This window comes from Flavobacterium azizsancarii (assembly GCF_027980145.1).
Classification (GTDB): Bacteria; Bacteroidota; Bacteroidia; order Flavobacteriales; family Flavobacteriaceae; genus Flavobacterium; species Flavobacterium azizsancarii.
Window position 1 is genome coordinate 1 of sequence record NZ_JAMZNK010000003.1, and the last position, 57,671, is coordinate 57,671.

59 protein-coding genes (1 of these 59 running past the window's edge) are annotated in these 57,671 nt (G+C 33.4%); 37 read left to right on the top strand and 22 right to left on the bottom strand.

Going from position 1 to position 57,671, the window contains the following annotated elements; translation table 11 throughout:
• Positions 1–205: 205 nt before the first annotated feature.
• From NJT12_RS02150 to NJT12_RS02170, 5 genes are all read right to left on the bottom strand, one after another.
• On the bottom strand, positions 206–823 hold the full coding sequence (locus tag NJT12_RS02150) for a hypothetical protein (RefSeq protein ID WP_271334290.1): 618 nt from the start codon (positions 821–823) through the stop codon (positions 206–208).
• A gap of 179 nt (positions 824–1,002) precedes the next feature.
• A complete protein-coding gene (locus NJT12_RS02155; protein ID WP_271334291.1) occupies positions 1,003–1,395 on the bottom strand; it encodes an ACT domain-containing protein in 393 nt (130 codons plus the stop codon).
• 20 nt (positions 1,396–1,415) lie between these two features.
• On the bottom strand, positions 1,416–3,287 hold the full coding sequence (locus NJT12_RS02160) for a M1 family metallopeptidase (protein ID WP_271334292.1): 1,872 nt from the start codon (positions 3,285–3,287) through the stop codon (positions 1,416–1,418).
• A gap of 187 nt (positions 3,288–3,474) precedes the next feature.
• The gene (locus NJT12_RS02165; RefSeq protein ID WP_271334293.1) at positions 3,475–5,055 is read right to left on the bottom strand and encodes an NADP-dependent glyceraldehyde-3-phosphate dehydrogenase; all 1,581 of its coding nucleotides are present in this window, start codon (positions 5,053–5,055) and stop codon (positions 3,475–3,477) included.
• Between the two features lie 76 nt (positions 5,056–5,131).
• Positions 5,132–5,443, bottom strand: coding sequence for a rhodanese-like domain-containing protein (locus NJT12_RS02170; RefSeq protein ID WP_271334294.1), 312 nt, complete (start codon positions 5,441–5,443; stop codon positions 5,132–5,134).
• Positions 5,444–5,903: 460 nt separating this feature from the next.
• Here NJT12_RS02170 and NJT12_RS02175 point away from each other — a divergent pair, with 460 nt between their 5' ends.
• Both NJT12_RS02175 and NJT12_RS02180 read left to right on the top strand, forming a co-directional pair.
• Positions 5,904–6,530, top strand: a complete 627-nt coding sequence (locus NJT12_RS02175) for a Crp/Fnr family transcriptional regulator (RefSeq protein WP_271334295.1) — start codon at positions 5,904–5,906, stop codon at positions 6,528–6,530.
• A gap of 501 nt (positions 6,531–7,031) precedes the next feature.
• Positions 7,032–7,817 (top strand): sulfite exporter TauE/SafE family protein, encoded by a 786-nt coding sequence (locus NJT12_RS02180; protein WP_271334296.1) that lies wholly within the window; start codon positions 7,032–7,034, stop codon positions 7,815–7,817.
• Positions 7,818–8,003: 186 nt separating this feature from the next.
• On the opposite strand, the gene NJT12_RS02185 is transcribed toward NJT12_RS02180, so the two are convergent.
• The 6 genes from NJT12_RS02185 to NJT12_RS02210 all read right to left on the bottom strand — a co-directional run bounded on the left by NJT12_RS02185 (position 8,004) and on the right by NJT12_RS02210 (position 13,696).
• Positions 8,004–8,450 (bottom strand): GNAT family N-acetyltransferase, encoded by a 447-nt coding sequence (locus tag NJT12_RS02185; RefSeq protein WP_271334297.1) that lies wholly within the window; start codon positions 8,448–8,450, stop codon positions 8,004–8,006.
• 227 nt (positions 8,451–8,677) lie between these two features.
• Positions 8,678–9,436, bottom strand: a complete 759-nt coding sequence (locus NJT12_RS02190; protein WP_271334298.1) for an SDR family NAD(P)-dependent oxidoreductase — start codon at positions 9,434–9,436, stop codon at positions 8,678–8,680.
• A 100-nt stretch (positions 9,437–9,536) separates the two neighbouring features.
• On the bottom strand, positions 9,537–10,127 hold the full coding sequence (locus NJT12_RS02195) for a Crp/Fnr family transcriptional regulator (RefSeq protein WP_271334299.1): 591 nt from the start codon (positions 10,125–10,127) through the stop codon (positions 9,537–9,539).
• A 340-nt stretch (positions 10,128–10,467) separates the two neighbouring features.
• Positions 10,468–10,911 carry a hypothetical protein gene (locus NJT12_RS02200; RefSeq protein ID WP_271334300.1) on the bottom strand — a complete coding sequence of 148 codons (444 nt, stop codon included), beginning with the start codon at positions 10,909–10,911 and terminating at the stop codon, positions 10,468–10,470.
• Positions 10,912–11,270: 359 nt separating this feature from the next.
• Entirely contained in the window at positions 11,271–12,347 is a 1,077-nt protein-coding gene (gene cydB, locus NJT12_RS02205) for a cytochrome d ubiquinol oxidase subunit II (RefSeq protein WP_271334301.1), read from the bottom strand.
• A gap of 2 nt (positions 12,348–12,349) precedes the next feature.
• Entirely contained in the window at positions 12,350–13,696 is a 1,347-nt protein-coding gene (locus NJT12_RS02210) for a cytochrome ubiquinol oxidase subunit I (RefSeq protein WP_271334302.1), read from the bottom strand.
• Between the two features lie 483 nt (positions 13,697–14,179).
• On the opposite strand from NJT12_RS02210, the gene NJT12_RS02215 reads away from it, so the two are divergent.
• On the top strand, positions 14,180–15,220 hold the full coding sequence (locus NJT12_RS02215; protein WP_271334303.1) for an SMI1/KNR4 family protein: 1,041 nt from the start codon (positions 14,180–14,182) through the stop codon (positions 15,218–15,220).
• 97 nt (positions 15,221–15,317) lie between these two features.
• On the opposite strand, the gene NJT12_RS02220 is transcribed toward NJT12_RS02215, so the two are convergent.
• Positions 15,318–15,911 (bottom strand): HD domain-containing protein, encoded by a 594-nt coding sequence (locus tag NJT12_RS02220; protein WP_271334304.1) that lies wholly within the window; start codon positions 15,909–15,911, stop codon positions 15,318–15,320.
• Positions 15,912–16,223: 312 nt separating this feature from the next.
• Between NJT12_RS02220 and NJT12_RS02225 the strand changes: the two genes are divergently transcribed.
• From NJT12_RS02225 to NJT12_RS02335, 23 genes are all read left to right on the top strand, one after another.
• Positions 16,224–17,642: an MBL fold metallo-hydrolase gene (locus NJT12_RS02225; RefSeq protein WP_271334305.1), complete on the top strand. Its 1,419-nt coding sequence runs from the start codon at positions 16,224–16,226 to the stop codon at positions 17,640–17,642.
• Positions 17,643–17,862: 220 nt separating this feature from the next.
• Positions 17,863–18,432, top strand: a complete 570-nt coding sequence (locus tag NJT12_RS02230; protein WP_271334306.1) for a YeeE/YedE family protein — start codon at positions 17,863–17,865, stop codon at positions 18,430–18,432.
• A 10-nt stretch (positions 18,433–18,442) separates the two neighbouring features.
• Entirely contained in the window at positions 18,443–18,922 is a 480-nt protein-coding gene (locus NJT12_RS02235) for a DUF6691 family protein (protein WP_271334307.1), read from the top strand.
• A gap of 117 nt (positions 18,923–19,039) precedes the next feature.
• Positions 19,040–20,617 carry a glycerol-3-phosphate dehydrogenase/oxidase gene (locus tag NJT12_RS02240; protein ID WP_271334308.1) on the top strand — a complete coding sequence of 526 codons (1,578 nt, stop codon included), beginning with the start codon at positions 19,040–19,042 and terminating at the stop codon, positions 20,615–20,617.
• 366 nt (positions 20,618–20,983) lie between these two features.
• The gene (locus NJT12_RS02245) at positions 20,984–21,445 is read left to right on the top strand and encodes a MarR family winged helix-turn-helix transcriptional regulator (protein ID WP_271334309.1); all 462 of its coding nucleotides are present in this window, start codon (positions 20,984–20,986) and stop codon (positions 21,443–21,445) included.
• Positions 21,446–21,449: 4 nt separating this feature from the next.
• Complete coding sequence (locus NJT12_RS02250) at positions 21,450–22,082, top strand: NAD(P)H-dependent oxidoreductase (protein WP_271334310.1); 633 nt, start codon at positions 21,450–21,452, stop codon at positions 22,080–22,082.
• A gap of 31 nt (positions 22,083–22,113) precedes the next feature.
• Complete coding sequence (locus tag NJT12_RS02255; RefSeq protein WP_271334311.1) at positions 22,114–22,680, top strand: YceI family protein; 567 nt, start codon at positions 22,114–22,116, stop codon at positions 22,678–22,680.
• A 209-nt stretch (positions 22,681–22,889) separates the two neighbouring features.
• Positions 22,890–24,170, top strand: coding sequence for a hypothetical protein (locus NJT12_RS02260; RefSeq protein WP_271334312.1), 1,281 nt, complete (start codon positions 22,890–22,892; stop codon positions 24,168–24,170).
• Positions 24,171–24,460: 290 nt separating this feature from the next.
• Entirely contained in the window at positions 24,461–25,861 is a 1,401-nt protein-coding gene (locus NJT12_RS02265) for an anthranilate synthase component I family protein (protein WP_271334313.1), read from the top strand.
• Between the two features lie 78 nt (positions 25,862–25,939).
• Positions 25,940–26,386: a hypothetical protein gene (locus tag NJT12_RS02270; RefSeq protein WP_271334314.1), complete on the top strand. Its 447-nt coding sequence runs from the start codon at positions 25,940–25,942 to the stop codon at positions 26,384–26,386.
• An 81-nt stretch (positions 26,387–26,467) separates the two neighbouring features.
• Positions 26,468–27,034, top strand: coding sequence for an anthranilate synthase component II (locus NJT12_RS02275; RefSeq protein WP_271334315.1), 567 nt, complete (start codon positions 26,468–26,470; stop codon positions 27,032–27,034).
• A 74-nt stretch (positions 27,035–27,108) separates the two neighbouring features.
• A complete protein-coding gene (locus NJT12_RS02280) occupies positions 27,109–27,513 on the top strand; it encodes a GNAT family N-acetyltransferase (RefSeq protein ID WP_271334316.1) in 405 nt (134 codons plus the stop codon).
• Positions 27,514–27,604: 91 nt separating this feature from the next.
• Positions 27,605–28,600: an anthranilate phosphoribosyltransferase gene (trpD, locus tag NJT12_RS02285; RefSeq protein ID WP_271334317.1), complete on the top strand. Its 996-nt coding sequence runs from the start codon at positions 27,605–27,607 to the stop codon at positions 28,598–28,600.
• Positions 28,601–28,604: 4 nt separating this feature from the next.
• Entirely contained in the window at positions 28,605–29,294 is a 690-nt protein-coding gene (locus NJT12_RS02290) for a hypothetical protein (RefSeq protein WP_271334318.1), read from the top strand.
• Between the two features lie 5 nt (positions 29,295–29,299).
• Positions 29,300–30,079, top strand: coding sequence for an indole-3-glycerol phosphate synthase TrpC (trpC, locus tag NJT12_RS02295; RefSeq protein WP_271334319.1), 780 nt, complete (start codon positions 29,300–29,302; stop codon positions 30,077–30,079).
• 166 nt (positions 30,080–30,245) lie between these two features.
• On the top strand, positions 30,246–30,869 hold the full coding sequence (locus NJT12_RS02300; RefSeq protein ID WP_271334320.1) for a phosphoribosylanthranilate isomerase: 624 nt from the start codon (positions 30,246–30,248) through the stop codon (positions 30,867–30,869).
• Positions 30,870–30,881: 12 nt separating this feature from the next.
• Entirely contained in the window at positions 30,882–32,063 is a 1,182-nt protein-coding gene (gene trpB, locus NJT12_RS02305) for a tryptophan synthase subunit beta (protein ID WP_271334321.1), read from the top strand.
• Between the two features lie 158 nt (positions 32,064–32,221).
• Positions 32,222–32,542, top strand: a complete 321-nt coding sequence (locus NJT12_RS02310; protein WP_271334322.1) for a gamma-glutamylcyclotransferase family protein — start codon at positions 32,222–32,224, stop codon at positions 32,540–32,542.
• Positions 32,543–32,608: 66 nt separating this feature from the next.
• Complete coding sequence (gene trpA, locus NJT12_RS02315) at positions 32,609–33,370, top strand: tryptophan synthase subunit alpha (protein WP_271334323.1); 762 nt, start codon at positions 32,609–32,611, stop codon at positions 33,368–33,370.
• A 600-nt stretch (positions 33,371–33,970) separates the two neighbouring features.
• The gene (locus NJT12_RS02320; protein WP_271334324.1) at positions 33,971–34,600 is read left to right on the top strand and encodes a TetR/AcrR family transcriptional regulator; all 630 of its coding nucleotides are present in this window, start codon (positions 33,971–33,973) and stop codon (positions 34,598–34,600) included.
• On the top strand, positions 34,590–35,909 hold the full coding sequence (locus NJT12_RS02325; protein ID WP_271334325.1) for a TolC family protein: 1,320 nt from the start codon (positions 34,590–34,592) through the stop codon (positions 35,907–35,909). Before NJT12_RS02320 ends, NJT12_RS02325 begins: the two co-directional genes overlap by 11 nt.
• Before the next feature lie 12 nt (positions 35,910–35,921).
• Positions 35,922–37,001, top strand: a complete 1,080-nt coding sequence (locus NJT12_RS02330; RefSeq protein WP_271334326.1) for an HlyD family secretion protein — start codon at positions 35,922–35,924, stop codon at positions 36,999–37,001.
• 4 nt (positions 37,002–37,005) lie between these two features.
• Entirely contained in the window at positions 37,006–38,592 is a 1,587-nt protein-coding gene (locus NJT12_RS02335) for an MDR family MFS transporter (protein WP_271334327.1), read from the top strand.
• Positions 38,593–39,081: 489 nt separating this feature from the next.
• On the opposite strand, the gene yaaA is transcribed toward NJT12_RS02335, so the two are convergent.
• On the bottom strand, positions 39,082–39,840 hold the full coding sequence (yaaA, locus tag NJT12_RS02340; protein WP_271334328.1) for a peroxide stress protein YaaA: 759 nt from the start codon (positions 39,838–39,840) through the stop codon (positions 39,082–39,084).
• A 341-nt stretch (positions 39,841–40,181) separates the two neighbouring features.
• Here yaaA and NJT12_RS02345 point away from each other — a divergent pair, with 341 nt between their 5' ends.
• A complete protein-coding gene (locus NJT12_RS02345) occupies positions 40,182–41,612 on the top strand; it encodes a CCA tRNA nucleotidyltransferase (protein WP_271334329.1) in 1,431 nt (476 codons plus the stop codon).
• Positions 41,613–41,976: 364 nt separating this feature from the next.
• Complete coding sequence (locus NJT12_RS02350) at positions 41,977–43,002, top strand: COX15/CtaA family protein (protein WP_271334330.1); 1,026 nt, start codon at positions 41,977–41,979, stop codon at positions 43,000–43,002.
• A 196-nt stretch (positions 43,003–43,198) separates the two neighbouring features.
• Here the strand turns inward: NJT12_RS02350 and NJT12_RS02355 are convergent, their stop codons facing one another.
• From NJT12_RS02355 to NJT12_RS02395, 9 genes are all read right to left on the bottom strand, one after another.
• On the bottom strand, positions 43,199–43,966 hold the full coding sequence (locus NJT12_RS02355; RefSeq protein WP_271334331.1) for a LytR/AlgR family response regulator transcription factor: 768 nt from the start codon (positions 43,964–43,966) through the stop codon (positions 43,199–43,201).
• A 37-nt stretch (positions 43,967–44,003) separates the two neighbouring features.
• Positions 44,004–44,372, bottom strand: a complete 369-nt coding sequence (locus NJT12_RS02360) for a 2TM domain-containing protein (protein ID WP_271334332.1) — start codon at positions 44,370–44,372, stop codon at positions 44,004–44,006.
• Positions 44,373–44,389: 17 nt separating this feature from the next.
• Positions 44,390–44,707 carry a 2TM domain-containing protein gene (locus NJT12_RS02365; protein WP_271334333.1) on the bottom strand — a complete coding sequence of 106 codons (318 nt, stop codon included), beginning with the start codon at positions 44,705–44,707 and terminating at the stop codon, positions 44,390–44,392.
• Positions 44,698–45,027, bottom strand: a complete 330-nt coding sequence (locus NJT12_RS02370; RefSeq protein ID WP_271334334.1) for a 2TM domain-containing protein — start codon at positions 45,025–45,027, stop codon at positions 44,698–44,700. Before NJT12_RS02370 ends, NJT12_RS02365 begins: the two co-directional genes overlap by 10 nt.
• Before the next feature lie 2 nt (positions 45,028–45,029).
• The gene (locus tag NJT12_RS02375) at positions 45,030–45,332 is read right to left on the bottom strand and encodes a 2TM domain-containing protein (protein ID WP_271334335.1); all 303 of its coding nucleotides are present in this window, start codon (positions 45,330–45,332) and stop codon (positions 45,030–45,032) included.
• A 2-nt stretch (positions 45,333–45,334) separates the two neighbouring features.
• Positions 45,335–46,696 (bottom strand): histidine kinase, encoded by a 1,362-nt coding sequence (locus NJT12_RS02380; protein ID WP_271334336.1) that lies wholly within the window; start codon positions 46,694–46,696, stop codon positions 45,335–45,337.
• A gap of 21 nt (positions 46,697–46,717) precedes the next feature.
• Positions 46,718–47,341: a hypothetical protein gene (locus NJT12_RS02385; RefSeq protein ID WP_271334337.1), complete on the bottom strand. Its 624-nt coding sequence runs from the start codon at positions 47,339–47,341 to the stop codon at positions 46,718–46,720.
• Between the two features lie 45 nt (positions 47,342–47,386).
• On the bottom strand, positions 47,387–47,794 hold the full coding sequence (locus tag NJT12_RS02390; protein ID WP_271334338.1) for a DUF2141 domain-containing protein: 408 nt from the start codon (positions 47,792–47,794) through the stop codon (positions 47,387–47,389).
• A gap of 341 nt (positions 47,795–48,135) precedes the next feature.
• Entirely contained in the window at positions 48,136–50,295 is a 2,160-nt protein-coding gene (locus NJT12_RS02395; protein WP_271334339.1) for a TonB-dependent receptor, read from the bottom strand.
• 137 nt (positions 50,296–50,432) lie between these two features.
• Between NJT12_RS02395 and NJT12_RS02400 the strand changes: the two genes are divergently transcribed.
• The 9 genes from NJT12_RS02400 to NJT12_RS02440 form a co-directional block, all read left to right on the top strand.
• On the top strand, positions 50,433–50,891 hold the full coding sequence (locus NJT12_RS02400) for a DinB family protein (protein ID WP_271334340.1): 459 nt from the start codon (positions 50,433–50,435) through the stop codon (positions 50,889–50,891).
• A gap of 31 nt (positions 50,892–50,922) precedes the next feature.
• The gene (locus NJT12_RS02405) at positions 50,923–51,489 is read left to right on the top strand and encodes a sugar O-acetyltransferase (RefSeq protein WP_271334341.1); all 567 of its coding nucleotides are present in this window, start codon (positions 50,923–50,925) and stop codon (positions 51,487–51,489) included.
• Between the two features lie 7 nt (positions 51,490–51,496).
• Entirely contained in the window at positions 51,497–51,886 is a 390-nt protein-coding gene (gene gloA2, locus NJT12_RS02410) for an SMU1112c/YaeR family gloxylase I-like metalloprotein (RefSeq protein ID WP_271334342.1), read from the top strand.
• 331 nt (positions 51,887–52,217) lie between these two features.
• Positions 52,218–53,531 (top strand): chloride channel protein, encoded by a 1,314-nt coding sequence (locus NJT12_RS02415; RefSeq protein WP_271334343.1) that lies wholly within the window; start codon positions 52,218–52,220, stop codon positions 53,529–53,531.
• A 3-nt stretch (positions 53,532–53,534) separates the two neighbouring features.
• A complete protein-coding gene (locus NJT12_RS02420) occupies positions 53,535–54,134 on the top strand; it encodes an HPP family protein (protein WP_271334344.1) in 600 nt (199 codons plus the stop codon).
• Between the two features lie 257 nt (positions 54,135–54,391).
• Positions 54,392–54,931 (top strand): IS1096 element passenger TnpR family protein, encoded by a 540-nt coding sequence (locus tag NJT12_RS02425; RefSeq protein ID WP_271334345.1) that lies wholly within the window; start codon positions 54,392–54,394, stop codon positions 54,929–54,931.
• A gap of 99 nt (positions 54,932–55,030) precedes the next feature.
• Positions 55,031–55,390: a four helix bundle protein gene (locus tag NJT12_RS02430; RefSeq protein ID WP_271334346.1), complete on the top strand. Its 360-nt coding sequence runs from the start codon at positions 55,031–55,033 to the stop codon at positions 55,388–55,390.
• 153 nt (positions 55,391–55,543) lie between these two features.
• Positions 55,544–56,602: a nucleoid-associated protein gene (locus NJT12_RS02435; RefSeq protein WP_072963648.1), complete on the top strand. Its 1,059-nt coding sequence runs from the start codon at positions 55,544–55,546 to the stop codon at positions 56,600–56,602.
• A gap of 259 nt (positions 56,603–56,861) precedes the next feature.
• A protein-coding gene (locus tag NJT12_RS02440) for a GAF domain-containing protein (RefSeq protein ID WP_271334347.1) crosses the window boundary here: on the top strand, positions 56,862–57,671 show its 5' end (the start). It continues 1,560 nt past the right edge of the window; 810 of the gene's 2,370 nt are visible here — the first part of the coding sequence; the start codon lies at positions 56,862–56,864; its stop codon lies beyond the right edge, outside the window.

The window sequence follows — 57,671 nt, forward strand, 5'->3', positions numbered from 1 at the left end:
GCCTGATTGCTATTGCTCACAACTTTTCTAAATGGATCGCTAAAATCCGTTTGGGCAATTTTAACCTCATTTTTGATCTCGTAGAAGCTTTAGAAAAGTTTATAGAAGACCATTTTAGCCCAAATTTACATTTTTCAAGAAACACTCTGTAAATCTACTAGTATAATAAAAGAAAGAGGTCGTCTTTTCAGACAACCTCTTTTTATTATTTCACTTTTGAATAAAAACGTTCTATATTATCCTCTGTTATTTTCTCATAACCATTCGCGCCTTTTTTTCCAACGTTAATGACACGTAATTCATCTGATTTGTTACTAATTATACAATGCCAAACAGTACCATCAGATAAAATAATATCCGAAAATAAAGAGCTTGTTTCTTCTCCATCATAATAAACTAATGGTTCAGATTTAATTAGTTTCTTTTCTTGGGTTTTCTTGTTTCTCTCGTAAAACAAAATTTCATTTTTATTGATTTCAACTAACTCTTCGAAATCTTTTTCTGCAGAATCATAGGTTTGATTAACTGCCCATATTGGTTTGTCACCAATCATTTTCCAGGTACCTAAAGCCTGAGTCATTATATCTTCTCTCAAAATATGCTGCAAAGTATCTACTTTTTTAGCAGACTCAATACCTATTTCGTTTTCAGGTTTAATTTTAGACGCAAAATAAAATAAGTCAATAGCTTTCTTAAAGTCAGCTTTGTCATAATAAGACATGGCTAATTCGTATCTGCTCTTTTGAAATGCAGTTTTAGAATTATTTTGAGCAAAAGTTTTAGAAAGAATTAATAAAACAATTAAAAGGAGGGGCTTTTTCATTTATATGGTATTTTATTCTTTTTTTTGCAAACCTAGTTTTTTATTCCATAATTCTTACGGTTTTCCACATTTAATTTTAAAGAAAAAACTTGCTTATAAAAACACAAAAAAAAGGAATCTGATAATTATTAGATTCCTTTTTTATGATATTAGTTATTTCTGGCGAAATGAAGTTAATTTTAATTCGAAAATGAACTCAAAATTTGCATTGCCTTATCGGTATCTTTTTTATTGACAAAAATATGATCATGATAAAAAGCAGCCACAACATTGCAACTAATTTCATGCTCTGAAAGTGCTTTCGAAAAAGCTGCTGTCAAACCAACCGCTTCTAATGATGAATGAACCGTAAGTGTTATCCAGGACATTAAAATCGAATAATCGAGTTTTAATTTATCAGCGACTTCTTTTTTAAGAATTAAGGTAATCGCTTCTTTTTCTTTAAAAAACATTTCAACTTCCTTTAGATCAATATCTTTTAAACTATCTGTTTTACAAAAAACGTAATCACCTGAATTATGTTCCGGTTTCATGCTTTTTAGCAATTGCTGTAAATCTTTTTCTCCTGACATATTTATAAATTCATTCTAGATTATTTAGAAGACCATGTATTATTCTTTGGTGTTGCATCCATAAAAATACCGCCATCGACTGTTACTTGTTTAATTTCTTTTTTATTTTTTAGGGCAATTACAGCACGTTTTTGATTGGCTTGCCAAACTGCAGGTGTTTGATGAATAGTTTCTGTCGTTTTATCAGAATAGGTAACAATAATATCAAACGGAATCGCAAAACCTCCAACGTTTTCTACTGAAACAACATTTTTGGCCACATTTTTAATCGAAATATCAATATAATTATTGGTAAAAAACCAGTTATTAAAGAACCAATTCAAGTTTTTTCCTGAAGCAGTATTAAACGAATTAAAATAATCCCAAGGAATTGGATGTTTACCATTCCATTTATCCATATAGGCATGAAGGGATTTTTTGAACAAATCATCACCAAGCAGATCTTTTAGGGCGATATAAGATAATGATGCTTTACCATATGAATTATTGCCATAACCTGAATCTGATAACTGTGATGACATGGTAATAATGGGCTGATCTTCTTCGGTCGATGGATCGTTTATGTATTGCTGCACTCGAAATTCTTTATAAAATTTATCAGCAGCTTCTTTTCCATGTTCTGCAATTCCTATTAAATATTCAAAGGTCGTTGCCCAGCCTTCATCCATAAAAGCATAACGCGTTTCGTTGATTCCCATATAAAACGGAAAATAAGTATGAGCGACTTCATGATCCTGAACCAATTGTGCAAAAACGGGATCGCCCATTTGAGAATCGTTACACATCATTGGATACTCCATATCTGCGAAACCCTGAAAAGCTGTCATTTTAGAAAACGGATACGGAATTCCCGGCCAGTTATTAGAAAACCAATCTAATGCATATTGATTGTTCTTGATCGAATTTACAAAATCAGTTCCTGCCACATCATAAGCTGCCTGTATACTCGCACGTCTATTTGTTTTTTTATCTACGACAACACTACCGGCATCCCATAAATAATGATCACTTAGACCAAAACAAACATCTGTGATATTTTTGGCTTCAAATTTCCAGACATTCCATTCGTTTTGTGTTGTTACAATACCACTTTTCATTTCCTGTTCATTGGCAATATGCAAAACTTCATCTGTTGTATATGATTTCTTTAAGCGTGAAGCAAATTCAGGCTGCAAAACCTCATCCGGATTCAATAAATCTCCTGTTCCGTAAACAACATAATTTTTTGGTGCTTCTACAGAATAGGTATAGTCATTAAAATCATTATAAAACTCCTGACCTGAAGTATGAGGAAGGTCATCCCATTTATTATAATCATCAAAAACAGAAACACGAGGATAACTGTAGGCCACAAAAAATGTGCTGTTATCGATTTGTCCTTCTCTTCCGCTAAGTTTTGATAAGGGATAATTCCAATCAATATCAATTGTAATTTTACTGTGCGGAGGCAAAGGTTTTTTCATTTTTACTTTTTCTACTGTTCCCCAGTCTTTGGCATCTTCCTTGTAAACTATTCCTTCAATTTTTAAAGCAGTAATTGTTAAACCATCAGTAAAAAAATCTTCACTATTTTGTACCGCCCGTGGCGATGTTTTTTTATGAATATTATTTACAAATCTAATTCGTAAATTTTTCAGCGTATCGTTACTATTATTTTCATAAACGATAGTTTCAGTTCCGCTAACTATTTTAGTATCGGCATTTACTTGCAGGGCAATGGTATATTTACCATGATTTTGCCAATAATTTTTACCCGGCTTTCCGTCCATAGAACGAACATTATCAGCATAAGATTCTTTTATATTTCTTGGCATATAAAGCTCTTGTGAAAAGCTATTTTGAGCTAAAAACACAAAGGCTATTAACAGCAATTGAAGTGATCGTTTTTTCATAAGTTGATTTAAGATTTGATGATTAATTGATTATAACATTAGTTGAGTTTTCTAACTTAATGTTACACAAATTTAAAATTATAGTTTTTAAACTATACCATCTGATATTAAATAACTTAAAAATAAAAACCGTCTAATTCTAAAAAAGAAAAAGACGGCGTCTACAATTAATATATAACCTTGATCACTACAAAATATAATCAGTATTAATAAAATTCGATTCCTTGCTGTTTAGCAATTCCTGCAAAATTTCATTATTATACGCAATATCTTTTGAAGCTACAAACGTACGGATTGAGAAGGAGCGCAATGCATCAGGGATACTTAATGTTCCTACAGCAGAGTCTTTACGACCGGTGAACGGGAATGCATCCGGACCTCTCTGGCAAGAACTATTTAAGTTTACTCTGCACACTAAATTTACCAAAGCATCGATAAGCGGTGCTAAAGTCTTGATATCTTTTCCAAACAAACTAACTTGTTGTCCGTAGTTAGATTCCGCCATATCTTCAAGAGGCTCACTAATATCTTTAAAAGCAATAATTGGCACAACTGGTCCAAATTGTTCTTCATGATACACACGCATCTCTTTGTTTACAGGATATAAAACAGCTGGGAAAATATAATTATCTGTATGTTTTCCTCCTTTTTCGTTCAATATTTTTGCTCCTTTATGAGTTGCATCATCAATTAAACCCTGGATATAATTTGGTTTTTCAGTTTCAGGAAGCGGTGTTAAAGAAGCTCCTTTTTCCCATGGGTTTCCAAATACCAAAGCATCTACTTTTTCAGAGAAACGTTTATTAAATTCTTCTACAATAGATTCGTGTACATACAATACTTTTAGAGCTGTACAACGCTGTCCGTTGAAGGATAAAGTTCCTGCAATACATTCCTGAATTGCCAAATCTAAATCAGCATCCGGTAAAATAATTGCCGGGTTTTTAGCTTCTAATCCTAAAATTAAACGCAATCTGTTTTTATTTGGATGTTGATCCTGCAATGCAATCGCAGATTTACTGTTTCCGATTAATGCCAACACATCAATTTTTCCAGATTTCATGATCGGAGAAGCTACTTCACGACCTCTACCGTAAACAATATTGATAACACCTTTAGGAAAACTGCTTCTAAATGCTTCTAACAATGGCGAGATACATAAAACACCATGTTTAGCCGGTTTAAAGATAACTGTATTACCCATAATCAAAGCCGGAATCAACAAAGAGAAAGTTTCGTTTAATGGATAATTGTAAGGTCCAAGACACAATACAACACCAAGAGGTCCACGACGAATCATAGCGTTTACACCTTGTACTTTTTCAAAATGTGCACTGCGTCCGTTTAATTCTTTATAGCTGTCGATAGTATCGTAAATGTATTCAACGGTTCTGTCAAATTCTTTTTGAGAATCCCCAAGGTTTTTTCCAATTTCCCACATCAAAAGTTTAACCACTTCCTCACGGGTTTCCTTCATTTGTCTTACGAAATTTTCCATACATTTTATACGGTCAACCACTTTCATGGTTGGCCATAATCCCTGACCTTTATTATATGCAGCATTGGCAGCTTCAACCACTTCGGCAGCTTCTTTCTCTGCCATGAACGGAATCGATCCTAATAAAGTTGGAGTATATTTTTCTGTAGATGAAATCGTCGAAAACACTGGAGTAGTCTGTCCTGTCCAGGGTTTCAATTCGCCATTTACAAGATAAGTATCTTGGTTTATAAGTGTTTTGATCTGATATTCTTCGGGTATTAAACTCATAATTTGGTAATTTATGTTTGGTTATTTATTAGTTATTAAAAGAAAAAAGAGGCTTTTTGCGCCTCTTAATTTATTTTTATGAATTTATGGTCTCGCCTTCCCAATCCAAAATTCCACCAAGCAAGTTGTAGGCATTAGCAATACCTAATTCATTCATAACCTGACATGCCTTAGCGCTTCTGGCTCCAGAACGGCAATACACATAATAATTTTTATTTTTATCCAGTTCTTCGATTTCGTAAATAAAACCCTGACCTTTATTAATATCAATGTTTACGGCATTCTCGATATAACCGTCATTAAATTCGTCTTCAGTTCTTACGTCCAGTATAACTGCATTCTCGTCAGCAGCAAGCTGATTAACCCAATCTTCTTGTGATAAATTCATAGTATCTGTTTTTTGTAAAATTACGACGTTTATATTAATTAAAAACGTGCCAAATGCGATTTCGATTATTATTCTCAGAAAACGTTTTAGAGAAAGTATTATAATCAGTGAAATACAAATTTACTTACTATTTTTAAAAATACAGTCTATAAAATTGATAGAAAATAGGTTTTTATCATTTACATAAAATGTATCTTAAAAATAGTTTTCTCACATTTTATACCATTCCAATCTGCTATCTTTGTAATAAATTATATGTTTTAATTTCTATTTGATAAAATTATTTGCACGAATTTATTTTTTTTCACTGATTATAATGATCAAAATTATTAGCAACGAATTACACTAATTTCCACTAATTAATTCAGGTAGATTCGTGAAACCCGTAGCAAAAGAAAAACATGTGCAAACCAGTTCAATCCGTAAAATCCGTGGGCTATTAATTGACCACAACTAAGCAATGCAAAATTCATTTAAAAATATATTCCCTAATTTCTCCCCTGAACTTATTGCGACTATCGAAGAAAACGGAAGTGTGCAGAATTTTGAAGCCGGAACAATATTAATGCGAACCGGCCAATACATAAGAAACACGGTTTTGATCACCAAGGGAAAAATCAAAATCTATCGTGAAGGCGAAGATGGAGGCGAATTTTTAATGTATTATTTGCAACCGGGACAAGCCTGCGCTATTTCGATGATTTGTACCGCCAAAAGCGAAAAAAGCCAGATTATGGCAAAAGTAACAGAAGATGTTTCCGTCATGATGATTCCATTACAAATGATGGACAAATGGATGATGGAGCACAGAACCTGGTACGAATTTGTAATCGAAACTTATAGAAGCCGTTTTGAAGAAGTCCTTGAAGTTGTAGACAATATCGCTTTCCGTTCTATGGATGAAAGATTGGAGTTTTACCTCAAAAGACATTCTGACGCATGTGGCTGTTCTGAAGTCAATTTATCACATCAGGAAATTGCCTCAGAGCTAAATACCTCAAGAGAAGTTGTTTCAAGATTACTCAAAAAAATGGAACAAAGAGGTTTAGTCAAACTAAACAGAAATCAAATTGAGTTATTAAAGTAAAATTATTAGCCCGCGGGTTTTGCGGGTTAAACGGATTTTTACTCATTTATTTTTATTAACCATTAAGATATAAGAAAATTTAAGGCGCAATGCTTAATTTCCTTATAACATTAAGATAAAAAAGCTAAACTTAACTTTCTTAATCTTTTAATGGTAAAAATTAAAATTTTAATTGTCCACGGATTTGGAGGATGGAACGAGTTTTCGCTGGTTTATTTTTATTAACCATTAAAATATTAAGAAAAATTAAGGCGCAAGCTTAATTTCCTTATAAACATTAAGATAAAAAAGCTAAACTTAACCTTCTTAATCTCTTAATGGTAAAAAACTATTTCAGACAACGATTATCAGTTCAAGACAAACCAAAAAGAAAAAAAAACCTGTGTCAACCCGTTTACCCGCAAAATCCACGGGCAATAAATCAGCAATAAAAATCCCATATGTGATAAAAGTTACTGTAAGTTTCTTTTTATCAGAGCACCTTTGTATAAAATAAATACAATGGAATATTTAGGTTATTTTGCTTCGATTATTATCGGGATTTCGCTTGGCTTAATTGGCGGAGGCGGATCGATCTTGACCATTCCTATTTTAGTGTATTTGTTTAAAGTAAATCCGGAGCAAGCCACTTCTTATTCTTTATTTATTGTAGGATTAACTGCTATGTTTGGGAGTTACAGCCATTACAAAATAGGTAATCTCAAACTCAAATCGGCATTGTACTTTGCCATTCCCTCCGTGATTTCGATTCTGATTATTCGCGAAGTGATATTTCCTAAAATTGCATCGACCTTGTTTTCTATTGCATCGTATTCCGTTTCAAAAGATTTTCTGATTATGATTGTCTTTTCAATATTGATGATTACAGCGGCAATATCAATGATTAGAAAAAACAAACCCGAAATAAAAGCAACCGAAACCAATTATACACAATTAAGCATAATAGGTTTTATAGTAGGAATCTTAACCGGATTTCTGGGTGCCGGCGGAGGTTTTCTAATTATTCCTGCGCTGCTTTTTTTTGCAAATTTACCTATGAAACAAGCCGTAGGAACATCATTGTTGATTATCGCCATAAATTCATCTATTGGTTTTGGAGGAGATCTTTATATTGGTACTTCTATAAATTATCCTTTTTTATTTAGCGTTTCCGGAATGGCGCTTATTGGAATGTTTATTGGAAGCCAGCTTTCTAAAAAAATCGACGGAGCAAAACTTAAACCTATTTTTGGCTGGTTTGTATTGGTAATGGGATTTTATATTATTACTAAAGAGGTTTTGTTTTAATCTTTTTTTCTCTCACAGATCTTGCAGATTTTTGTTTTATTACAATTTTTGCTTCTTAATTGCAGCATAATCTTTGTCAAAGTTTTTGAACTTTGACAAAGACGAAAACCAAAAATGAGGAAACAATTACTGCTTCCCCATTTTCTATTATTTACTCTTTATTCTTTACTCTTTGCTCTCTATTCTCTATCTCCACCAATGATAATAATTATGCAATCCGTCATATTCAAATCCGCAACGTGGGTATAACGTGTTTCCTATATCATTAGTTTTTTCTGTTTCGAGCATCAAACCACATGCATTTGTTTCCTCGCACCATTGTTTACTTCGGTCAATTAAAGCTACCGAAAGTCCTTTGCCTCTATAATCAGGGTGTACAAAAAGATCACTTAACAACCACTGTTTTTTCAACTTTGTATAATGAAATAATTTGTATAGCTGCACAAAGCCAACAGCTTTTTCGTCTACAATTGCTAAAAAAATATCTGATTCATTGTTTAATAATCGTTCTTTAAGAAATGCTTTTCCTTTTTCGACATCAGATTCCTGACGGTAAAAAACACGATAAAGGTTAAAAAGTGCTACTGCTTCGTCAAGGTCTTCAATACTTGCTTTTTTGATTTTGTAATCCATTGTTTTTAAATATTTTGATTAAAAAGCGAAAGTATAGTAAAGGATAAAATCCTTTGTAATCCAGTTTATAGAAAACAAGATCATCCAGCGTTTAGCTCGTTTAAACAAAGCATTTCATTCAATAAAAAGATAAATTACCTTAATAATAATGTTTAAAAAGCAAAAAAATCAATGACAGAAATATTCCGTCATTGATTTATAGTTTCATTTTATAAATCTCTGTTTAATTAACGTTGTCCACCAGAAACTGCAATAGTTTCGCCAGTAATCCAATACGAATCTTCAGAAGCAAGAAATACAGCAACTTTTGCAATATCATCCGGTTTCCCTACTCGGCCTAGCGGTGTTTCTGACACGTGCCATTTTTCTGCATCTCCATTGATAATCCCTGAGCTATGAGAACCTTCGGTTTCGATCAGTCCGGGATTAATCGAATTGACACGTATTTTCTTTGTACCAAGTTCTTTGGCAAGAATACGAGTCATTGCATCAACAGCATATTTAGATTGTGAGTAAACCAATGAGGTTGGCATATCAAGCGTAGATACTATAGAACCTGTATTAATGATAACGCCACCTTTGTCTCCAAATAATTTTACAGCTTGCTGAATCGTAAGTATACTGCCCAATACATTAACGTTGAACATATGGTGAAAAGATTCTTCGGTAATATCATCAATACCCGCAAAACTGTAAACACCTGCATTATTGACCAGTACATCCAATTTACCAAATGTTTTCGCAATTTCTTCAAAAATGCGTTTTACATCTTCTGATTTTTCAACATTACCTTGTATTGCAATCGCTTTTCCGCCGTTGGCAGATATTTCCTCAACCACTTTATCTGCATCATTTTTATTACTTGCATAATTTACAACTACAGTTGCACCTTGATTTGCATATGCTTTAGCAATACCGGCACCAATACCTTTTGATGCGCCTGTTATTAATGCTACTTTACCGTTTAATTTTCCTGAATTTTCCATCTTTATTTTATTAATTATAAGTTGTTAATTGATAAAGCAAAGTTGGGTATTAAGTCAGGGTGAAAAGTTGAAGTATCTTAGGAAAAAAGGTTGAACTAGTTCAACCTTTTTTCTTCACTTTCTCATTACGTATTTTAGATAAGAACTCCGTAGTCATATTTAAGTAAGATGCAAGTGCGTATTGTGGCAGTCGCTGCGCGACTTTTGGAAACTTTTCGAGAAACTCATTATAACGCTGTTCTGCATTTTGTGTATGCGTTGCGATGATACGACGTGCAAAAAATGCTGCCGATTTTTCGGCCATTACACGAAAGAATGTTTCAAGGGTATGAGTCGAAGATTTTAGTTTCTCTTCGGCTTCATGATTTATCTGTAGTATCACACTATCTTCTAACGCTACAATAAACATAGTGGCAGGAGTTTGGTAGATGTAGCTATTATAATCCGCAATCCACCAATCTTCAATTGCAAACTGAATGGTATGTTCTGAACCTTTTTCATCAACAACATACGCCCGAAAAGCGCCTTCAAGTACATAAGTTCTCTGCTTGTTTACAAATTCCGGCTGTACAATAAATTGTCTTTTCTTTACTTTTCGTACTTTAAACTCAGACAACAAAGCATCCATTTCGTCTGGTAGCAAGATAACTTTCTTATTAATGTTTTCAATTAATGATGTCAGATCTTCCATGAAATTTTAAATTATTTTTAGAGTAGTTCAGTAGTTGTACAAATTTATTCCAAAAAAATGTAGCAAGACGAGAAATGGTTGGTTTGTTTTGGGCGTTCCCATCGGTCGGGCTATCCGCTAAATTCCCAATTAACAAAAACTACGGCTAAGAAGCCTTGTTTTTCTAAATCGCGAGATACCGCTTCTATCCCTAACGCAAACTTAAGGTAATTAGAAATTTTAGTTTTAAAAATCTTCTATAAGATATATAAAAGCTGATATACGATATGAGATTGCTTCGTTCCTAGCAAGGACAGAAGCAAAGTCATTGGGAACGAAGTAAAGACGCTAGGACTTTTTTCTAGATCTTTAATCGCATAATCTTATAAGATTCAATACTTATTAAAAGCAAATTAATGACAAACAAATAATAGCTAAATTTAATTTGATAAATATCTTCTAAGAATTCACAACAATAAAACATAACTAAATGTACAATTAAAATCAACAGATTTAAAACACTAAGAATTAATATATATTTTGCCTTTCTTTTAAATGCAAAATAAATTAGCAAGACAGTGATAATTAATGTTAGAAAAAATGGCAAATAACCATAATCAATTGAATTTAAAAAATCATTACGATCTAATACTTGAATGAACAGAAATCCCAATTGATATCCATTATTAGTCATGTCTTGTTTTACAATTAAAAACTTATTGACTATTTCTCGTTTCTTATCAGCAAGTTCTTTCGAAGCATAGTGATATTCTTTTACTCTTGAGTAATCAATTCTTTTCTCCATTTATTGAATCTCTTGTTGTTTGTGCAAGGGCCAGCAATGGACTATTTCTTAAGTAGCCATTAGTCATTATACGTTTATCAGAACATGTCTGAAAAAAAGGTAAAACCAATATAACTAAACTCAATATTGTTAGTTTTCTTAAAAGTTTAAAATTCATTTTTAACTAGTTACCTAAAAAATCATCCTTGCCGTGCTGTGGTTTTAACCCACGGAACATGAAATAAACCTCCTTAGCTTTAGCCAAATACACTTAACATTTTAGCTAAAGCCATCATACTATAATAAAAAAACCGTTGGTTAAAACCAACGGCTATTCATATAATTAATTCGTGAAAATTCATGAAATTCGTGGCTATAAATTAATGTTCCCCATACCCCACATCATCCATCTTCCCACTAAAAACTCTGTACTGAATAATAAAATAAATAATTACGAGAAACAAAGCGATAAAAAACCAGCTCATTCCGGCATTCAAACCATATTCTCCCGCAGCAGTATTATAAATGGTTAATGACGGATTTACATTATTGGTTGAAGGCAAAACATTTGGAAAAATCGAAACGGCTGTTGAAGCGAAACCTCCCACCAGGAACAAAGTCGAGAACAAAAATCCCATTCCGTCTTTTTGCCATGAACGTACTTTAAACAAACCTAAAATTCCAACAAAAGTCATTAGTGGAAAAAACCAAAGAACAGGGTTTTCGACGAAGTTATGAAATGGCTTTGGTTCTATAAAATGCCAAATTTGCAATGAAATACAAACCAGAACCAGCAACACAATATTCAGTTTGAAAACTACATTTTTCAGTCTTGGATTCAGCGCCGAATTTGTTTTATAAATAATCCAGTTTGCACCATGAATCGTTAGGGCAACCACACTCACAATTCCTAAGAAAAGTGTAAACCAATCTATAATTCCCAATTCATTCGCCTGGGGACTAAAAGTAGGGTTCCATAAAGGCAAAAAGAAAAAATGTGCTTCCTGTGTAGAAACTCCATTAGTTACCATTCCTAAATTTACACCACGAACAATATTTCCCAAAGCAATCCCGAAGAATAACGCCAAAAGCAAACTGGCGATCCCAAAAGCTTTATCCCAAATGGCTTCCCACATTGGGTGATGCACTTGTCCGCGCATTTCTAAACCGATCGCACGAAAAATCAACAACCATAAAATCATAATCAGCGGTAAATAAAATCCGCTAAAAGAGGAAGCGTATAAAGTAGGAAAAGCAAAAAACAAAACACCTCCCGCAGCAATTATCCAAACTTCGTTAGCGTCCCAAAACGGACCAATAGCGCTTGTGATTGCTTTTTTATCTTTCTCTTCTTTAGCAAAAAACAAATGAATTATTCCTGCTCCAAAATCATAACCGTCCAGTACAATATAAACGGCCAGAATTCCCATTAAAACAACGTACCAAAAAAATTCCATAATTATATTTTTTCTGAATTAAGGTTAACATTATGAGGTCCTTTATTGATGATTTTTCCAATCAAAAGCAAAAACAACATTCCTAGTAAAAGGTACAATCCTATAAAGCCTAATAAAGTAAACAAGGTATTTCCGGATGAAACAGTTGGCGAAGCTCCCGCAGAAGTTCGCAACAAATTATAAACTAACCAAGGCTGTCTTCCTAATTCTGCCGTATACCAGCCTGTAGTATTAGCAATATACGGAAATGGTATCATAAACATCAGCGACCATAATATCCATTTTGTTTCGAATAGTTTTCCTCGAATAAGCTGAAATAGAGCAAAAGCCATTAAGCCTATAAATATTGTACCAAGTCCTACCATAATATGATACGCATAATACAAACCTGAAATATTGGTGGGATGAAGATCTTCTTCAAATTGGTCTAGACCTTTTATTTCCTCATGCCAGCTTCCGTAAGTCAGGAAACTAAGGATATTAGGAACGGCAATTTTGTTGTCTAGTTTTTTGTCTTTTACATCAGGCTGTCCAATTAAAACAATTTCAGAACCTTTTTTCTCGGTATGAAAAATTCCTTCCATAGCGGCAAAAGTCACCGGTTGGTATTTTACTACGTTTTTAGCCAATAAATCTCCTGTAGGAACTGCAACAATAACACTCGAAATCAATCCGAAGATTACTCCGGTTTTCACGAACAATCTACCAAAAGCAACATTTTTTTTACTTAATACATAAAAAGCACCAATTCCGGCCACAAAAAATGAACTAGTTACCAGAGAAGCTGCCTGATTGTGCAAATACGATGGCCACAACCATGGATTTAGAAATAAGGCTTTGAAATTGGTTAATACAAATCTTCCGTTTTCAAGGATTTCATAACCCACAGGATTTTGCATCCAGGAATGTGTGGCTATAATAAGGTATCCACTCGCCCATGAACCTATGCAAATGAGTAATCCGGTTACAAAATGCCATTTATGTCCAATTATTTTTTCTCCAAACAAAAAGATTCCCAGAAAAGAAGATTCTAAGAAAAACGAGAACATTCCCTCCATGGCTAAAGTCTGACCGATAATTCCTCCGGTTAATTCAGAGAATTTTGCCCAGTTGGTTCCAAACTGAAACTCCATTGGAATTCCGGTTACAACGCCCATTGCAAAATTCAGAGCAAATATTTTCATCCAGAAATGCGTGGCATGATTATAATGTTCTTCTTTGGTTCGTAGGTATTTCCATTTAAAATAAACAATGATCAGCGAAAGCCCCATTGTAAGTTGCGGAAAAAGGTAATGAAAAGTAATTGTGAAAGCGAATTGCATTCGGTCATAAAAAAGCATTTCTTCCATAGTGGTATTGTATTTATGAAGTCTCCTCAAATTTACCCATTAAAACCTGAATTCACTGCCTTGAAAAAAAGTTTTTTCTTTTTTAAACCATATAAGTTATATAAGAAAAATAAGCTTAGCCTTAATTAAAAAAAGTTAAACATAATGCAATAAAAAATTTCATTTTATACATTTAATATAAATATAAAATTCGCAAAACCTAAAATGAACTTGTATCACTTATAGGGCAAATTCAGTCTTTCCTCAAAATTCCTATTTCGACACTTTTATTTATAAAACCTTCAGCGTAAGTCCACAACGTTTTTGAACCTTCTTAAAACATTTAATTTTTAGATCACATAAGATCAGCATGTTAAACCATGTCTGGCAGTTGATTAAGTTTTCCCAACAAAACTAAAAAAGAAATAACTTACAAATGTTTTATTTCTTTTTTACTTTAGCAAATGTTTGAAAAAACAACATAAAAATGAATTCACATAAATAATGGCACACACAATCAGGCAATCAAAAGAAAATTTATTTTCAGAAACTGACGGGAGTAAATTTGACAAAATAAAAGATAAACTTATAAAAAATTTTTCTGTTGATAATAGAGAAGAAGTAATTGACATTTTTATCGAGTATTCAAAAACTGGCAGAATGCAACATTGGAGAAATTTCCTTTTAACAGATATCATTGATCTGGTAAAAGAAAATGAAACATGTTATAGTGATTTCTTTCAATGGACTATTACTAAACCCGAACTAATCTATTGGGGAATCGATGGGCTTTTAAAAACACAAGGACAGAAAGCTTATCATGTTCTGATCCACCTTGTTCAAAATGAGACTTTAGAAGTAGAGGTTCGTGCAAAGGCAATTAAGAGTATTTCTATATATAGTAATAATCGTTTTGACCGGAATTTACCAAAAGATCCCGGTTACTGGAAAATTGAAGAGTTAAGGATTGAAGAGATAATACACTGGCAAAATCAAGGTTATAATAAAGGTGATGGGCATAAAGCCCCAAATACTAATCCGAATTTAAAAAACCCTAAAACAGAACTTGAAAAAGCAGTTGCTAAACTGAACGATTTACTGGAAAAAGAACGAAAAAACAATCAGGATTTATCTAACCCATCAAATTGGCTTTCTATTGCTGATGAAAACAAAATAATAGAAATAGAAAAAAAATGGAGCTTACCTGAAAACTATCTGATATTTCTAAAAAATTTCTCCCCCATTAATGTTTTTATTGATGACGATGAAAAATTTTTTCAGGGCTTATCATTGTATGGAGCAGACGATTTAATTAAGAATCAAAATGGATACTCTTTCAATCCTGTAACAGGAGAAACTCTGCAGCAATGGCCTTCAAATTATATTGTTATTGCAGATGCAGGAGCTGCCCCATATTGCATTAACATCAAGAACATTAAAAATAATGATGCTCCTATTTACACCAGTTTTCATGGCGCAGGCGAATGGGAATTTGAAGAATATGCAAAATCATTTGTTGATTTTTTAAAAGATATTGTTGAATAACTACTTTATGTTTTTCCCCATCATATAAGTTCATTTTAGGTTTAGGTAAAAATTTAGATTATACTTAAATTTACTTATATCACTTATATAGTTAAATTTAATCTTTCTTCAAAATTCCTTTTGCTACACTTTCATTTATTAATCCCTCGGCATAATGCCATAATGTAATTGAACCTTTTTTTATGACGCTCTTTTTTTCGTAGACCTTATTATAAGCCACGTCAAATTCTTTCCAGGTCCCTCCTTCATTAGACGTATTTTGTAATAAAGGTTCTAATCGATCCATAGATTTTGCGAATTTTGCTTCATTGGTTTCTCCAGCCTCAAATTCTTCCCAGATGGCAATGATTTCCTGAGCTTGTTTTTTGGGTAGTAAACCAAAAATTCTATTCGCCGCCAATCGCTCCTCATCGGTATTATCGTGACTTTTTTGTGTATCGTATATAAAAACATCTCCGGCATCTATTTCTACAATATCATGTATTAAAACCATTTTTACGATTTTCAAAACATCAATAGGCTCATTTGAATGTTCTGCTAAAACAATCGCCATCAAAGCCAGATGCCAACTGTGCTCTGCGTCGTTTTCGTTTCGGTCACTATTAAACAGTTTCGTTTTGCGCTGAATATATTTAACCTTATCAATCTCTTTTATAAAAGCAATCTGATTCAATAAATCTTCTGTGTTCATATCAATGATTTTTGTAGAGTTGTAAAATTACGTAGTTTTTTCTTTTTACTATATAAGTTATATAAGCTCATTTTAGCTTTGCACATAATTACAGTCTGCCCTAAATTTATTTCCCAGATTTATATCGTGAAACCGTCAATCTTAAAAGTGCAATTAGTTTTTAGATGCGTCTTTTTAAATTTCCTATAGGCTTTATATGGTAAAACCATCAAACTTTTTTTTATATAAAAATCAAATTTGTGTAACATAAGTTACCTGTTTAAAGTAAAAAGTAGGTTACCTTTGTATTCCCTTATTTGTAGAATACATATCATGAAAATAGAACAAATTTACACCGGATGCCTTGCACAAGGTGCTTATTATATTACTTCAAACGGAGAGGCCGCAATTATTGATCCTTTACGAGAAATTCAACCTTACTTAGATCGTTTAGAACGCGATGCCGTAAAACTCAAATACATTTTTGAAACGCATTTTCACGCTGATTTTGTTTCAGGTCATATCGATTTGAGCAAAGAAACTCAGGCGCCAATTGTTTACGGACCTAATGCGGCTTGTGAATTTGATTGTATTTCTGCCAAAGACGGACAAGAATTCAAAGTGGGAAATATTACGATTAAAGCGTTGCATACTCCGGGTCATACCATGGAAAGCACGACGTATTTGCTGATTGATGAAAACGGAAAAGATCACGCCATTTTCTCTGGAGACACATTATTTATTGGCGATGTTGGTCGTCCGGACTTGGCTCAAAAAGCAGCCGGAATGACGCAAGATCAATTGGCAGGAATTTTATATCATTCGTTAAGAGATAAAATCATGACTCTTGCAGATGATGTTATCGTTTATCCTGCGCATGGTGCAGGAAGCGCTTGCGGGAAAAACATGAGTAAAGAAACCGTTTCGACTATTGGTAATCAAAAAGCAACCAATTATGCTTTGCGTGCGAACATGACGGAAGCTGAATTCATCAGCGAAGTTACTGAAGGATTATTACCTCCTCCAGCTTATTTTAGTATGAATGTGGCAATGAATAAAGGCGGTTACGAAAGTTTTGAATCGGTTTTGCATAACGGAATGAAAGCGATTGATGTAAAAGATTTTGAGGCTGTTGCCGAAGAAACGGGAGCATTGATTCTGGACACCAGAAAAAGTGCCGATTTCTATAAAGGATTTATTCCGCAATCTATCAACATTGGGATCAATGGTGATTTTGCACCGTGGGTAGGAACTTTGGTTGCCGATGTAAAACAGCCTATAATATTAGTTACAGAAGCTGGTCTTGAAGAAGAAACAGTAACACGTTTAAGCCGTGTTGGTTTTGATTCGATTATTGGACATCTTGACGGTGGTTTTGAAGCTTGGGAAAAAGCTGGTCTTGAAACTGATAAAGTTAACCGAATTTCAGCAGAACAATTTGCCAGTCAATTTAAAATTGAAGAAGATAAAGTAATCGACATTCGTAAAGAAACCGAATATAGCGCAGAACATATTGACGATGCTTACAATAAACCGCTTGCTTTTATTAATGACTGGGTAAAAGACATTGACCCAAATGAACATTTTTATTTGCATTGCGCCGGCGGATATCGAAGTATGATAGCAGCTTCTATATTACAAGCCCGCGGTTTTAGAAATTTTACCGAAATCGAAGGTGGTTTTGGAGCAATCGCAAAAACCAATATTCCAAAATCAGATTTCGTTTGCCAGAGCAAGGTTTTGAAAGCATAACTTTTATTTTACCATTAAGATATTAAGAGAATTAAGTTGCTGGCTTTTAAAAATGAAGTTTAAAGCATAAATTGAACGTAAAATTTAACCATTAAGACATTAAGTTTATCAGGCAAATTATTCTTAATCTTTCTTTATCAAGACTCATTAAGTTGCTACATCTTAATCTCCTTAATATCTTAATGGTAAAAAAATTAAAAATCTAATTTTAAAATAAATTATGACTCTATTAGAAATTTTAAAAGAACCTTGGCCTTGGTACGTTTCAGGTCCGTTAATTGGGTTAACAGTTCCTATTTTATTGATTATCGGGAATAAATCTTTCGGGATTAGTTCTTCGCTTCGTCATATTTGCGCAGCTTGTATTCCGGCAAATATTTCATTCTTTAAATACGACTGGAAAAAAGAAAGCTGGAATCTATTCTTCGTTTTCGGAATTTTCCTTGGCGGAGTTATCGCGTCGCATTTTTTAGCCAATCGAAATCCGGTTGAAATTACACCACAGCTTTCTGAGCAATTAGCGACATACGGAATCACCGATCATTCAGGATTATTGCCAGCACAGCTTTTTTCATGGGAAAGTTTATTCACGCTTCGTGGATTTATCATGATCGTCGTTGGAGGATTCTTGGTTGGTTTTGGTACGCGTTATGCAGGCGGCTGTACCAGCGGTCATGCGATTATGGGAATTTCAAATTTGCAATGGCCTTCATTAGTAGCAACAATTTGCTTTATGATTGGCGGTTTTATTATGTCTCTTTTGATTTTACCTTATATTCTTTCACTTTAAAATTTCAAAAATGAATAATTTAGAAAACAAAAACACAGACACTGAAGGAACCAACGGAAGTCAATTCAAAGATTCGGGATTCTCGAACCTAAAATATATGTTGGTCGGAATTCTTTTTGGAATTGTATTCGTAAAAGCCGAAATCATCAGCTGGTATCGCATTCAGGAAATGTTTCACTTGCAATCCTTTTTTATGTATGGCGTAATTGGCAGTGCCGTTGTGGTTGGACTTATATCTGTTCAGATCATTAAAAGATTTAATATCAAAACCCTTCAGGGAGAAAAAATAGAAATTCAGCCTAAAACCTTTAATAAAGGACAAATTTACGGCGGACTTTTATTTGGTTTTGGATGGGCAATTACCGGAGCTTGTCCCGGACCACTTTTTGCGCAAATTGGAACTGGAGTTACTGTAATTGTTGTGACTTTAATAAGTGCCATTTTAGGAACGTGGGTTTACGGTTTCTTTAAGGACAAACTTCCTCATTAAATATATTTTTTAATATAAATCAAACCCGACAAGTTTAAAAACTAGTCGGGTTTTGTTTTTTCCTTATGTTTGTTATTAGAAATAAACGCCTTCAAAAAGAAATCTAAGAATTACAATATGAAACGTTCAGAACAGTTATCGACTTTAAAAAACACTAAAAAGTGGGATGTTATTGTAATAGGCGGCGGAGCAAGCGGACTAGGAACTGCTCTTGATGCCGCGAGCAGGGGATACAAAACTATTCTGGTCGAAGCAGTAGATTTCGCAAAAGGAACTTCTAGCAGAAGTACAAAATTAGTTCATGGCGGCGTACGCTATTTAGAACAAGGCGATTTGCACTTGGTACGGGAAGCACTAAAAGAGCGGGGCTTAATGGCTCAGAATGCAGGTCATTTAGTCAAAAATCAATCTTTTGTGATTCCGAATTATAATTGGTGGGGCGGTTCTTTTTATACTATCGGATTAAAATTTTACGACTTACTGGCGGGCAGTTTAAGTTTAGGAAGTTCAAAATATATTTCGAAGAAAAAAACAATAGAAATGTTGCCTAACGTAGAAGAAGACGGTTTAAGAAGTGGTGTTATTTATCACGATGGGCAATTTGATGATTCGCGTCTGGCTATTAACCTTGCGCAAACAGCTGTCGAAAAAGGTGCTTGCCTTTTAAACTATACAAAAGTTGTCGCTTTATTAAAAGACGATAAAAACCAGATAACTGGTGTTCGGGTTTCAGATCAGGAAACGGGAGACAAATATGATCTAAAAGGATCTGCGATAATCAATGCAACTGGCGTTTTTACAAATGCCATAATGAAATTAAACGATACGGTTTATAAAAAATATATCGTACCGAGTCAGGGAATTCATCTTGTTTTTGATAAATCATTTTTACCGGGTGATCATGCCTTGATGATTCCAAAAACAAGTGACGGACGTGTATTGTTTGCGGTACCGTGGCATAATCGAATCGTTGTTGGGACAACTGATACTCTCATCAAAAAACAAAGTTTAGAACCTATTGCTTTAGAAAGCGAAATTGAATTTGTACTTAAAACAGCACAACGTTTTTTGGCAAAAAAGCCTAGCAGAGGTGATGTTTTATCTGTGTTTGCAGGTTTGCGCCCTTTGGCGGCTCCAAAAGAAGAAGGAAAAAGTACTAAAGAGGTTTCCAGAAGTCATAAAATCATTGTTTCAGAAACCGGACTAATTACGATTACGGGAGGAAAATGGACTACTTACAGAAAAATCGCCGAAGACATTATAAATAAAGCCATTAGTACAGGTAAACTAATTAAAAAACAATGTGTTACGCAACATCTTGCTATTCATGGAAACAAAGTCACTACAACTTTAGACAGAGAAAATCATTTGTATATCTATGGTTCTGATATTGCTAAAATAATCGAATTGCAACTGAACAATCCTGAACTAAACGAAAAATTACATCCCGATCATGAGTTTACCATGGCAGAAGTTGTATTGGCGATTCGATATGAAATGGCCAGAACGGTAGACGATATTCTGGCAAGACGTGTTCGGTTACTGTTTTTAGACGCCAGAGCTGCAATTCAATCTTCAGAAAAAGTGGCGAAACTAATTGCAAAAGAACTTGGACACGATGATACCTGGATAAAAAAAGAGGTTTTAAACTTTAAAGAGATCTCAAAAGGATTTCTTTTATCTGAATTTCAATAAAGTTTATTTTTAATAATTATCGAACCCGACAGGTTTAAAAATCGGTCAGGTTTCTGCTTTTTTTTATTGCGTGAGGGATAAAAGCTTGCTACCGAAGTAGCGCGCAGAGCCCGACAGCATTTAAGAAAGAGTAAAAAAAGTAACCCCTTCAGAATTACTTTCTAAAATGGATTAGTTTAAACAATCGTTAAATATCATGATAGCAATGTTTTAATTTAAAAAAATACATTATTTTTATACTAATTATATAGGGTTTATATATCTTCAATTTAGCTCTAACTCAATTAACAAAAAATTAACACAACATTTGTATATACAACTATTAAAAGATATACATTTGTATATACAAATTAGACACTTACGACTATGACAATTGAAGAGGTTATAAAAAGTACAGTTAAGATGGATAATGCGAAAAAAGTTATTCTGAATATCATGTACACGCAAAACGTGATTCTGGATCATTTCAACGAGTTGATAAAACCGTATGATTTATCCGGAGAACAATATAATGTGTTACGTATATTAAGAGGACAAAAAGGAAATCCTGCTAATATGTGTGTAATACAGGAACGAATGCTGGCGAAAACGAGTAATACAACCCGATTAGTAGATAAACTGCTCTTGAAGGATTTTGTTACCAGAAATGTTTGCCCCGGCAATAGACGTAAAATTGAAGTTTTGATCACCCAAAAGGGATTAGATGTTTTGAAAGAATTAGACCCGAAGGTGGATGAACATGAACGTGCATTTGCTGAGAATATAAGTCCTGAAGAATTAGAATTATTAAATAAATTATTAGAAAAATACAGAACCCAACAAAATTAATATTATGAGCACATTATTAGACAATCTAAATTGGAGATATGCGACCAAAAAATTTGACGCAACAAAAAAAATATCTTCAGCAGATTTAAATACTTTAAAAGAAGCGGTTAGATTAAGTGCTTCTTCATACGGATTACAGCCTTATAAAGTTATTATCGTAGAAAATCCGGAAATTAGAGAAAAGCTAAAAGCAGCTGCTTACGGGCAAACTCAAATTACAGATTCGTCTCAATTGTTTATTTTTGCAAATGACTTAAACGCAGGAGCAGAATCTGTAGATGCATACATCAAAAACATTAGCGAAACAAGAGGTGTTCCTGCTGATGCTTTGGCTGGATTTGCAGATATGATGAAAGGTACAATTGCTAATTTATCGCAAGAGGCTAAAAACATCTGGACAGCAAAACAAACTTATATCGCTTTAGGAACTTTATTAAGCGCTGCATCTGAATTAAAAATCGATGCAACACCAATGGAAGGATTTAATGCTGCAGCATTCAATGAAATCTTAGGTTTAGACAAACTAGGTCTAAACGCGTCAGTAATTGCTACTGTAGGTTACAGACATGGTGAAGATGATACGCAACACTACAAAAAAGTCAGAAAATCAAACGAGGAATTATTTATCACTATATAATTATTATTAATCCACAATCAATTTAAACAACATGAAAAATTTAAAAACAATTGCAATAGCATTATTCGTAGCAGCGGCTAGTATTTCAGTAAATGCTCAAACTAAAAAAATCGACGTTAAAGCAAGTACTATCAAATGGGTAGGAAAAAAAGTAACTGGAGAACACTCTGGAACTGTAAATTTTAAAGACGGTGCTGTAGTTTTTAAAGGAAAAAAATTAACTGGTGGTAGCTTTACTGTTGACATGACTTCATTGACTTCTACAGATTTAACTGGAGAATACCAAGGGAAATTGAATGGTCACCTGAAAGCTGACGATTTCTTTGGAACTGATAAATTCCCAACTGCAAAATTAGTTTTCAAAACTATCAGTACTAAATCTACTGACGTTTATGCTGTAACTGCTGATTTAACTATTAAAGGAATTACTAAACCTGTAACTTTTGATATCACTGTAGCTGGAAATACTGCTACAACAGCTTTCAAAGTTGACAGAACTAAATACGATATCAAATACAACTCTGGTAACTTCTTCGAAAACTTAGGAGACAAAACTATCAATGATGATTTCGAATTAACTGTTGCTTTAAAATTCTAATATTTTAAATTCGCATACAATTCTTATTATTATAAAAAAAACCCCATTGGTTCTAAAACTATTGGGGTTTCTTTTTACACTAATTTCAAAAAGATAACATTCTTAATAGTAGCGTAACGCTTTCGTAATAGCATATAAGACTTTGATTAACATTCGCCTTCTAATTTTGGACTCATTAAAAAACAAAACTAGAAATCAACATCATAGTTATGAAAACAAAAGTACGTATTGCAATTATTATGCTTCTAAGCACTTTTTTTATACAAGCACAACAACAAGTTAAAGGGATTATTGGCAACACTAACTGGATGAGCAACTGGACGAATTTTAAACCTGCCAATACTGAATATAATGAGGCGACAAATATTATTGCCGGAACTATTGACAAAGACACTAAACTATTAAAACGAAATACGTATCAATTAGTTGGGGTTGTTTATGTAACCAAAAATGCAGTTTTGACTATAGAACCCGGAACGGTTATTCGTGGAGATGATAAAACTTGTGGAACTCTCGTTATTACCAATGGTTCGAAAATTATTGCCGAAGGTCTTGAAACTGATCCTATTGTTTTTACATCAAATAAAGAAATTACAGAAAGAAAACCCGGCGACTGGGGCGGAATTATCATTTTAGGGAAAGCTCCTATAAATACCATTGGAGGCATACACACTTTACCTTTTGATCTTGAACCTATGCTAAATCATTACGGTGGTCAGGATACCGAAGACAATTCAGGTATCTTAAAATATGTTCGAATAGAATATTCCGGACGAAAGCTTAGCGCCGCCAAAGAACTTAACGGACTTTCGCTAGCGGGTGTTGGAAGAAAAACAATTTTGAGTAATATTCAGATTAGTTATTCTAATGATGATTCTTTTGAATGTTATGGTGGCGATTTAAACATGACTAACCTCGTTTCATACAGAACTACAGACGATGATTTTGATTTTACACAAGGTGCCCAAATTAATATAAGCAATAGTATTGCTATTCGCCACCCATTTTCATCAGATGTTTCAGGGTCCAGATGTTTTGAAGTAGACTCCTATGATAAAATTGGAAACACGGATATGTCTAAAAAACTGACTAAGATAAATGCCAATAACATTACATTAGTTAATCTGGAAGAGAACAATCAAGGTCTTGTAAGAGAATCTGTTTACGTAAGAGAAAATACTTTTTTTAATCTAACAAATAGTATTATTTCAGGCTTTAGTCCTTTTGTTTTACTAGAAGGAAATATTGGAAATGGAGATGTAAACTTATCTAAAATCACATTCAAAAATCTAATCGTTAACAGCTGCAATGGCGGAATTACGAGTGAAGCAGGTGGTGCAAATCAGGCTATTCAGCAATTTTACAGTAATCCTGATTTTCAAATTGGTTTTACAAAAGTTAAAAACAGTGAACTGTTTACAACGCCTAATATCAAAGGAAATCCAGATTTTAGAGTGAACCAAAACAATACAATTGCAATTGGAAATTAGACAATTAAACCTATCCAAGGAATGAAATTTAACAAATTTTAAAAATTAGAAAAGTTTTTTTTGAAATTTTATGTATTCTAATTCAAATTACATTTATATCTTTGTCCCATCAAAATAAAATATGAAAACAATAATAAACAATACTTGGTGGTGGAAGAATTTACGTCAAACGTCGTGAACAAAGCTTCCTATGGTACTGTAAAACTATAAATATAAAAGGCTTGTCATCACGACAAGCCTTTTTTTTTGGTCAAAACTTAAAATAAATTAAAAACTAAAAACAACATACTTTGAAACCTTTTATACTCAACACACATTACAAACAAATTCTGGCAGATACAATTACGCCAGTAAGTATTTATTTTAAAATCAGAGATAAATTTCCTAATAGTCTATTGCTTGAAAGTAGTGATTATCACGGAAATGATAATAGTTTCTCTTACATCTGCTGCAACCCGATTGCGACAATTAAAATAGAAAACGAAATCATCTCAAAGACTTTTCCTGACGGAACAGCGGAGCAAATTAATATTGATGCTTCGACTAATATTCCGGAAGTAATTCAGGAATTTTCAGGTCAGTTTAAATCAGAAAAAAATGATTTTAAATTCATTAATAACGGTTTATTTGGATACATTTCTTATGATGCTGTTCGCTATTTCGAGAAAGTTTCGATTGCAAAAAAAGATACTGCTACTTTAATTCCTGATGTATTTTATGCAGTTTATCAAAACATTATCGCCATCAACCACTTTAAAAACGAAGCTTATATTTTTTGTCATAGCGTAGACCGAAGAAACAATATTTCTGAAATTGAACAATTGCTGCAATCCAGAAATATTGCATCTTATAAATTCACAAAAGAAGGCGAAGGTTTCTCTAACTTAACCGATGACGAATTCAAACACAATGTGGCTTTAGCCAAAAAGCACTGTTTCCGCGGTGACGTTTTTCAATTGGTTTTATCTCGTCGTTTTACACAAGGTTTCAAAGGTGACGAATTTAATGTTTATCGTGCTTTAAGAAGCATTAACCCATCTCCATATTTGTTCTTTTTTGATTATGGAGATTTCAAAATATTTGGATCTTCGCCTGAAGCACAAATTATCGTAAAAGACAGAAAAGCGGAGATTCACCCAATTGCCGGAACTTTCAAAAGAACAGGAAATGACGAACGTGATGCGGTTTTAGCCAAACAACTTTCTGAGGATAAAAAAGAAAATAGCGAGCACGTAATGTTAGTCGATTTGGCGAGAAATGATTTAAGCAGAAACGGACACGATGTAAACGTAGAAAAATACAGAGAAGTTCAGTTTTTCTCGCACGTGATTCACCTGGTTTCTAAAGTAACAGGACATTTACATGAAAAAGCTACGACTATGCAAGTTGTTGCAGATACTTTTCCGGCAGGAACTTTGAGCGGCGCACCAAAACACAGAGCCATGCAATTGATTGAAGACTATGAAAAAACAAATCGTAATTTTTATGGAGGCGCAATTGGTTTCATGGATTTTGAAGGCAACTTTAATCACGCGATCATGATCAGAACTTTCCTGAGTAAAAATCACCAATTACATTGTCAGGCCGGAGCAGGAATTGTTGCCAGCTCAGACGAAGAAAGTGAAATGCAGGAAGTGTATAATAAACTAAGAGCTTTGAATACAGCACTGGAAATGGCGGAGAAAATTTAGTTTCAAGTTTTTTTAGTTCCATGTTTCAAGTTGTTGGAACGTCAGACTTGAAACAAATAACACCTAAACCTAAAACCTATGAAAAATATTATTGCTTTTTTGATTGTTGTTGTATCATTCATTTCTTGTGAAACTAAGAAAGATTCAAAGGCACTTCCTTTAAATGGAACCTGGCGATTGATATCAGCAGAAACCACTGAGAAAGATTCGACATTCTCGACTTTCAATCCAAAAACAAAAATGATTAAAATTATAAATGATACGCATTTTGCTTTTTTCAATCATGATCTGAATAACGGAAAAGATAGTTCAGCAGTATTCTTTGGCGGAGGCGGAAAATACACTTTAAAGGATAGTATTTATACTGAAAATTTAGAGTTCTTCAATAACAGACAATGGGAAAATGGAAAATTTGAGTTTACAGTAAAAATTAAAAATGACACCTTAACTCAAAAAGGAATCGAAAAAGTAGAAAAATTAGGAATAGACCGTATTATCACTGAAAAATACGTTCGAGAAAAGTAAAAAAATAATCAGTTTTCAGTCGCAGTTTTCTGTCACAGAACTTGAAACTTGAAACAAAGAAAACCTGAAACAAAAATAAAAATGAAAAAAATATTAGTTATAGACAATTACGATAGTTTCACTTATAATTTAGTACACTATTTAGAGGATTTAAATTGTGAAGTTACCGTATATAGAAATGATGAATTTGATATTGATGAAATTGCATCTTTCGATAAAATATTACTTTCTCCAGGTCCTGGAATTCCGGATGAAGCAGGTTTATTAAAAGCGGTAATTGCAAAATATTCTCCGACAAAAAGCATTCTTGGAGTTTGTTTAGGACAGCAGGCAATTGGAGAAGTTTTTGGCGGAACTCTTTCTAATCTTGATAAAGTGTATCATGGTGTAGCCACGAATGTAAAAACAGTAGTTTCAGACGAAATTTTATTTGAAGGTTTAGGAAACGAATTCGAAGTAGGAAGATATCATTCGTGGGTTGTTGATAGCAATTTGCCAGATGTTCTTGAAGCAACTTCAATCGATGAAAACGGACAAATTATGTCATTGAGACACAAAACATTTGATGTAAGAGGCGTTCAGTTTCACCCTGAAAGTGTTTTGACTCCAAATGGAAAAAGGATTCTTGAAAACTGGATAAAAAGCTAGTTTTCAGTTTACAGTCTCAGTCTCAGAAAAAAACCTTAGCAACTCAGAATCTTAGCAACTTAGAACCTTAAAAAATGATTACTATTTCAGAAACTAAAGAAATCAATATTGAAGATGTTTTGATTTTATACAAAGCAAATGAATGGAGTTCAGCAAGTAAACCAAACGAATTGTATAATGGTCTTTTAAACTCTGAAACCTTAATTACAGCTTGGGAAGAAAAAAAACTAGTTGGACTTGGGAATGCAATTTCTGACGGATTTTTAACTGTTTATTATCCGCATTTATTAGTACTTCCGGAATATCAGGGAAAAGGAATTGGAAAATTGATTGTAGATAAAATGCAGGAGAAATACAGTCACTTTCACATGCAAATGCTTACAGCAGACGGACGTTCAGTTGATTTCTATAAAAAGAACGGATTTGAACGTGCGGGAAAAACAGAACCCATGTGGATTTATCAGGGGAATGAACATTAAAATAGTATTCAGTCACAGTCTCAGTTTTTAGTCTCAGTCTCAGTTCTCAAAAAACTTAGCAACTTAGAACCTTAGCAACTTAAAAGAAAAAATGAAAAATATATTAAATAAACTAATCAATCACGAAGTGCTTTCTAAAGAAGAGGCCAAAAACGTATTGATTAATATCTCAAGCGGAAGTTACAACCCAAGTCAGATTTCGGCATTTTTGACCGTATTTATGATGCGAAGCATTACAATCGATGAGCTTTCGGGATTTCGTGAAGCATTGTTAGAATTATGCGTTCGCGTTGATTTATCAGCATACAATACAATCGATTTATGCGGAACTGGTGGTGACGGAAAAGACACTTTCAACATCTCGACTTTGGCATCCTTTATATCAGCGGGAGCCGGAATAAAAGTGGCTAAACACGGAAATTACGGAGTTTCTTCTATTTCAGGATCAAGTAACGTAATGGAAAAAATGGGAATCAAATTCAGCAATGATGCTGATTTTCTGGAAAAATGTATTGACAAGGCGGGAATTTGTGTTTTACACGCTCCCTTATTTCACCCGGCAATGAAAAATGTTGGACCAATAAGAAAAGAATTAGCTGTAAAAACATTCTTTAATATGTTGGGACCAATGGTAAACCCATCATTCCCACAAAATCAACTGGTTGGAGTTTTCAATCTTGAATTGGCAAGAATGTATGCTTATTTATATCAGAATACAGATATCAATTTTACGATTTTACATTCGCTTGACGGATATGACGAAATTTCCTTAACAGGCCCAACCAAAACGATAACATCACACATGGAAGGAATGTTGAAACCAGAAGATTTTGGCGTTAGACTTTTAAAACAAAACGAAATCGAAGGCGGAAAAACCATCGAAGAATCGGCAGATATGTTTACCAATATCATTTCCGGAAAAGGAACCGAAGCACAGAATAATGTTGTTTGTGCAAATGCAGCAATGGCAATTGCAACCGTTACAAAATGTTCTCCACTAGAAGGTTTTGAATTGGCTAAAGAAAGCTTGTTCTCCGGAAAAGGATTAAAAGCATTGAATACATTACAAGAATTAAGTAAAAATTAAAGTCATGGCTTTTGAATTAAAAAGTGTAGTTCCATGGGGTCGAAGTTTAGAGGAATATATCAAAATTTTTAAATTAACTGATTCCGATTTGAATAGTAGTATTATCAGTTTTGGGGATGGACCTGCAAGTTTCAATTCAGAAATGACAAAATTTGATAAAAAGGTGGTTTCATTAGATCCTATTTATCAATTTACAAAAGCCCAATTAAAACAAAGAATCGACGAAACTAAAGAAACCGTTATAAAACAAACGAGAGCTAATCAGGAGAATTTCGTTTGGAAAAACATTAAAAACGTAGATGAATTGGAGCAAATTCGCATGAGCGCAATGGCCAACTTTATTGACGATTTTGAAATAGGAAAAGAACAACAAAGATATATTTATCATCAGTTGCCGACGCCAACAAAATACGAAGCATTGGAATTTGATTTGGGCTTAAGCTCCCATTTTTTGATTCTATATTCGCAACTAGGATTGGATTTTCACATTCAATCAATTAGTGAGATGTTACGAATATGTAAAGAAATAAGAATATTTCCGATATTAAATTTAAATGCAGTGAAATCGGAAATTTTAGAAGACATCATTAATCATTTTAATTCTGATTTCATCGTAACTCTTGAATCCTCAGACTATGAATTTCAGAAAAACGGAAACGAAACATTGGTAATTAAACAAAAAAAGATCAATTAAAGAATATGAATATTTTAGATAAAATTATAGTTGACAAAAAAAGAGAAGTAGTTCTTAAAAAATCAATCATTCCGGTTTCGCAATTGGAAAGTTCTGTATTTTTTGAAAGACAAACGATTTCTCTAAGTCAAAAACTAAAAGTAAGTTCTACTGGAATTATTGCAGAACACAAACGTCGTTCTCCTTCAAAATCTGTTATTAATCACAGTTTTACGGTTGAAGAAGTAGTAAAAGGATATGAAAACGCAGGCGCTTGCGGAATTTCTGTTTTAACTGACGGAAAATATTTTGGTGGTTCTCTAGACGATTTACTTTTGGCAAGAGCAAGTGTAAATATTCCACTTTTGCGAAAAGAATTTATTGTCGACGAATACCAGATTCTGGAAGCAAAAGCTTTTGGAGCAGATTTGATTTTATTAATCGCAGCGGTTTTAACGCGTGAAGAAATCAAATCGTTATCTGAATTTGCAAAGAAATTAGGATTAGAAGTTTTATTGGAAGTTCATAATAAAGAAGAATTAGAAAAATCGATTATGCCAAGTTTGGATATGATTGGTGTGAACAACAGAAACCTAAAAACTTTTGAAGTAAGTCTTGATTTCAGTAAACAATTAGCATCACAAATTCCGGATGATTTCGTAAAAGTTTCAGAAAGCGGAATCTCGTCTATCGAAGCTATTTCTGAACTTAGACCTTACGGTTACAGCGGATTTTTAATTGGAGAAAACTTCATGAAAACTGATAACGCAGGAAAAGCAGCAACAGAATTTATAAAAGGCTTATAATAAATACAAATTTCACGAATAAGCACGAATAAAAATCAATAAAAACTTTGCGCCTTTGCGCCTTCGTGGCAAAACAAAACACAAAGCTTTGCGAACTTAGCGTTTTTAAGCACAATCAAAATATAAAAAACTTAGCGCCCTTTGCGGTAAAATACACACCACAACAATGAAACTCAAAATATGCGGCATGAAATATCCCGAGAACATAATCGAAGTAGGTTCACTCCTACCCGATTATATGGGATTTATTTTCTACGAAAAATCCGCCCGATATTTTAACGGAACAATTCCGGAACTGATAAAAACCATCAAAAAAGTTGGGGTTTTTGTAAACGAATCAGTTGAAAATATTATCAAGAAAATCGACGAACACAATTTACAGGCCGTTCAGTTACACGGGACAGAATCTGTTGAATTTTGTCAGGAATTAAAAAATAAGATCAATAAAAGAATCGAAATCATAAAGGTATTTTCAATTGGAGACGATTTTGATTTCGAGGTTTTACAACCTTTTGAGGATGTCTGTGATTATTTCCTGTTTGATACCAAAGGGAAATTACCCGGAGGAAACGGAGCAACTTTCAACTGGAAAATATTAAAAAATAATAAATCCTACAAACCATTCTTTTTAAGTGGTGGTATTGGACTTGAAGAAATAGCAGCGATTAAAAATCTAAAATTACCGGTTTATGCCATCGATGTAAACAGTAGATTTGAAATCGAACCTGGATTAAAAAACAAAAATTTATTAACCAATTTCAAACGAAAACTTGAAATTGTCAACCTTTAAAATTTCAACAAAATGAATTTTAACGTCAACGAAAAAGGATATTACGGAGAGTTTGGAGGAGCATACATTCCTGAAATGCTGTATCCAAATGTAGAAGAATTACGTGAGAACTATTTGAAGATAACAAGCGAACCAGATTTTAAAGCTGAGTTCGATCAATTGCTAAAAGATTATGTTGGGCGCCCTAGTCCGCTTTATTTTGCCAAGCGTTTGTCTGAAAAATACAATACCAAAATTTATCTCAAAAGAGAAGATTTAAACCATACGGGAGCACATAAAGTAAACAATACCATTGGACAAATATTGGTTGCAAAACGTTTGGGTAAAAAAAGAATTATTGCTGAAACCGGAGCTGGCCAACACGGAGTTGCAACGGCAACAGTTTGCGCTCTTATGGGATTGGAATGTATCGTTTATATGGGGGAAATCGACATTGCGCGCCAGGCACCAAATGTGGCTCGTATGAAAATGTTAGGCGCTGAGGTTCGTCCGGCACTTTCAGGATCAAGAACTTTAAAAGATGCTACAAACGAAGCAATTCGCGACTGGATCAATAATCCGGTTGACACGCATTATATTATAGGATCTGCAATTGGACCGCATCCTTATCCGGATATGGTAACTCGTTTTCAGAGTGTAATTTCTGAAGAAATCAAATGGCAGTTAAAAGAAAAAGAAGGACGTGAAAATCCTGATTACGTAGTCGCTTGTATTGGTGGTGGAAGCAACGCTGCAGGAACTTATTATCACTTTTTGCATGAACCAGAAGTTGGAATCATTGCCGTTGAAGCAGCCGGAAAAGGTGTTGATAGCGGATTTAGTGCAGCAACAAGTAAATTAGGAAAAGTAGGCGTTATTCACGGTTGCAAAACTCTTTTAATGCAAACTCCTGACGGGCAAATCACAGAACCTTATTCAATTTCTGCAGGTCTGGATTATCCTGGTGTTGGCCCAATGCACGCACATTTAGCACAAACAGGTCGTGGAGAATTTTTCTCGGTTACAGATGACGACGCTATGAACGCTGGTTTACAATTGACTAAATTAGAAGGAATTATTCCGGCAATCGAGAGTGCGCATGCGTTTGCAGTTTTGGATCAAAAGAAATTTAAACCTACAGATATTGTAGTAATCAGTCTTTCTGGTCGTGGCGATAAAGATTTAGACAATTACATCGATTATTTTAAATTGTAATAAAAATCGTAATTTCGGCATTCTCCGCCGCGGCGGATCGGGCTGTCTGCTATATCCCAATTAACAGAAACTAAGGATAAAAAGCCTTGTTTTTCTAAATCGGGAGATTTCGCTCGCATCCCTAACGCAAACAAATAACGAGAAAAATAATAATTATTATGGAACAGTTCTTTTCTTACGGAACATTACGATCGAAAGAAATTCAGATGCGAGTTTTCAATAGAATCTTAAACGGAACACCTGACCAGCTCAATGGTCACAAACTAAAGGATCTTCAAATCGAAGAAGAATTTGGAATTGAAGATTATCATGTAGCAGTAGCCAGTGAAAATCCTTCGGATACAATAAAAGGTATTCTTTTCACTATTTCGACTGAAGATTTGGCTAAAATAGATTTATTTGAATCTAATGCCTATAAAAGGGTTCAAGTAACTTTGAACTCCGGAACTGTTGCATGGATTTATACCGAAAATAAGTAATTATAGATAATATAAATAGCTGTCTAACCTGTTTAGAAAAACGTGTTAGGATAAAAAATAAAAACAATGAACAGAATAACTCAAAAATTACAAGAAGATAAAAAGATACTTTCTATCTATTTTTCGGCGGGGTATCCTAACTTAAATGATACCGTTCAAATCATTCAGGATTTAGAAAAAAACGGCGTAGACTTAATCGAAATTGGTTTGCCTTTTAGCGATCCTTTGGCTGATGGACCAACCATTCAGGCGAGTTCTACTCAGGCACTTAAAAACGGAATGACCACTCAAATTCTTTTTGATCAGCTAAAGAACATCCGCGAAAGCGTAAAAATTCCGTTGATCATTATGGGATACTTCAATCCAATGTTACAATACGGGGTTGAAGCTTTTTGTAAAAAATGTGCAGAAATTGGTATAGATGGTTTAATTATTCCTGATTTACCGGTTGACGTTTATGCAGATGAATACAAAGCAATTTTCCAAAAATACGGATTAATCAATGTATTCCTGATTACGCCACAAACTTCTGACGAACGCATTCGCTTTATCGACAGCGTTTCAAACGGATTCATTTATATGGTAAGTTCTGCAAGTGTTACAGGTTCTCAATCCGGTTTTGGAAATACTCAGGAAAGTTATTTCGAAAGAATTTCGAATATGAATCTTAAAAATCCACAAATTATTGGTTTCGGAATTTCGAATAAGGAAACTTTTAATCAGGCTACTAAATTCGCAAAAGGAGCGATTATAGGTAGTGCTTTTATTAAACATTTAAGTGAAAAAGGAAGTGGAAAAATTGAAGAATTTGTTGGGGAGATTAGGTAAATAAATCATTAGTTCAACAATCTAGATATCGTTTTGTTATTTCGAAGAATGAGAAATCACATCAAAAACGCTACAGAGAATAGCACCAGTCTTTATCGAATTATAAGTGTGATTTCTCATTCTTCGAATAACAAACTAAACGAAAATATTCTCATGAAAATGACTTACCTAGCACCAATAGCTATCAGGCAATGTCTTTAAGTTAAGGAAAAATATACAATGCTTTTGTCTAATTGATCTCGCGCAAAGTCGCAAAGCCGCCAAGTTTAAATCCATTTTCTTTGCGACTTTGCGCGATTTTTTTTAGCTATAATTGCCACAAAAGGCTTAATTTAATAACATTGAGCTACCGGGAGCCACAAAAGATTGAAACGGATAGCGGGATTAGCTCCTAAAAAAGTTGCTTTTATCATAGACAAAAAAAACACAAGGCTGAATCAATATCAAATGGTATTTTTTCAGCTTTTTTTATGTCTTTAAAAATTAAATATTTACAAAAAACAACTACAAGGTTTTTTGTTAAAATTATGTTAAAACAAAATTAAACAACTGTTTAATTTAAACGCTTGTTTAATTTTGTACCCGATTAGAAACAATATCATGTACAACATCGAATTAAACGATAAAAAAATTAAAATTCTTGAGGTTGCTGAAAAGCTTTTCTCTGAAAAAGGATTCGAAGGTACTTCCATACGAGACATCTCAAAACATGCAAAAATAAATATTGCCATGGTTTCGTATTATTTTGGTTCAAAAGAAAGACTGCTTGAAGCGCTAATCATCTACAAAACTTCTGATTTAAAACTACAGCTCGAAAATTTATTACAGGAAAATCTCGAACCTATTGAAAAAGTCAATAAATTAATCGAAATTTACATTAACAGGATTAGTTGTAACAAAGGGATTTTCAGGGTATTGCATTTTGAAATCAATGCAAAAAAGAGAGAAAAAAGTTTTATTGCTTTTACAGAGTTAAAAAAAGGAAACTTAAAATCTGTTGAGAGCATTATTACTCAAGGTCAGGAAAAAGGAATCTTTAGAAAAGATGTAATCATTCCTCTTATCACTCCTACTATCATTGGAACTTTTTTTCACTTTCATATGAATAAACCTTTCTTCGAAGAATTACTGAATTTAAAAACAGAAGCAATGTACAATGATTACATTAAAAACAGTCTTACAAAGCACATTCAACAAACTATAAAAGCTCTACTTGTTTATGAAAATTAATCAATTAATGCTCTTTGGTATTTTCTTTATCGGAATTTCATCAATAGAAGCACAAGAAAAAACAAGTTTAACCTTAGACGAAGCCGTAAAAATGGCTTGGGAGAAGAGTAACGAAGTTACGCTTGCCAATACTAAGGTAAACACAAAAAAGTACGAATTACAAGAAGTTAAAAACAGTCAGTATCCGGATATTAAAGTTTCCGGCCAATATCAACGACTTACAAAAGCTTCAATTAGTATGCCTAATCAGGGTGAAAATGCATCTCTGGCATCTCCTGACAGAGCAATGCTTGGAATGGCCAATTTAAGTTTGCCTCTTTTTGCAGGATTTAAAATTCAAAACAGCATTAACGCTTCTGATAATTTATACGGAGCTGAAAATGCAAATGCTGCTAAAACAAAAGAAGATGTTACGTTACGTGTAATTACTTACTACACCGCTTTGTATAAAGCTCAAAAAACTTTGGATGTTTTAAACGAAAATCAAAAAAGCGCCAAACAGCGTGTTACTGATTTTATTGAATTAGAGAAAAACGGTATCATTCCTAGAAATGATTTATTAAAATCGCAATTATTAGTTTCAAAAACACAATTATCAATTGATGAAGCAAATAACAATCTTAATAACATCAACTTTTATCTAACTACTTTATTGAAGTTGGATCCTGGTACAAAACTTCAGGTTAATGAAGCTGATTTCTTTAATTTAAAAACCAGCAATGCACCAACATCTGATGTTTTAGCTTTACAAAACAGAAAAGATTTAGAAGCTATTCGTTTTCAACAAAAAGCTTCGGACGCAAATATTAAAGTTGCAAGGGCAGCCTACTATCCTACATTAGCATTACTTGGTGGTTATACTGCTTTAGATCTTAAAGACATCATTACTGTAAAATATGCGATGAACTTTGGTCTGGGTTTAACTTATGACATCTCTGGAATTTACAAAAATAGTGCTCACGTAAGAGAAGCTGAAAGCAGAGCTTTGGAAGTTAAAAATACAGAAGCCGTAATGACAGACCGTATTAAGGTTGAGGTTCAAAAATCTATCGAAGATTATGACTTAGCCATCAATCAAAGTGTTGTCTATGACGAAGCACTTCAACAGGCATCTGAAAATTACAGACTTGTTAAGGATAAATTCGACAATGGTTTGGCGGATACCAATGATTTGGTTGAGGCTGATGTTGAGCAATTAAGTGCCAAAATAAATACAGCTGTGTCCAAAGCAACTATTATTCAAAAATATTACGAATTACTTTCAGTATCAGGACAATTATCACAATCATTCAATCTTTCTAAAATATAATCGATAGCTCTCATGGAAAAGAAAAAAACAAATACTAAATTCATCATTATACTAACCGTGTTGGTTTTAGTGGGCGGAACATACGGAATAACAAAATACTTACACTCCCAAGCTCACGAAGAAACAGATGATGCTCAAATCGAGAAAAAAATGAATCCAATTATTCCTAGAGTATCTGGATATATTAGTAAGGTGTATGTAAAAGATAATGACTTTGTAAAAAAAGGAGATACTTTATTTACTATCGACAAAAGAGATTACCAATTAAAAATCGACGAAGCTAACGCTGCTTTGCTAGGTGCTGAAGGTCAATACGAAGCTGCAAAAGCTGATATTGGTAGCGCAAATGCAAACATATCAGTTTCTGATGCGAATATGAGATCTGCAACTGGTTCTATCGAAAGTGCGAAAATTAGATTAAGACAAATTACAAACGATTATAACCGTTACAATAATTTGTACAAAACACATACGATTACAAAACAACAATACGAGCAGGCTTTATCTTCAAAAGAAGAAGCAGAGAATCAAGTACGTGTTTTAGAACAACAACAAAGAGCAAGTTCTTACCAAAAATCTGTAATTCAATCGAAATCTAAAGTTTCTGACAAACAGACTGAAGTTGCTGCTGCAAATATCAAAAGAGCCAAAACAATGTTGGATGTTGCTCACTTAAACTTAACCTATACTGTTGTAACTGCAGCAATTGACGGTCAGGTTTCTAAAGTTGACATTCAGCCTGGACAATTGGTTCAACCTGGACAATCTTTGTTCTATATCATCAATAATAATGAAGCGTGGGTTGTAGCTAACTTTAAAGAAACTCAATTGAACAAAATGATTGTGGGACAAAAAGTAAGCTTAAAAGTAGATGCTTACCCTAACTACGAATTCAAAGGAACTTTAACTTCTTTCTCTCCTGCAACAGGATCACGTTTTTCATTGTTACCTCCTGATAACGCAACGGGTAACTTCGTAAAAACAATTCAGAGATTACCGGTAAAAATTAGTTTGGATGAATCGAATGATCCTGAAAAAGTAAAATTACTAAGACCAGGTATGAATGTTGACGTAGACGTACATTTAAAATAATATAATGACAGCAGTACAAGGAGATGATGATTTAGTAGAATACGGTTATAGACGTGTGATTATTACGATTACTGCAGTACTTTGTGCACTGTTGGAAATTGTAGATACCACGATTGTAAACGTAGCACTAACAGACATGCGAGGTAGCCTTGGTGCTACTTTGACTGATGTGGCTTGGGTAATTACAGCATACGCAATTGCGAATGTTATTGTAATTCCGATGACGAGTTGGCTTTCGCAGCAATTTGGAAGACGTAATTATTTTGTGGCTTCTATCATACTATTTACAGTCTGTTCCTTTTTATGCGGAAATGCCACTAATATCTGGGAACTGGTAGCTTTTAGGTTCGTACAAGGTATGGGAGGAGGAGCTTTATTAGTAACAGCTCAAACTATTATTACCGAAAGTTACCCTATAGCAAAACGTGGTATGGCACAGGCTATTTACGGAATGGGTGTAATTGTTGGTCCAACCTTAGGTCCGCCTTTGGGAGGTTATTTAGTAGATAATTACTCCTGGCCTTATATCTTTTATATCAATATTCCGTTAGGAATTATTGCAACTATTCTGGCACTTACTTTCGTAAGAAGCCCAAAATATGGAGAAAAATTAAAAGCAAACCAGGTAGACTGGTGGGGAATTATACTTTTGGCTTCTTTTATTGGATCACTGCAATTCGTTCTCGAACATGGTCAACAAGATGATTGGTTCAATGATTCGCTTATTGTAACCTTAAGTGTTGTTACGGTTCTTGGATTGGTATTATTTATATGGAGGGAGCTTACTTATAAATATCCAATCGTAAACCTGAGTGTTTTAAAAGATGGGAATTTAAGAATTGGAACAGTAATGTGTTTTATTCTTGGTTTCGGTTTATACGGATCAACTTTAATTATCCCAATTTATACGCAATCTGTTTTAGGATGGACAGCGACTGATGCCGGATTATTATTGATTCCGGGTTCGATCACAACAGCGATCATGATGCCATTTGTTGGTAATATGATTCAAAAAGGTGTTCCGCAAGGTTATATGGTTGGAGTTGGATTTTTAGTATTCTTCTTTTTTACCTTTATGATGCAGACACGTATGACTCCTGATACTGGAGTTGAACATATGTACTGGCCTTTGATTTTAAGAGGAATTGGATTGGGATTACTATTTGTACCTATCACAACGCTTTCGCTTTCTACATTAAAAGGAAAACATATTGGTGAAGGAGCTGCTTTTACCGGTATGATGAGACAATTAGGAGGATCATTTGGTATTGCGATTATCACGACATTTATAACTCGTTTTAGTCAGGAACACAGAGTGAATTTGATTAATAATTTAGATCCTACAAACCACCAGGTTCAGGAACGCATCATAGGAATGCAAAGAGCTTTTGAATCAAAAGGCTATAGTTCAGATGTAGCATTACAAAAAGCGTATCAGGCTATAGATTATGCCGTTTTAAAACAAAGTACAGTAATGTCATACATTGATATTTTCATGTACCTAGGAATCATGTTTTTATGCTGTATTCCGATTATATTTTTCATTAAAAAAGGAAAAAACAAGATTAATCCTGCTGATGCAATGCATTAATAATAATTATTTATAATACGAAAAAGCCGGGCTATTTATTTAGTCCGGCTTTTTTATTTAACATAATTGGAATAATTCGGCTAAAGCCAATTTTAGATTTTATTAATTTCCTCCAGCTAAAGCTGGTGTCTATTCAATTTTAAACTGAAACAATTACAAACCTATGAACCTTTGTTTCTTTGAACCTTTGTACCTCAAATCAAAAGGATTAAAATCCCTCCCTACAATATAGTTCGAGTCTCCGACTCTCTTACAAAAAAACTTAGAATCTTAGCAACTTAGAGACTTAGCATCTTTTAAAAAAAAATCCCTCCCTACAATATAGTCCGAGTCTCCGACTCTCTTGCAAAAAATTTAGATTCTTAGCAACTTAGAGACTTAGCATCTTTTAAAAAAAAATCCCTCCCTACAATATAGTCCGAGTCTCCGACTCTCTTGCAAAAAACTTAGAACCTGAGCAACTTAGAGACTTAGCACCTCAAAAAAAACCTATCTTGTAAAAACCAAATGATTTCCTTCTGAAAGATTAGCATCAAAATGATATCCCTCATAATCGAAACCTTTTAAGTCATCAATTGTTTCTGCATTCGTATCGATAATATAACGAACCATCATACCTCTTGCCTTTTTGGCAAAGAAACTGATGATCTTAAGTTTCCCATCTTTATAATCTTTAAAATCCGGAGTAATTACAGGAACTTTTAAGGCTTTTACATCTACAGCCGAAAAATATTCATTACTGGCTAAATTCACAAACAACTCTCCTTTTTCAAGTTCTTTATTTAAAGCTTTAGTAACGGTTGGTTTCCAGAATTCATGCAGATTCTTGTATTCGCCAATTGGCAATTTTGTTCCCATTTCTAAGCGGTACGCCTGCATCAAATCTAATGGTTTTAAAACACCATAAAGTCCGGATAAAATTCTAAGTTTATTTTGTAAGACCTCTAACTTTTCAAGCGGAATTGTATACGCATCTAAACCTGTATAAACATCTCCATCAAAAGTATAAATTGCCGGACGTGCATTATCAGGCGTAAAAGGCGTTTTCCAATCCTGATTTCTTTTCCAGTTTAAATCTGCTAATTTATCTGAGATAGACATTAATTCAGATAGTTCAGACGGTTTTTTTTCTTTTAAAACTTTATGAACCTGACGCGCTTCTTTTAAGAAAGCAGGTTCTGTATATTGGGTAGTTGGTAATTCTTTTTCGAAATTTAAAGACTTCGCCGGCGATATAACAATTTTCATGTGTGCGTTTTTATAGAATTCAAAAATACAAATTGAATTTCTAAAAAGATATTATTGCAATTGATTTGTTTGATAACGGTATCAATGTTTTTTTTGCCACGAATTACACGAATTATCACTAATTAGATTCAATCGAATTAAGTTTACAAAAATAAAATTCGCGGAAATTCGTGCAATTCGTGGCAACCATTTTTCTGATTGATAAAATTCTCCACCTCAAACTGTGAATTTATTCAAAAAAGTGGACTATAGATTATAATAGGCATTTTCTATGTTGTAAATTTGCACACGTTTCATTCTTCTTAAAGAATAGAAATGTATTATTTAAAATTAGTGAATTCGTGGCTATACAAACAAACTATAAAGCAGCATTACAACATAAAATCTTCGAAGTTATTTCGAAAGCATCTCAGGAACTTAACGTCGACAGTTACGTAATTGGCGGATTTGTTCGGGATTTGCTTTTAAATCGGGGTTCTAAAAAAGACATTGATGTTGTTGCCGTTGGTAGCGGTATCGAATTGGCACTTAAGGTTTCTGAATTACTTCCAAAAAAACCAAAAGTACAAGTTTTCAAGACTTACGGAACAGCAATGTTGCGTTTTGAAGACACTGACATTGAATTTGTTGGCGCCCGAAAAGAATCTTACAATTTTGAGAGCCGAAATCCTATCGTCGAAAACGGAACTCTTGAAGACGATCAAAATCGTCGTGATTTCACGATTAATGCATTGGCACTATCATTGAACGAAAAAACGTTTGGCGATCTTTCTGATCCTTTTAATGGTTTGGCTGATTTAGAAAATAAAACAATCAAAACACCTTTAGATCCCAGCATTACTTATTCTGATGATCCTTTGAGAATGTTGCGTGCTATTCGTTTTGCCAATCAGTTAGGTTTCGAAATCGAGAAAAATTCTCTTGATGCAATTACCAAAAATGCTGAGAGAATCAATATTATTTCCGGAGAACGCATTGTTGATGAACTGAATAAGATTCTATCTACTGATAAACCTTCTATAGGTTTTTTACTTTTATATCAAACCGGGCTTTTAGATATTATTTTACCAGAGTTAACAGCGCTTAATCAGGTGGAAGAAATTGAAGGTCACACTCATAAAAACAACTTTTATCACTCACTTGAAGTAGTCGATAATATTTGCCCCAATACAGATGACGTCTGGTTGCGCTGGTCGGCTTTGTTGCATGATATTGGAAAAGCACCAACCAAACGTTTCAACAAGAAACAGGGATGGACTTTTCACGGACATGAATTTCTTGGCGGAAAAATGGCAAAGAAAATATTCGAGCGTTTGCATATGCCTTTGAATCACAAAATGAAATTTGTGCAAAAAATGGTTATTATGAGTTCTCGCCCTATTGTTTTGGCACAGGATATTGTGACAGACAGTGCGGTGCGTCGTTTGGTTTTTGATGCAGGCGAAGATGTCGAGGATTTAATGACTTTGTGCGAAGCAGATATTACAACCAAGAATCCATCGAAGTTTAAGAAATATCATAAGAACTTTGAAATCGTTCGAAAGAAAATTGTAGAAGTTGAGGAACGCGATCATGTGCGTAATTTTCAACCACCAATTTCCGGTGAAGAAATTATGGAATTGTTTGATTTAAAACCTTCACGAGAAATCGGAATGTTAAAAGAAGCTGTAAAAGAAGCCATTTTAGAAGGTGATATTCCTAATGAATATCAGGCTGCATATGATTTTATTATTAAAAGAGCAGAAAAGTTAAACTTAATACCTAAAAAATAATGGATCTATTAGTGGCTATTTTTTCTATTATTTTAATATTAATAGTTTTAGTAACTAATATTATTTTTATTAGAAAAATCAATAGAACTAAAAGTAGTAATTATAAATATAAAATCTTCTTTTTTTTAATCAGTATTGCTTCCATATCTGCTATAATGATTATAGGTGCAATATTTCAAAATACAGTTCTAATTGATTATTTTAAAATAACAATGGATATTAAAAGCTATCAATATAGAATAATAGTCATGACAGTGATCTTAATTATCAATATTATAGCAAACTTTACTTTATTAAAACTTTATTTTAAAAGAATAGGAAAAAGCAAAAACAAAATTAACGAGATCGAATTAATTGGAATAGAATGAAAAAAGAGAATAAATCAGTGATCATTTGGTTACTATCAGGTTGTGTTTTATTATTTTTAATGGTTGTTGTTGGCGGAATTACCCGTTTGACAAATTCAGGTTTATCAATGACGGATTGGCATTTGGTAACAGATACTTTCCCGCCTTTGACGGATGCAAAATGGAATGAGGCTTTTGAACAATACAAGAAGTTTCCTGAGTACCAAAAAATCAATATTCACAATGATTTTCAATTAGCCGATTATAAATTTATTTACTTCTGGGAGTGGTTTCACCGTTTTATTGGTAGAATCATCGGGTTGGTTTTCTTTGTCCCTTTTGTTTATTTCTTAATCAGAAAGAAATTAGATAAATCTACCATCAAAAAATGCATCGTTCTTTTGGCAATGGGAGGTTTTCAGGGTTTTCTGGGTTGGTTTATGGTTCGCAGCGGATTAATCGACAATCCTGATGTAAGTCATTTCAGACTTTCATTGCACCTTACTTTTGCCTTTATCACTTTTGCTTATACTTTATGGGTGGCGCTGGATTTAATTTATCCGGAAAGAACAATTACTAAAGTAATTCCACTTCGAAATATTGCACGATTTGCTTTGGTGGCACTATTAATCCAAATTATTTATGGCGGATTTGTGGCGGGTTTAAATGCGGGATTAATCCACAATCATTGGCCATTAATGAGCGACGGAGAATTTATACACGATTCTGTTTTTATTGAACAGCCTACTTTAATCAAAAACTTAATCGAAGGAAAAAGCGGTGTCCAGTTCGTGCACAGGACTTTTGCTTATGTTGTTGTTGCTTTCATTTTGTTTTTATATTACAAAAGCACAAAATTTTCGCTTACTCGAATGCAAACTAATTCGGTAAAAACTTTGGTTGTTTTTGTATTTATTCAATTTGCATTAGGGGTTTTTACGCTTTTATACAGCGTTCCTCTGGCTTTAGGATTAATTCATCAGATTATGGCTTTCTTCCTCTTAAGTGCCATGACTTTTACATTGCACAGATTGAGCAAGTAGATAACAAACTTTTATATAAAAAAACCTTCGGACGAAGGTTTTTTTATGTTTTTTTACGAACCTAAACCGTATTGAACTTAAACCGGATTAAAATCCGGCCCGATAAAATAGATCGAGCCGATGGTTCTTTAATATTGGATTGAATTCCTGAAGAATGACAAATATTGTATCTATGGATTTTAATTATAAGAACTTTTTAACTCAGCCAATTTTTAAAATCCTGTACTTTTTCGCGGCTTACAATTACTTCATCTTCTTTATAAGTTGGTAAAATTACTTTAAGTCTGGAGTTCGTATACACCTGAATTTCTTTTATTGCCGTAAGCGGAACAATAAATTTTCGGTTTACACGAAAGAAATTTTTTTTATCTAATTCCTGTTCTAAAATTTCTAAAGTCGCATCGATCAGATAATTTCTATTATCGAAAGTATGAATATAAGTGCCTTTATTTTCACTAAAAAAACATTCGATTTCGTCTGTTGTAATTACTTTTAAATGTTGCCCAATTTTAACGGTAAATCGTTTCTTGTAAATCTTTTCGAAAGGATTTGACAACATTTGGCGAATTTGCTCGAAGTCAAGCTGAAGATTTTGATTTCCCGGATTTACTTTCGGAATTCGGGTTTTGAATTTAGTAACTGCAACTTCTAAATCATCTTCGTCAATAGGTTTTAAAAGATAATCGATACTATTAAGTTTAAAAGCTTTCAACGCATATTCATCGTATGCTGTTGTAAAGATAATAGCACTTTGAATATCTATCTTTTCGAAAATTTCAAACGACAAGCCATCTGATAACTGAATATCCAGAAAAATCAGATCCGGATGCTGATTATTAGCAAACCAATGAATTGATTCTTCTACAGAATGCAGCATGGTTGCTACAGAAATATCTAACTTTTCGAGTTTTCGCTGCAATAATCTTGCTGCCGGTTTTTCGTCTTCTATTATTAATGTGGTCATTTAATACGATGCAAAAATTGAAAATTTTAATTTAAAGTTACTCCCATTTATTCTTATTCTGAGCTTCTTTCTCCATATATTTATGGATTTTCTTTTGCTCCCAATCTTTACTAAAAAAGACATCAGGACCAAATACGCTGAAGGCATGAATTAATAAAGCAATTCCCCAATAAAATGCTGTAGAATAGATTTCCCAATTTCTCAAACCTCTTATTTCAAAATGATTTCCTATATAACCTCTACTCAAGCTTGAAATAATGATAAAGGCATTCACTATGATATAAACCTTCAAGTGCGAATAAAAACCTTTAATCCTTTTCACTTTTCTATATGCATTATTATAATTTTCGTCTGTACTAAATTCATGTCTGTAATCATCGTACATGCGTCGTCTAAATCGTCCCATTTTTTATAATGTATAAATTATTGCCATTTATTTTTATTCAATTTTTCTTTCTCCATGAATTCTTTGATTTTTCTTTCTTCCCAATCTTTTCCCAGAACCGGGAATACTTCAGAAACCTTCAATCCATGAAAAACAACTCCAAATCCCCACCACATCAGGGGCCAGTAAAACCATAAGTGTTCTGGCGAAGTATATAAATTGATAAAAATCAAAACTACATTTACAGCGATAAATGCCGTCAGGTTTCCATAAAATCCCTTGATACTCTCCACTTTCTTTTTAGCCAGGTAGTATTTATCCTCTTCATTATAATTTACATCCATGATTACTCCCATTTTTGTTTTTTTATTTTTTTCTCTAAAATACTTTTCAACTTACGTTCTTCCCATTCTTCTCCAAAAATCCTGAACGATACAAATATGTCAATCGCAGAAACTAAGAAAAAAACGGTCCAGACTATCATTACAAACAGATTAATATGTTTTAAAGGAAAGAAATTAAAGGGAACTCCAAAATACTCCTTCAAAATAAAAAAAATCACTCCTACGATATAGACAAACATGTGCGAATAAAAAGCTTTCAGTTTAACTACTTTTTTGCTTGCCATTTTTTGAAGTTCAAAATCTTCCTGCTCCTTATAAAAATTAGTTTCCATAATTATTCCCAGGTTTGCTTGTTATTCTCTTTTTCTAAAATTTCCCTGATTTTTCGTTCTTCCCATTCTTTATTAAAAAATGGCGAATATTTAAAAGCTTTTAATCCATGCAATACAATAGCCATTCCCCATCCCAACAAACACCATATAAAATAAAGAAAACCAGGCGAAGTCATAAGATTTACCACTATTACAATAGGATTACAAAGAAGATAAACAGTCAAATGCTGATAAAATTTCTTGATTTCTTCTACTTTTTTTTGTGCCTGAAAATAACGTTCCGCTTCCGTATAATTTGTTTCCATAACTATTTCCAGGTTTGTTTGTTATTTTCTTTCTGTAAAATCTCTCTGATTTTTCGTTCTTCCCAATCTGAGCTGTAACCAAAAACTTTAAAGGCATGCATTACTACTCCAAATCCCCAGCCTAAAGCCGAAAACCAAAACCACTGAAAGCCCGGTGAAAACCTTAAATTTATAAATACCAAAAACGGAATCACACAAACATATGAGATAACATTTCCGTAAAAACCTTTTAGTTCTTCTACCCTTTTTTTAGCTCTGAAATAAGCTTTATTTTCATCTGTATTATATTCTGCATTTGTTTCCATAACTGCAACTTGTTTCGTTAGAATTGGAATCTTAACCGTAAAGTTTTTATCATTTTGCTCTATCAGTACTTTTCTATTGGTTATAATTCCGTATCGATTTACAATATTCTGCAAGCCAACTCCCTGCCTGTCCTGCAAAACTTCTTTTTTCTGAAAATCATTTTGTATCGCCAAATAATCCCCCTCAATAAAAATTCTGATATGCAACGGTTTTTGTTCACTTACAACATTATGTTTTACCGTATTCTCTAATAAAAGCTGCAATGATAACGGAACCACTTTTGCATCCGGATTTATATTTGTTGTTGGCAATTCGTAAAACAAACTATTTTCGAAACGCATTTTTAACAAATTCATATACGTTTTCGCGAATGACAATTCATCTTCAACCGAAACCAGTTCTTTGTCTTTTTGCTCTAAAACGTAACGATAAATTTTAGACAATGAAGTGGTGAAACGTTGCGCATTTTCCGGATTTTCTTCGATTAAGGAGCTTAAAACATTTAAACTGTTAAAAAGAAAATGCGGATCAATCTGATTTTTTAAACTTTCGAATTTAGCATTAGCCGTTCCTGCAATTATTTTTTGTTGTGTTATTTCAAATTTCGAAGCCCTTTTCCATTGTACCATAAAACTTCTGGCCTGCATGAAAGTCGAAACTCCTAAAGCCAGCATGATATAAAACAGGTGTATCCAGATCATTCTTTCGCTAAAGAATTTATCTAAAGGCAGATTCTGAAGATAAACAAAAATGTAATAATTGATTCCTAATACTACCGGGACCGTGTACAAAACAGTAACCAGAATACCGTAATAGACCCTTAAATTGGTTTGTTGCAGCCAATCCCATTTTTTATCCAGCAGCACATTAATATACCCATTGCCAAAACCTACCAGAAAAGAATACAAACAGCTTATAAAAAAGGTAATAAGAACGTTTTGAATGTTTAAGTCTTTTCCTAAACAAGCAGAAAATATTATTGTAAAGATCACAGAAATTTTGAAGGATACCATTGTTCCACTTTTCAAATCTGCATATGTACTTCTATGATCTTTCATTATAATCCGCTTATATTAATTTTATTTTTTACAGTTTTTTTGAGTTTCCAAAGCTCTGTCTAATCCCCATTTTGGAGAAAAAGGCGTTTCTGGCTTAAAAGTAGCAAAAAGTTCAACAGCTTTATCAACTTGCACACAAAGTGGCTTTGTATCAACCCCTGTCCATTTTGCGCCACCCAACTGATAATCAGCCTCACCAAAAACGATTCTCGGATTATTTGGGTCTATTGCTTTTCCTTTTGCATAAGCTTCCATTACTTTAGCCGAATATTTCATTCCGTTTGTCATTGGGTCTGCGACCACCCAAGCCGTATATATCAAAGCCTGCATCGCATATAACTCGGCATTATTTTGATCTTTTATCAATTCAACATCCAATGCGTCTTGCGCTTTAGTCAATAACAAATCAATCTTTGTTTTATCTTTTTCAGTAAAAGCCGATGTAGTATTAATAAGTGCTACATAATAATTTGGCAAATAACTTGTTTTTTCTGCCGCTGCAATTCTTTCAAACATTGCCGAAGCTTCTGTGTTTTTCCCTTCTTTCCAAAGCCCAAAAGCTTTTCCCATTCCTTGTTCAAATTGTGTTTGTGCAGAACTTATTACTACTACAAGCAGTGTAGCCAAAGTGATGATTTTTTTCATTTTTTAAGTAATTTTAATGGTTATTTTTAAGTGGTTAGTTATTATTTACAATATAATTTCAATTTTCGAATCTTTGTTGACAACAAATTTGGCATCTTTATAAGCAGGAGGCCCCATAAATCCTTTGGCATTGTTTGAAGCGGCATAATCTTCAGAAGGTATCCCCATCATATTTTTATCAAGTTTTCCGTTATTGTTTTCATCGTGATACGTCGAAATTGCATATTCTCCGGCAGGAATACCTTCAAATGTTACGATAACTTCGTTGTTTTTAATTTTCGAAGCCACACTTTTATAAATAGTTTTAAGAAATGTTTCATCTGAATTGTACAATCCTACCTTCACCATTCCGGTATTATTTTTTAAGCCTGAAACCGAAACAGTAAGATTTACATTTTGAGCAGACATTAAACTACAGATAAATAATGTGATTATTGTAATAATTTTGGTCATGAGTTCTTTTTTTTTAAGTTATTAAGGTTCTGAGTTGATAAGTCTTTAAGTTTTTTTGATGATTAAAACTCTGATTGTAATTTTGAGTCTCTAAATTTTTAAGGTGCTAATTATCTAAGTTTTTTTCTTAGTGTCTTAGCAACTTAGCCCCTTTATTATTTATACTTCAAAAGTACTTTGGTTTTTATTGTTATAAAATTAATTGATACTGAGTTGTTGATTTTTGCGACTGAATTGTTTTTTTAAAGGTTCTGAGGTTCTGAGTTGCTAAGGTTCTAAGTTTTTCACTTAACAACTCAGCAATAAAAACTCTGCAACTAAGAACCTTAGCAACTTAGCAACTATAAATTCTTCAATTGATTCTCATTCTTATTATCACTGATCGTCCAGAAGAAACCTACGAAGAAAAATCTGTCTGCGGTTGGTACAACAGCTTGTCTTTGGTAAACTCCGCTTGGATCAGGTAATTTTGCATAATCATACCCAAAAACGTTTTGAGCTCCTAATACATTCGAAACAGAAAAATAAAGAATCTTTTGAGTTGTTAATAAATATGCCCAGTTAAAACTCAAACTATTGTAAGACTTCGTTTTTCCGTTCATGAATTGTGTCTGGTTCGGATCATTATACGGGCGACCAGAACTAAAACTATTTGTGAAGCCTATTTGTGATTTCCAATCCGTGATGAAATATTTTGTTACAATCGACAAACTGTGATTGGCAATAAAGTTAGGAGTTGCCATGGTTGGAAAATTCTTGTATTGTCTTTCGGAATCGATATAAGAATAAGAAATCCAATATTCTAAGTTTTTATACAAATTGCTGTCTCTCCAGAACAAGTCCAATCCTTTTGCATAACCTGAACCATTATTATTGAAAACTGAATTGTACTGAATATCCTTTGTATCATATTGAACCAGATTGCTGTAATCCTTATAATAAGCTTCGGCCCTAAAAGTCTGACCTGGTTTTGTAAACTGATAATTCAGGATATAATGCCTTGCTTTTTCACTTTCGAACTGGTGATATTTAGAATATTTAATATAATCAACCACGGGAGTTTGAGAAAAATCTCCGTAAGCAAACGAAAACTGGCTGCTTTTAGAAACCTTGTAAGCCATCGAAGCCCTAGGTGCAATATTAGTTTCATCCAGTAAACTATTATTCGAAAGGCGGAAACCAACTTTTAATGCCAGCTTTTTCGAGAACAAAATATCTCCTTCTGTATAAAAAGCAGCAATATTAGAGTCGTAACCGTTTGAAGCTTTTATTGAAATATTATCATTAAAATTTTCATTGTATTTCGTGATAAAATAATCAGCCCCAAAAGACAATTTAAAATAGTTCGAGATGTTTTTTCTTAATTTCAATTTAAGCTGAGCAGCATTTTCGTTACTATCAACATCATTGATATCATATTTTATTTTGTTATTGCTATAACCGTAACTCACTCCCGATGTAATTTGCCAGCCGGTTCCAAAATCGCCTTTATAAGAACCATTAAAATAAAAGTTATTATTATTTAAATCCGTCCTGATTGGATTTACAAAATTTACATTTTTCTGATTCAAATCGAATTTTTCAGCATCAAAAGCAGCATACAATTTAAAAATTCCTCGTTCAAAATGATAGCGGTACACAGCTTCTCCTCCCAAAGATTGGTAAGGATTATTCCAATCTACATTTTGAGGAATCACCGCCTGATAAGGCGCCAAATTTACATAACTGGTATTGATACTAAATGAACTTTTTTTCCATTTTTGCGTGTTTCCAATTCCTAAACCAACAGTCATTAAAGAAATATCGGTTTTATTCTGGTCTGGTTCATCCTGCGTATTCAACAATAAAACACTTGACAAAGCTTCGCCATATTCAGCAGAATAACCTCCGGTTGAGAACGCAATTCCGCTAAACAAAAAAGGCGAAAATCTGCTTCGGGTTGGCAAATTATTTGTTGTTGCACCATAAGGCTGCGCTACACGAAGTCCGTCTACAAAAGTTTGCGTTTCGCTGGCTTCTCCCCCACGAACAAACAAACGTCCGTCTTCACCTACTGTTTGTGTTCCCGGTAAAGTTTGCAAAGCGGCAATAATATTTCCGGCAGATCCGGCAGTCGTAACAATATCTAAAGGTTTTAATACCGAAACCCTCGCTTTATCTCCGGATTCTAATGTTCCGGCAGTAATTACAACAGCATCAAGTGCATTGACGTTCTCTCTTAATTTTACAGTTTGATCTTTGTAATTCGTAACATCAATTTCTTTTTTGAATGTATCATAAAGTAAAAAGCTTATCACTAAAACCTGGTTTCCTGTTGCCGTTGTTTCAAAAGAAAAATCACCTGTTTCAGAACTTGTCGCTCCGTCATAAGTCCCATCAATATAAACATTTGCACCAGGAACAGGTTTCCCTTTTTGATCTGTTACTTTACCGGAAATCGTGTTTTGGGCAAAAATAAGAGAAGTAAATAATAATAAGATTAAAGTAAAATTGGTTTTCATTTCATTGGTTTTATGAGGCAAATATATTTTAACAGTTTTAGTTAAAAAATATTAAATAACCCAATTGTAGAATTTTGAGGATGAGTTGTAAAATACTTATTTGTATATTAGCTTTTGAGTTTTAAAAACGATCGATTATGTCAGAAAGTAAAAGAATTTCGAATCTATATCAATCCATTTATAATGGAAATCCATGGCTGGAAGTTAACTTGACAAATACATTAGAAAATGTAACTGCAGAGCAGGCTTACAGAAAAATAAACCCTAATCTTAATACCATTTGGGAAATTGTAAACCATCTCATTCAATGGAGAAGAAACATTTTAAGGCGCGTTGAAGGAGAAGTAGTTACAGCACCTGATCATAATTATTTTGTTCCTGTATTAGATCCTTCAGAAGCAGCATGGGAACAATCTCTTCAAAATTTGGCAAAATCACAAGAATCATGGAATACCTTTTTTGAAGATTTTGATGATGCCGATTTAGAAAAAATATATGTAAATAATGAGCATACATATTATGAGCACATTCACGGAATTATTCAGCATGATGTCTATCATCTGGGACAGATTGTTATTTTGAAGAAGTTGCTTTAAGACAAAAGACCGAAAAAAATATAATGCACTTATGAATACTGAAAAAGAAAAAATGATTGCGGGAGAATATTATCTTGCCGGCGATCCCGTTTTAGTTAAGGAACGCCGAAAAGCTAAAAATCTTCTCCACCGTTTAAACGTAACGGAATATCGTTTGACAAAAAAAGCAAAAGAAATTCTAACTGAATTAATCCCTAATACGGGAAAGAGTTTTTATATAGAACCCCCATTTCATTGTGATTACGGTTATAATATTTTTTGCGGTGACAACGTTTATTTTAATGTAAATTGTGTTGTTCTGGATTGTGCTCCTGTAAATATTGGATCGAATGTATTTTTTGCTCCCAATGTTCAAATTTACACAGCAACTCATCCACTTGACGCCGAATTAAGAAAAACACTCGAGAATGCATTACCCATTTCGATTGGAGACGATTGCTGGATTGGCGGGAATTCTGTTATTTGCCCTGGAGTAACTATCGGAAAAGGATGTGTGATTGGCGCAGGATCTGTTGTTACCAAAGACATTCCGGACAATTCATTAGCAGTTGGAAATCCGGCAAAAGTCATTAGAAAATTAAATCAAGAACCCCAATAAATTAAAAATGCTTACCTTAAATAAAGTTCACCATATTGCCATTCTGTGTTCTGATTATCAAAAATCTAAAACTTTCTATACAGAAGTTCTGGGTTTAACGATTATTAGGGAAATCTATCGCGAAGAACGTCAATCCTACAAACTCGATTTAGCCTTGAATGGTTCTTATATAGTAGAGTTATTTTCTTTCCCTAATCCGCCACAACGTCCGTCAAGACCTGAAGCTGTTGGTTTACGTCATTTGGCTTTTGAAGTAATTAATCTTGAAGAAACAATTGCTTTTTTAAACACAAAAAAAATCGAGTCAGAACCTATCCGAATTGATGAAACGACTGAAAAGCGATTTACTTTTATCGCTGATCCTGATTTGTTGCCTATTGAGTTTTATGAGCGATAAATTTTTGGCACGAAGGCACTAAGACACAAAGTTTAATTTTCAAATTAATGATTAAAACCAAATGTTTTCATTTCGACCGGAAGGAGACTGTAACGCTACAAAGATTGGCGATTTATACATGAGCAGAATGGCACACGGATGACACGGATTCGCAAGCGAAAACGCTGATAATCGCGGATTTTTATTTTTTTTCAATCTGTTTTTTTGCGACTTAGTACCTTTGTGGCGTCTTTTCTTGTTGAAAGAATTATCTCTCATAACAACTTTTAACACAATATATTGAGTGTTTTTCATTAAAAACCGAATTTGATTATCTAATTTTGTAATCCGCATGAAAATATTGCGATTTCAAAATCCACATCTGATGAACAAAACGGCGAAAATCAAAAAAAATCATCAATTTATTGTCCTTCAAAAATTAGTTATTGTTTCTGTTCTAATTGGCTTTTTATCCGCCTTTTTAGGAATCTCACTCAAAAAAATCACGGAATATTACGAAGAAATCTTCTTTCATGAAGTCACGGTAAATCCTGTTTTTTATATTGTTTTCCCGGTTTTCGGCTTATCTGTTATTTATTTCCTGAGACAATATTTATTTAAGAAAAAAGAAAACAAAGGCATTAAAGAAGTTTTTGAAAGCACAAAATCAACTTCAAAAAACTTACCTTCTTATAAAATTCCATCACACTTCATCAACGGATTATTGACTGTTGCTTTTGGAGGCTCAACCGGAATCGAAGTTTCTACCGTTGTTGCTACCGCCACAATTGGATCTGTTGCCCAACAAAAAGAAAACGTATTTCGTAAATATAAAACCGAATTAATTTGTGCCGGAGTCGCAGCCGGAGTTACAGCTTTATTCAGCAGCCCAATTGCAGGAATTTTATTTGCCCTTGAAGTTATTTCCCGAAAAGTAACACGTGCTTTTATCATATCGAATATTATTGCTGTTTCAGTTGCTTTTGGATTACTTTCTATTTTAAAAGAAGAACCTTTGTTTGCCGTTTCAATCACGACCTGGCATTTAAAAGCGATTCCGTATTTTATTCTTTTAGGAATTTTAGCCGGAATGAATTCCGTTTACTTGACACGTTGTGTATTGTTTTTTAAATCTCAATTTGGAAAAATCGATACACATTATTATAAAATCCTTATTGGCTCTGTTGTTTTAAGTATTTCCTTATTTATATTCCCACAATTATATGGTGAAGGATATCACGCTATTAAAGGCATTTTTAGTAATTCAGCTGAAATTCCGTTAACGTTAACTTTGGCGTTTACTTTTGTTGGCGTTTTATTACTAAAACCAATTGTAACTTCTATAACATTAGCTTCAGGAGGCGACGGTGGTGTTTTTGCACCAAGTCTTTTTATTGGAGCCTTTCTGGGATTATTACTGGCATCTGTTTTAAATACCTTTTTTCACGTACATGTAATTCCGGTTAACTTTATGATTATCGGAATGGCTGCTGTCTTAAGTGCGAGTATTCATGCTCCTTTTACAGCAATATTTTTAGTATGCGGATTAACAAATGATTATACTTTATTTTTACCGATTTTGGTGGTTTGCCTAATTTCAAAATATACAGCAAAACTCATTTATCCTTATACAGTCTATTCTTATTCTCCAAGTTTAATAAAATAAAAAATGCCAGTTCAAAAAATAAAAAGAGGTTATCGCAAAACCCGTTACATTCTTTACAAAGAAACTTTAGTTAATTATAAAGAACATTTTTGGTCATTTTTAGGATCATTTGTCGGCATCGGAATTTTGGCTTATTTTGAATCTATACATTTTGCAGGCCCGGACGTTGTTTATTTAATTGGTTCTTTTGGGGCTTCGAGTGTTTTAATTTATGGTATTATTCAAAGTCCGTTCTCGCAACCCCGAAATTTAATTGGCGGTCATTTAATTTCAGCATTTATAGGTGTTACAGTAAATAAATTAGTTCCGGATATTGTCTGGATTGCGGCTCCTTTGGCAGTTTCTCTTTCGATTATTTTTATGCAAATTACCAAAACCCTGCATCCGCCCGGAGGTGCGACAGCTCTTATTGCTGTTACAGCTTCAAAGCAAATAAAAGATCTGGGGTATATGTACGTGATTTCACCCGTTTTGGTTGGTGTTCTGATTTTATTTGTAACGGCTTTAATTTTTAATAATATGACTTCCAGCAGAACTTATCCGAGTCATAGTACGTATCACAAACATTATCACAAGATTAGAAAAAGACTGGTTGGGAGGTAAATTTTAAACCAAATACAGGTGTCATCCTGAGGACTAATTTCTTTCAAAAAAGAAATATAAATGACGGATTCTTTGGGTGTCATCCTGAGCGGAGTCGAAGGGCGCAACAATTGGAACGTAGGCTTCGACTCCGCTCAGCCTGACAATCGGAATGTGCTCAACCTGACAACTAAAAAATCTTTTCAACAAATCGTAATTCACAATTCGTATTTCGTTTTTAATATTTTACCTTTGACCTTTCAATAAAAACAAAGATTATGGTTTATAAATTTAGAGTAATTCTAGACGCCGAAGAAGATATTTTTAGAGACATTGCAATTCTTGAAGATGATACTCTTGAAGATTTACACAATGCTATCTTCAACGCTTTTGGTTTTGACGGAATGGAAGTAGCTTCGTTTTATACCTGCGATGAAACTTGGAATCAGGAAGATGAAATTGCACTTTTTGATACTGGCGATGTTCCCGGTGAACAAAGAACCATGAGCGATTATAAATTATCTGATCTCTTAGACGAGGAAAACACCAAGATTATCTACGTATACGACTTCATTAATATGTGGACATTCTTAGTTGAATTGGCTGCTATCGAAGATCAGATTGCAGGAGTTCCTTATCCTGAAACATTATTCTCTCACGGAGAAATGCCTGATGAAGCCATAGAAAAAAGTTTTGAAGCCGATATGCATGACGATATCTACGGCGAATTCGAAGATGACTTAGACGAAGATGATCTTGATATGTTCGAAGGCGATGATAGCTTTGAAGATTTTGGGTTGGAAGAGAATTGGAATTAGTTTTTTGAGGTTCCAAGGTTCAGAGTTGCTAAGGCTCTAAGTTTTTTATATTGAAGCTTTTTTCTTATATTTATTTTTAATACATAAAAATAAATATAAATGAGCAATTTTAGAACTCTTCTTATTTGGCAAAAGTCAATGGCCTTAATTACCAAAATCTACCTTATAACAAACAAATTTCCAAAAGAAGAAATCTTCGGATTGACTTCCCAAATCAAACGTTGCTCTATTTCAATTCCTAGCAATATTGCTGAAGGATCAGGACGAGAAAGCAATAAAGATTTTTTACGCTTTTTAAATATTTCAATAGGTTCTTTATTTGAAATGCAAACTCAATTAGAAATTGCTAAAAATATAACCTATCTTAACGAAGAAGAATTTAATAATTTATATGAGGACAGTCGCGAAGTAGAAAGAATGTTGGTTTCGTTTATTAAGAAATTAAAAGATAGAAACTAAAAAACTCAGAACCTTAGCAACTTAGAGACTCAGCAACTCAAAATATGAGGACAGTCGCGAAGCAAAGAGAATATTAGTTTCCGTTTATTTAATTAAAATACAGAAACTAAAAACTTAGAACCTTAGCAACTTAGAACCTCAGCACCTTTAAATATGATCAACTTATTCAACACCCACATCGAGACGCTTGCGATACACCGCGTAGGAAACAAAAGCAGAAACGAAGCGATTTTTTTATCGGAACAACCATTTAATTTAAATGATGAAATTGTGCCTTTGATAAAAGAGTACTTCTTTAAGCCTTTTAGAGAGAAAGAAGAAAACTATTATCAGTTTGCTCATGAAGTCGATTTGGATTACAACGACATGTTTAAATATGCTTCGGAGATTTTTGACAATCCGAATAATTTGCAGGAGGTTTCAAAAAGAATCACTACACATTTATTCGAGCAGTCAAATCACCCGCACATTAAAAACGGAGAGGTTTATGTAACGTATTTAACGAACCTTAGTATTGACAATAATGTAGTTGATGCTATCGGGATTTTTAAAAGTGAATTACAAGCAGACTTTTTACAATTTGAAGAAAAAAATAGTAACCTTGAAATGATCCTGCAACAAGGAATCAACCTAAGCAAATTAGATAAAGGTTGTTTGATTTTTAATTATAAAAAAGACGAAGGATACAAAATTCTAACTGTTGATAGTAACCGTTATGACGCGCGTTATTGGTTAGAGCATTTTTTATCTGTTGATGCTTTTGAAGATGAAAACTTTATCACCAAAAAATACTTGAAATTCTGTCAAAACTTTGCAAAAGATGTTGTTTTGCCGGCAGAAGACAAAAAAGAAGAGGTTATGTTTATGAACAGATCTGTGAATTATTTCGCAAAAAATGATCAGTTTGAAGAACAAAACTTCCTGAATGAAGTATTAGACAATCCAGACTTGATTCCTGAATTCAAAAATTATAAAGTTGATAAAGGAGAAAAATACAGCATCGAAGATGTAACCTCATTCCCTATCGCCAACGCAGCAGTTTCTGACGCTAGAAAATCGATTAAAAACGTTATTAACCTGGATACGCACATTCAGATTAAAATGGATTTCATCAACCCTGAAAGTGCAGAAAAATTTGTTGAAAAAGGCTGGGATGAAGAAAAACAAATGTATTACTATTTAGTTTACTTCAATAAAGAAGAAAAAAGCTAGTAGTTATTCATTTTCTATTACTTACTTAAGACAAAAAACGGCAACTACATTCATTTGTAATTGCCGTTTTTTTATTTTAATTCATACTTAATTCATCGTTTTATGCTTTATCAAAGTAAATAATTAGTCAAAATAATTCATCTTCCTGAAAAGACTGATTTAAAGCGATTAAAATCTATGGAACTATAAGCGAAAGAAATAATAAATTGGTGTACATTCTTAATATTTGCTTAATTTTGTAGTTAAAAAAAAACGGAACATGGATATTCATTTATATAAAGAAAGTCCCTTTACAACTATAATTTCATTTCATAAATTAATTGAAACGCTAGAAGAAATTGCTTTATCAAATGTTGATTACCGAGCCAACTACGCCACAGCCTTATTAAAACAAATAGAACCAATTCCTGAATTTAGAACTGGTATCCAGGATTTTTCGATTATTAAAAACAATGAAGCTTTAATTAAAAATTTATTAGCAGATTTGTTTCCGACTGCTTTAACTAATAATGAAATTAAAGCGGTTACGATTCCTTTTCAAAATATATCGTTTAATTATACAGATCGTTTCAAAAAAATCCTTCGCAATGCCGGAGATGAATTCTATATGGAAATTCGTGATTTCGACGATCATCAATTTTATATTAATAACTGTTGTCTAATTTTAGGCGTGTATTACAAACAAAAAATAGATTTCAACAAACCTTTTTTCTATGATATTCCGGATGAAGACGGGGTCGAAAAACACTATCGTATTCTATACAATGCAGATTTCATGGAAATTATTCCAAATGAAAACTCTCTTGATCTTACTCAGGATGATATTGATTTATTAATGGATAATTATGGAGATATTGAACTTTGGAAATCGAAATTCCCACCTGGAAGCTGGACTTTAAAAGGATTCGGAATTGTTTCTTTATTTGATGCAACGACTGAAAGTGCCATTTCTAATTTAAAAAGCAATTTACTCAAACCAGATGCTCAATCAGTGGCAACTGATGAAATAGTGACCAATATTTTTAAATCAATATTTAAAATTCCTGATCTAAAAGTAGGCTTTATCATC

What these genes read in the sequence shown, in the direction of transcription:
- NJT12_RS02370 (WP_271334334.1), bottom strand. Translation starts at nt 45,027, where the DNA reads ATGGAAACTAATTTTTATAAGGAGCAGGAAGATTTTGAACTTCAAAAA.
- NJT12_RS02280 (WP_271334316.1), top strand. Translation starts at nt 27,109, where the DNA reads ATGATTACTATTTCAGAAACTAAAGAAATCAATATTGAAGATGTTTTG.
- NJT12_RS02150 (WP_271334290.1), bottom strand. Translation starts at nt 823, where the DNA reads ATGAAAAAGCCCCTCCTTTTAATTGTTTTATTAATTCTTTCTAAAACT.
- NJT12_RS02180 (WP_271334296.1), top strand. Translation starts at nt 7,032, where the DNA reads ATGGAATATTTAGGTTATTTTGCTTCGATTATTATCGGGATTTCGCTT.
- NJT12_RS02190 (WP_271334298.1), bottom strand. Translation starts at nt 9,436, where the DNA reads ATGGAAAATTCAGGAAAATTAAACGGTAAAGTAGCATTAATAACAGGC.
- NJT12_RS02415 (WP_271334343.1), top strand. Translation starts at nt 52,218, where the DNA reads ATGAAAATATTGCGATTTCAAAATCCACATCTGATGAACAAAACGGCG.
- NJT12_RS02255 (WP_271334311.1), top strand. Translation starts at nt 22,114, where the DNA reads ATGAAAAATTTAAAAACAATTGCAATAGCATTATTCGTAGCAGCGGCT.
- gloA2 (WP_271334342.1), top strand. Translation starts at nt 51,497, where the DNA reads ATGCTTACCTTAAATAAAGTTCACCATATTGCCATTCTGTGTTCTGAT.
- trpC (WP_271334319.1), top strand. Translation starts at nt 29,300, where the DNA reads ATGAATATTTTAGATAAAATTATAGTTGACAAAAAAAGAGAAGTAGTT.
- NJT12_RS02435 (WP_072963648.1), top strand. Translation starts at nt 55,544, where the DNA reads ATGATCAACTTATTCAACACCCACATCGAGACGCTTGCGATACACCGC.
- NJT12_RS02245 (WP_271334309.1), top strand. Translation starts at nt 20,984, where the DNA reads ATGACAATTGAAGAGGTTATAAAAAGTACAGTTAAGATGGATAATGCG.
- NJT12_RS02335 (WP_271334327.1), top strand. Translation starts at nt 37,006, where the DNA reads ATGACAGCAGTACAAGGAGATGATGATTTAGTAGAATACGGTTATAGA.
- NJT12_RS02400 (WP_271334340.1), top strand. Translation starts at nt 50,433, where the DNA reads ATGTCAGAAAGTAAAAGAATTTCGAATCTATATCAATCCATTTATAAT.
- NJT12_RS02300 (WP_271334320.1), top strand. Translation starts at nt 30,246, where the DNA reads ATGAAACTCAAAATATGCGGCATGAAATATCCCGAGAACATAATCGAA.
- NJT12_RS02220 (WP_271334304.1), bottom strand. Translation starts at nt 15,911, where the DNA reads ATGAACACAGAAGATTTATTGAATCAGATTGCTTTTATAAAAGAGATT.
- NJT12_RS02155 (WP_271334291.1), bottom strand. Translation starts at nt 1,395, where the DNA reads ATGTCAGGAGAAAAAGATTTACAGCAATTGCTAAAAAGCATGAAACCG.
- NJT12_RS02360 (WP_271334332.1), bottom strand. Translation starts at nt 44,372, where the DNA reads ATGGGACGATTTAGACGACGCATGTACGATGATTACAGACATGAATTT.
- NJT12_RS02225 (WP_271334305.1), top strand. Translation starts at nt 16,224, where the DNA reads ATGAAAATAGAACAAATTTACACCGGATGCCTTGCACAAGGTGCTTAT.
- NJT12_RS02320 (WP_271334324.1), top strand. Translation starts at nt 33,971, where the DNA reads ATGTACAACATCGAATTAAACGATAAAAAAATTAAAATTCTTGAGGTT.
- NJT12_RS02420 (WP_271334344.1), top strand. Translation starts at nt 53,535, where the DNA reads ATGCCAGTTCAAAAAATAAAAAGAGGTTATCGCAAAACCCGTTACATT.
- NJT12_RS02215 (WP_271334303.1), top strand. Translation starts at nt 14,180, where the DNA reads ATGGCACACACAATCAGGCAATCAAAAGAAAATTTATTTTCAGAAACT.
- NJT12_RS02425 (WP_271334345.1), top strand. Translation starts at nt 54,392, where the DNA reads ATGGTTTATAAATTTAGAGTAATTCTAGACGCCGAAGAAGATATTTTT.
- NJT12_RS02195 (WP_271334299.1), bottom strand. Translation starts at nt 10,127, where the DNA reads ATGGAAGATCTGACATCATTAATTGAAAACATTAATAAGAAAGTTATC.
- NJT12_RS02330 (WP_271334326.1), top strand. Translation starts at nt 35,922, where the DNA reads ATGGAAAAGAAAAAAACAAATACTAAATTCATCATTATACTAACCGTG.
- NJT12_RS02235 (WP_271334307.1), top strand. Translation starts at nt 18,443, where the DNA reads ATGAATAATTTAGAAAACAAAAACACAGACACTGAAGGAACCAACGGA.
- NJT12_RS02350 (WP_271334330.1), top strand. Translation starts at nt 41,977, where the DNA reads ATGAAAAAAGAGAATAAATCAGTGATCATTTGGTTACTATCAGGTTGT.
- yaaA (WP_271334328.1), bottom strand. Translation starts at nt 39,840, where the DNA reads ATGAAAATTGTTATATCGCCGGCGAAGTCTTTAAATTTCGAAAAAGAA.
- NJT12_RS02165 (WP_271334293.1), bottom strand. Translation starts at nt 5,055, where the DNA reads ATGAGTTTAATACCCGAAGAATATCAGATCAAAACACTTATAAACCAA.
- cydB (WP_271334301.1), bottom strand. Translation starts at nt 12,347, where the DNA reads ATGGAATTTTTTTGGTACGTTGTTTTAATGGGAATTCTGGCCGTTTAT.
- NJT12_RS02405 (WP_271334341.1), top strand. Translation starts at nt 50,923, where the DNA reads ATGAATACTGAAAAAGAAAAAATGATTGCGGGAGAATATTATCTTGCC.
- NJT12_RS02160 (WP_271334292.1), bottom strand. Translation starts at nt 3,287, where the DNA reads ATGAAAAAACGATCACTTCAATTGCTGTTAATAGCCTTTGTGTTTTTA.
- NJT12_RS02385 (WP_271334337.1), bottom strand. Translation starts at nt 47,341, where the DNA reads ATGAAAAAAATCATCACTTTGGCTACACTGCTTGTAGTAGTAATAAGT.
- NJT12_RS02310 (WP_271334322.1), top strand. Translation starts at nt 32,222, where the DNA reads ATGGAACAGTTCTTTTCTTACGGAACATTACGATCGAAAGAAATTCAG.
- NJT12_RS02175 (WP_271334295.1), top strand. Translation starts at nt 5,904, where the DNA reads ATGCAAAATTCATTTAAAAATATATTCCCTAATTTCTCCCCTGAACTT.
- NJT12_RS02200 (WP_271334300.1), bottom strand. Translation starts at nt 10,911, where the DNA reads ATGGAGAAAAGAATTGATTACTCAAGAGTAAAAGAATATCACTATGCT.
- NJT12_RS02290 (WP_271334318.1), top strand. Translation starts at nt 28,605, where the DNA reads ATGGCTTTTGAATTAAAAAGTGTAGTTCCATGGGGTCGAAGTTTAGAG.
- trpD (WP_271334317.1), top strand. Translation starts at nt 27,605, where the DNA reads ATGAAAAATATATTAAATAAACTAATCAATCACGAAGTGCTTTCTAAA.
- NJT12_RS02395 (WP_271334339.1), bottom strand. Translation starts at nt 50,295, where the DNA reads ATGAAAACCAATTTTACTTTAATCTTATTATTATTTACTTCTCTTATT.
- NJT12_RS02390 (WP_271334338.1), bottom strand. Translation starts at nt 47,794, where the DNA reads ATGACCAAAATTATTACAATAATCACATTATTTATCTGTAGTTTAATG.
- trpA (WP_271334323.1), top strand. Translation starts at nt 32,609, where the DNA reads ATGAACAGAATAACTCAAAAATTACAAGAAGATAAAAAGATACTTTCT.
- NJT12_RS02365 (WP_271334333.1), bottom strand. Translation starts at nt 44,707, where the DNA reads ATGGGAGTAATCATGGATGTAAATTATAATGAAGAGGATAAATACTAC.
- NJT12_RS02355 (WP_271334331.1), bottom strand. Translation starts at nt 43,966, where the DNA reads ATGACCACATTAATAATAGAAGACGAAAAACCGGCAGCAAGATTATTG.
- NJT12_RS02170 (WP_271334294.1), bottom strand. Translation starts at nt 5,443, where the DNA reads ATGAATTTATCACAAGAAGATTGGGTTAATCAGCTTGCTGCTGACGAG.
- NJT12_RS02275 (WP_271334315.1), top strand. Translation starts at nt 26,468, where the DNA reads ATGAAAAAAATATTAGTTATAGACAATTACGATAGTTTCACTTATAAT.
- NJT12_RS02270 (WP_271334314.1), top strand. Translation starts at nt 25,940, where the DNA reads ATGAAAAATATTATTGCTTTTTTGATTGTTGTTGTATCATTCATTTCT.
- NJT12_RS02210 (WP_271334302.1), bottom strand. Translation starts at nt 13,696, where the DNA reads ATGGAAGAAATGCTTTTTTATGACCGAATGCAATTCGCTTTCACAATT.
- NJT12_RS02230 (WP_271334306.1), top strand. Translation starts at nt 17,863, where the DNA reads ATGACTCTATTAGAAATTTTAAAAGAACCTTGGCCTTGGTACGTTTCA.
- trpB (WP_271334321.1), top strand. Translation starts at nt 30,882, where the DNA reads ATGAATTTTAACGTCAACGAAAAAGGATATTACGGAGAGTTTGGAGGA.
- NJT12_RS02375 (WP_271334335.1), bottom strand. Translation starts at nt 45,332, where the DNA reads ATGGAAACAAATTATACGGAAGCGGAACGTTATTTTCAGGCACAAAAA.
- NJT12_RS02380 (WP_271334336.1), bottom strand. Translation starts at nt 46,696, where the DNA reads ATGAAAGATCATAGAAGTACATATGCAGATTTGAAAAGTGGAACAATG.
- NJT12_RS02250 (WP_271334310.1), top strand. Translation starts at nt 21,450, where the DNA reads ATGAGCACATTATTAGACAATCTAAATTGGAGATATGCGACCAAAAAA.
- NJT12_RS02260 (WP_271334312.1), top strand. Translation starts at nt 22,890, where the DNA reads ATGAAAACAAAAGTACGTATTGCAATTATTATGCTTCTAAGCACTTTT.
- NJT12_RS02240 (WP_271334308.1), top strand. Translation starts at nt 19,040, where the DNA reads ATGAAACGTTCAGAACAGTTATCGACTTTAAAAAACACTAAAAAGTGG.
- NJT12_RS02430 (WP_271334346.1), top strand. Translation starts at nt 55,031, where the DNA reads ATGAGCAATTTTAGAACTCTTCTTATTTGGCAAAAGTCAATGGCCTTA.
- NJT12_RS02185 (WP_271334297.1), bottom strand. Translation starts at nt 8,450, where the DNA reads ATGGATTACAAAATCAAAAAAGCAAGTATTGAAGACCTTGACGAAGCA.
- NJT12_RS02325 (WP_271334325.1), top strand. Translation starts at nt 34,590, where the DNA reads ATGAAAATTAATCAATTAATGCTCTTTGGTATTTTCTTTATCGGAATT.